The following is a 57,671-nucleotide window of genomic DNA, read 5'->3' on the forward strand; positions in this document are numbered from 1 at the left end:
AACAAGCGCATATGCTCCAAAAGCAATTGCACTGACACCTGAGAGTAATCCGTCAAGGCCATCCGTAAAGTTGACTGCGTTGCTTATCGCAAGCATCATGACAACGATAAATGGATAGTAAAACCATCCGCCCCAATCGAATGCCCAGTCCGTTCCGGGAACGCCGATCGCTGTACTGTGACCATTCGAAATAAGGAGCCAACACATAATGCCGGCAAACAAAAGCTGTCCGAACAACTTTTGGCGGGCAGTAAGCCCTAAAGAACGGCGAAACACGATTTTCACGTAATCATCTAAAAATCCGATCAGACCAAACCCGAGTGTACCTACAAGCAGCACATAAAAGTTCGTGTCAACAGGAGAAAATTTCACAAAAGTCAAAGTAAAGGCCAATAAAATAATAACCCCGCCCATTGTAGGCGTTCCAGCTTTTTTAAGGTGACTTTGCGGACCATCGTCCCGAACCTGCTGACCAAATTTCATCCGGCGAAGCAGCGGTATAAGCAGCGGTGCGGATATGACAGCAAGTACGAACGATACGCCGATCGTCAGCAATAACAGTTGAAAGTCCATGAGATCACCCCCTTACGTCGTTGTTGCCGCTATGCAAGCTTTTTAGTGCTTCCACAACGTCTTCCAGTTTCATGCCACGCGAACCTTTGACCAATACAACATCTTTATTGGTTACCTCATTCGATACCCTTTCGATCAATGCTGCTTTATCGGTGAAGGCCATTACCTGTCCTTCAGGCAGACGAGCTTTGGCTGTTTCCGCCGTATAAATGGACAGAGGACCGTAAGTAAACACCATATCTACCTTGTCAGGCGACACATACTGCCCGATTTCAGCATGATAATCCTGTTCACGGAGTCCCAATTCAAGCATGTCCCCGAGAACGGCGATTCGCCGACGGAAGCCTTTCATATCACCCAGAACATCCAGAGCTGCTTTGACAGACACTGGGCTTGCATTATATGCATCGTTCAATACCGTAACTCCGTGCTCGGTTTCAATGCTCTCTATACGCATGCTTGTCAGACGCAGACCCGCGAGGCCTTCACGGATCTGTTCTTCGCTGATACCGTAATGCTCGGCAACTGCTAGTGCAGCTAACGCATTTACTACGTTATGGCGACCCAGGAGAGGTAAACTGAATCCCTCACCGGTATGACGGTGGGAGGTAAAGATAATTCCCTTGGCATGGAACATCATGCCTGTTGGGTAATCATCGTTGTCTTCCCCGGGCCCAAAGGTGAACGTCTGTAGCCCGTCAGGTTTTTTGGTTTCGGACTCGGCAAGCACTTGAGGAATCAGAGGCTCGTCTCCATGATGGATCAGCAGCCCGCCAGGCTTCATGCCACTAACAATTTCCAGCTTGGCACGTGCAATTTCCTCCCTAGAGCCAAGCTGCAACATATGTGATTCACCTACATTCGTAACAACTGCCGTATCAGGCCGGGCAATTGAGGACAGCAGTTCGATCTCATAACGTCCACTCATTCCCATCTCCAGCACGACAATATCCGTTCCCTCCGGCATGTCGAGAACCGTAAGCGGAAGTCCGATTTGATTGTTAAAATTACCTTGTGTTTTATGAACTTTATATTTCGTTTCGAGCAGTGCTGTAACCATGTCCTTTACCGTAGTTTTACCGTTGCTGCCAGTAATGCCTACAACCTTGGCTCCGCTCTGCTCGAGATAGGAAGCAGCCAGTGACTGCAGAGCAACCAGCGTATCCTTAACAAGGATAACCGGCCCTTCGGGTGGCGTACCATGATCCTCTTGCCACAGTATAGCTCCGGCATTAGACTCTAGCGCTTGCCCCGCAAAATCATGGCCATCAAAACGTTCGCCAACAAGTGGAACATACAAACTGCCCTGCTGGATTTTCCGTGAGTCTGTACTAACTCCTTGAATCATAACTTCTTCATCTTGTTTACACATAAGCGCACCGCAGCACATGGCTGCGATGCTTCGCAATGGTTTTTGGATCACAATTGTCTGCCCCTTATCGCTTCTTTTGCAACGATGCGGTCGTCGAAATCAAACATTTTCCCCGCGATCAGTTGATAGGTCTCATGACCTTTCCCCGCAATCAATACTACATCTCCCGGGCTTGCCATTTCAATAGCCTTTTTAATTGCTTGCCTGCGGTCTACAATGAGCTGGTAACGTTTCTCAGAAACGCCGTCCTCCAACAGGCCTGCTTCGATATCTTTCAAGATAAGATCAGGATCCTCTGATCTGGGATTATCAGAGGTCACAATGACGGTATCGCTAAATCTTGCAGCGATTTTGCCCATAATCGGACGCTTGCTCGTATCACGGTCTCCCCCGCAGCCAAACACGGTCAAAATCTTGCCCTGAGCAAATTCCTTGATGGTGCGGAGCACATTATCCAGACCATCCGGCGTGTGGGCATAATCCACAATAACAGCAAATGGCTGTCCCGCATCTACCGCTTCGACCCGGCCTTCTACTCCAGGCACGGATTCGAGGCTTTTTTTGATATCCTGCAACGGTACTTCTTCAAGCAGCGCTGCAGCAATGGCTGCCATCGTATTATACACATTGAATTTACCGATCATTTTTAGTGAAATATCTGTACTGCCTCGAAAAGTATCTACATGAAATGAAGTTCCCTGAGCTGTTATTGCAATACCGGATGCACGTACATCCGCGTTCTCGTGTAAACCGTATGTAATGACTTCAGCTGATGTCAGTTTCGCAAACTGTTCGGAAGCTTTATCGTCTGCGTTGAGAACCGCGTACTTTCGCTGCTTGGGATCTTTGGCAAAAGCATTGCCGAGTCGTGAGAAAAACAACCCTTTAGCACTCTGGTATTCTTCCACGGAGTTATGATAGTCCAGATGATCCTGTGTCAAATTCGTAAAGACAGCCGTCCGGAAATCGGTTCCTTTCACGCGCCCCTGTTCCAGAGCATGGGAGGATACTTCCATAACGCAGAATTGTGCACCTGCCTGTGCCATGTCGTTCAGACTTCGCTGCAGCTCGAGCGCTTCCGGTGTCGTTCCCGACATCGGGAACGACCTGCCGTCATACTTCATTTGGATCGTGCCAATTAATCCGGTTTTTAGACCATAATCACTCATGATTTTATCAATGAGATAAGTCGTTGTTGTCTTTCCGTTCGTTCCGGTTACACCGATTGTAGTCATGCGCTTGCTTGGCTGGCCATAGAACGTATCGGCCAACACCGCCATAGCGAACCGGCAGTCCTTCACAATAACTTGCGGCAATGCAGTCTCCAACCTTCGGTTTACAACAAGGGCTGCCGCACCATTGTCTCCTGCCTCGCCTGCATAATCATGTCCATCCACCGTATGACCCGGCAAGCAAATGAACAAATCCCCGGGAATCACTTGTCTGGAATCGGTCTGAAGTCCGGAGACGTTAATCTCACCATCGCCGATGATAACGGCTGCGGCCAAAACGGATGTCAATTCGTTCAGTTTCATCGTCATCCCTCCAAATATGCGCCCATTAGCGGACGCATCCTTCTACTGTGAAGCGGATGCGTCCGCTAGTGCTCATGCTCATCTTCAGACGAAGTGCCCATATATATCCGGATCGTTGAACCCCGTTCCACCCGACTTCCCGGCTTCGGTGCCTGACTGATCACCTTATTTCCGGTGCCCGATTTAGCAAGCATGAAGTTCATGTTCAGATCTTCATACAAATCCTGAACCGTTGCACCGACCAGGTTAGGTACAGTAACCGTTGGCGTTTCCCCGTACTTGTATTCCCGCGCCATCTGATCTTTCCGCTGTGGAACCTGCATGTAATGTAGCGAATCCTCCAGAATGTTCTGCACGATTGGTGCCGCTACGACGCCCCCGAACTGAATTCCCTTCGGGTTGTCTACTGCAGCATACACGACAATCTGCGGATCATCTGCTGGCGCGAAGCCTATAAAGGATACGATATGCTCGGTCGAAGAATAACGGCCGTTGATAACTTTCTGAGCGGTACCAGTTTTCCCACCAACCCGGTAACCGTCAATAAAGGCGGGGCGACCCGTTCCTTTGGCAACGACGCTTTCTAGCGCCTCTCTTACTTGTTTGGACGTTTCTTCCGAGATAACCTGCCTCACCGGCTCTGGTTTAATTTCATCAACGACTTCACCGGTCTCTGGGTGAATCCACGCTTTGGCTACATGAGGCTGGTATAGATTGCCGCCATTAATGGCGGCGGAAACCGCAGCGACCTGTTGAATCGGCGTAACAGAAACCCCCTGTCCAAATGCTGTTGTAGCCAACTCTACCGGACCTACTCTCGACAGCTTGAACAAGATGCCGTTTCCCTCACCAATCAGATCCACACCTGTCTTTGCGCCAAAACCGAAATCACGGATATATTGGAAGAGAGTTTCTTTACCTAGCTTCTGACCGAGTGCCACAAACCCTGGGTTGCAGGAGTTCTGAACGACTTCCATAAACGTCTGGCTTCCGTGTCCCCCTCTCTTCCAGCAGCGAAGTCTTGCTCCGCCGACCTCAACAGCGCCAGAATCAAAAAAATGATCATTTTTCAAATTCACCTTGCCTTCTTCCAGTGCTGCAGCAAGGGTGATGATTTTAAACGTTGATCCCGGCTCGTATGTCATCCAAATCGGAAGATTACGGTTATAAATGTCCGGTTCAAATTCTTTATACCTTGCCGGGGAATATCCAGGCCGGCTGGCCATGGCCAAGATCTCGCCATTTTTAGGATTCATCGCGATGGCCCAACTGGCATTTGCTTGGTATTTGACCATAGCCTGATCCAATTCACGCTCCATAATGGATTGAATGGATTTATCAATGGTAAGCTCTAGATTCAGTCCGTCTCTAGGCTCCATATATTTCTCGGATGACCCAGGCATCAGCCGACCGCCGGCATCTGACAAATAGGAGATACTCCCATTGAGGCCTCTAAGCTTATCATCAAATTTCTTCTCGGTTCCTGTCAGACCCTGATTGTCGATACCCGTAAAGCCAAGGATATGTGCCGCGAGTCCGCCGTAAGGATAGTAGCGGGTATTGTCCTCAGCAACAACGATACCCGGCAGCTTCAAATCACGAATTTCCTGAGCCAGCTCCATCGTAATTTTTCGTCCGCCGGGTTTAAGCCGTTCTACCATGGATCCCCGCTTCGTAATAATCTTCTTCACGTCGGCCTCGTTCATGCCAAGCTTCGAAGCCAACAATGTTGCTGTTTTATCCGGTTCCTTGATCTGAACTGGAATAGCCATGATGGTTGGTGTACTAATATTCGTAACTAATGCTTCACCGTTGCGGTCAAGGATTCCCCCCCGTTTAGCAGTAAACGGAATGTTGCGGCGCCAGGACTCCTCTGCTTTTGCCGACAGCTCTGCACCTTCCCCGATTTGAACGTAGGCAAGCCGGACAACAAGTGCAGCGAACAGCAGAAACAGCAGCAGCAGGGTCCAGAGCAGCCTCCTCCGCTGAGATACCATAGATACTTTCAACTAAGCTTCCCTCCCCATCGAACCCGTAAGCTCATGAATTACGTTTATCACATGAGTATTCGGGACAACTAGGGGTTAGAACAAGCTATTCCTTACCAGATGATGTCTCATCTGATTTGGCAGCATCTGGTTCACCGCCGGACGAGGAGGAATCAACACCCTTAACGGTATCCTCTGCAGATTTCAGTGTCAGATAAACGACACGACGACCGTTCTCGGTTGCTTCCTTCTGCTCGGAAACATAGCCTTCACCTTGGACACTGGCACGCACCTTCATCAAGGTGAGAACCTCCATGGCATCACGTAGAGATTCTCCCTTCAGATCCGGTATCTTCATCTTTGCATCATCTTCTGTCAGAAGATAGATCCGCTGACCAGCTCCCATCGATGAACCTGCCGGCGGATACTGTTTTTTTACAGTGCTTCCTTTACCCAATGTTTCAAAAGGAAACCCTTCAGCCAGGAGCTTCGTTTTAACCTCGCTGACCTTCATTCCCGCCAAGTTAGGTGTTGTACGAACATCTGCAGCAGCTGGTTTATCTTTTTTATCTTTTTTATTTTCTTTGTCATCCGGAGATTCTGTTTTAGGTACACCCCAGTATTTCAAAGACTGGGATACAATCTTTTTGAATACAGGCGCCGCAGCTGCCCCGCCGCCGATTTGCTCACTCGGCTCGTCGATAATGACAAGCACGGCGATTTTCGGGTCATCCACAGGAGCATATCCGATAAAGGAAGCAACTACTTTGTTTCGGTCGCTGTAATCGCCTTTTATCGCTGTTCCGGTTTTACCGGCTACGCGATAACCATCGATGTATGCTAGTCTACCGCTGCCTATCTCCTGGTCTGCAACGACCTGCTCAAGATATTCGCCGGTTTTTCTTGCCGTCTCCGGAGAGATGACCTGCCGCTCAACTTTAGGCTTGATATTTGTTATCACACCTGTATTCGGGTCTTCTTTTTGTTTCACGATCTGAGGTTTCATCAGCTTGCCGCCGTTAGCTACAGCTGAAATGGCTGCAATCTGCTGAATCGGCGTAACCGAAACAGCATAGCCGTAAGGAACAGTCGAGATGTCGATATCTCTCTCCATATTCATACGTCCGAGCCCTTCACCTGGGAGTTCGATCTCTGTCCTTTCACTGAAACCGAAATCATTAATATATTTTTTTAGACGCTCTTTGCCGAGCATTTCATATCCAAGCTTTACAAAGGCAACGTTACTAGATCTCTTCACACCATCTAGATAAGAGATCTGCCCCCCCCATCCCTCACGTCTGACATCCCAGTGTGTTCTGCCGCCCGCACGGATGGAGCCTGACATATAAGTTGCATCGGGGTTGAATAAGTTCTCTTGGATTGCGCTGGCAAGTGTAACGATTTTGAAAGTCGAACCAGGCTCATAAGTCGATCTAACCGCATGATTGTAAAAATTCTTCATATCGGGAGTATTCCAGAATGTATTCGGATCAAAGGTTGGCATATTCGCCATCCCTAAAATTTCCATCGTGTTCGGATCGGCAGCTATAACTGTCATGCTGAGTGGATTATACTGCTCATAGGCCTCACGCATAGCATCCTCGATATAATACTGGATTGTGTCATCGATCGTCAGCTTAAAATTATTTCCATTTTTGGGTGGCTGGTAAACTTCGTCAGCCGAAGGGACCTTTACTCCCTTCTTATCACTCTGATATTTGGCAAAGCCATTAACGCCTTTGAGCTCATCATCAAAATAATATTCGAAACCGTCTTTGGCAATTCCTTGACGGTCCGTATATCCCAAAACATGCGCAGCCAAGGTGTTTCTCGGATAAAACCGCTTCTTCTCGTTTATTATCGAAATTCCGGTATCCGGTACCTTTCCTGCAGATAGAAGTTGCTGCTTGAGCTCGCTCATCAACTTTTCAACTTGATTTTTCTTTTCTTCATCAATTTTCCAGCCTTCAAGACGAACTTCTCGATAGACATGATAGCTTCCATCTTCCTTCTTGGCCGTTATAAGTTCTCGAAGCTCATCTTCTTTCTTATTCAGTACCTTGTGAAGTCCTTCTACGACCTCATCCTCCAGATCATTCGCTTGAATGACCTTCGGGTTTACAGCGACGGTATATGCCGGCGCATCCATGGCAAGAATATCGCCATCCCGATCCATAATTGTGCCGCGGGATGCCACAAGGGTCTCCTCACGGTCCCAGTTAGCCAAGGCTTTCTCCTGCCAGAAATCATTATCAATGACCTGCAGCCAAAAAATACGTCCAATCAATAAAAGAAAAAAGAGGGTAATCACTCCCCCTATTAGCAATGTACGCAGTTTAATTTTTTTAATCATCGGTCCAACCTCACTACTATTCTAGTTTTGTCCCGACGGTGCACTGGATGTATCTGATTTGCCAGATGTCGCAGGAACGTGTATCGCATCGCCTTGCTCAACCTGAACGTAGCCAAGTTCCTTTGCTTTTTGCGCAATCCCCATCTCCAGAGTCTGCTTCTTTACTTGAAGTGTATCCATGCTTTTGTTCAGCTTGTGGATATCAGAGTCAGCATTCTGTATCTGACGGTTCAGATCATAAACTTTCACATGGCTCATCCCAACCCAACCCGTAACTGTGACAACAAACAGTACAGACATCAGGTAGAGAAGCTTTTCTCTTTTGGGCAATTGAGAGCGGCGCTTAATGACAGTCGTTTTCTCGAGATATTGTGACGGCTGTTGCTTCTGTGGTTGTTGCTTCTGTCTCTCTTGAACGGCCAAATTACCGCGTGTGTAGGCCATGGCTGTATTCTCCTTCTTCTTGTATTTCTCAGTGCGTTATAACTTTTCCGCAATACGCAGCTTGGCTGAACGCGCGCGGGGATTTTGCGCTAATTCCGATTCACTAGGAACAATTGGCTTCCGGTTCACTAGCTTTAATGTTCCTTGACCTCCACCGCAAACGCACATAGGAAAATCTGGCGGACAAGTACACTTCGGAATGTAACTGTTAAATATTTGTTTGCAAATCCGGTCCTCCAGGGAGTGGAAAGTGATGACGGAAACCCGTCCTCCCGGTGCAAGACATGAAATCGCTTGATGCAGCGCATCTTTAAATGCACCGAGTTCATCATTCACGGCAATTCGCAGCGCCTGAAAGCTCCGCTTCGCCGGATGACCTCCCGTCCTGCGGGCAGCGGCCGGAATTCCTTCTTTAATCATATCGACCAATTGACCTGTCGTTTGAATGGGACTAATTTTCCGCCTTTCGCAAATAACCCTAGCAATTCGTCTTGAAAACTTTTCTTCACCATATTCGTATAAAATCTTGGCGATTTCCTGTTCTGACCATTCATTCACGATTTCAGCCGCTGTAAGTTCTGCAGACTGGTCCATCCGCATATCGAGCGGTGCATCGTGATTGTAGCTGAATCCTCTCTCCCCCTCATCAAATTGCGGTGAAGACACGCCCAAATCAAACAGAATACCGTCAACATGGGAATGGCCATCCTCGTCACAATCGACTTCGCTATGGAGTACCTCCTCCAAATCGCGGAAATTCGTCTTGACCAGGGTAACCCTGTCTCCATATGGATTCAGAACCTCTTTTGCGTTATCCAGCGCCCAATCGTCCTGATCAAGCGCGATCAAACGGCCCCCTGAACCCAGTTTGGAAGCAATCAGCGAGCTGTGACCCGCCCCTCCCAGTGTACAGTCAACATATATACCGTCTGGTTTGATGCGCAGCCCTTCTGTCGCTTCTTCTTTAAGCACCGTGATGTGATGAAACAAGCTGCAGCCCTCCATAATTGTCTACTCATCCAACATGTTATGTAATGCGGATTGATTAAAGGTCGAAATCAAAGTCGACCAGCTTCTCAGCGATGTCATTAAATGCTTCTTCTGACTGCTGATAATACTTCTGCCATTGTTCTTTGCTCCAAATCTCCACCCGATTCGAGACGCCGATGATAACGCATTCCTTATCGAGCTTCGCAAATTCCCGCAAATTGCCCGGCAAATTTACCCTTCCCTGTTTATCCCATTCGCATTCCGTCGCCCCTGAGAAAAAAAACCGGGTAAACGCACGTGCGTCCGACTTCATGAGTGGAAGGGATTTGAGCTTTTGTTCCATAATGGCCCATTCTTCAGTGGGGTATACAAAGAGACACTGGTCTAAACCGCGGGTTACAATAAAAGAGCTGCCAAGGAGATCCCTAAATTTTGCCGGGATAATGATCCTTCCCTTGTCATCGATGCTATGCTGAAACTCCCCCATAAACATCAGGCACTCTCACTCCTTAACCCCGATTCCCCACTTTGCACCACTTTCCACCACTTTAGAATAATAGATTCGTCGTAAAGAATCAAATCCCTTCAAGCAAGTTATTGTTTTTTTTAGCCAACAATTCGATTACGCGGCAAAAAAACCCTCATCTGAATTCCATCTGAATTCAAATGAGGGTTCCAGGTTGTTTAAAAAAAGCCTGTTACCATACGGTTTAATGCTGCTCCCAGCTGTTCAGGTAAGATTTTTGAGTTTCACTAAGTTCGTCAATGCCTATACCAAGACTTTCTAATTTATATCGGGCCACTTGTTCATCCAATTCATAAGGCACATTGACGACGCGATTGCCGATGCTTTGATAAAGGTCATTTACATATTTCAGCGAAAGTGCCTGCAGCGCAAACGTCATATCCATAATTTCTGCCGGATGCCCGTCGCCTGCTGCAAGATTCACAAGACGCCCTTCAGCGAGCAGGTAGATCTTACGTCCGTCTTTCAATTGGTACTCTTCAATATTGCGCCGTACGGTGCGAATAGATTGTGAGCGCGAAGCCAGATCAGGCTTGTTAACTTCAACATCGAAGTGACCGGCATTGGACAAAATCGCCCCGTCCTTCATCACATCATAATGCTCGCCGCTAATCACATCGCGGTTCCCTGTAACCGTAACAAAGAAATCACCGTGCTTGGCCGCTTCACCCATCGGCATTACACGGAAACCGTCCATATAAGCTTCCACCGCTTTAATCGCATCAACCTCGGTAACAATGACGTTTGCACCCAATCCCTTGGCTCGCATTGCTACCCCTTTACCACACCATCCGTAACCAACAACAACTACGGTTTTGCCCGCTACAACGAGGTTAGTCGTCCGGTTAATTCCATCCCATACAGACTGTCCGGTACCGTAACGATTGTCGAACAGGTACTTGCAGTACGCATCGTTCACAGCAACCATTGGGAATTTCAGAGCATCTTCTTTTTCGAGCGACTTCAAACGAAGAATTCCGGTTGTCGTCTCCTCAGCTCCTCCGCGTATGCCCTCGAGCAGATCAGGACGCTCCGCATGGAGAATCGTTACAAGATCACCGCCGTCATCGATCAGGAGATCTGGCTTGCTTTCCAGTGCCCGGACGAGTAGTTCCTTGTACTCCTCAGCCCCCGGGTTGTACTTGGCAAAAACGGTTATCCCATCCTCCACCAAAGCCGCACACACATCATCCTGCGTAGACAGCGGATTGCTTCCTGTAATCGTAACCTCGGCACCACCGGCTTGAACAACCTTAGCGAGATAAGCGGTTTTTGCTTCGAGATGCAATGAAATCGCAACCTTCAGACCTTTGAACGGTTGTTCCTCTTCAAATTGCTTGCGAACCCGGTTCAGCACAGGCATATGCGCCTCTACCCAATCGATTTTTAGATGTCCCTCTGGTGCCAGTTTCAAATCCTTGATTACGCTATTCTGAATTGATGATGAACTCATAATACAGCCTCCCTATATATGAATTATGCAGTACTATAACATATCCAAGCTCCAGGCTTAAGCCTGTGCGGGAAAATGAATCAAAGATATACGGCCCGGTGAGCACCAGAGTCATCATAAGGTATGGCCATAAGGTCATCCAGCAGTGACATTCCGTATCGATTTAAATAATAAAAGATGTTGTATACTCTCTCCTGCGGACGCCCCATAGGAACAATGGAATGACTCAGCAGCTCCCATTGCCTTAGTGAAGCACTATGCTGCTGTTCCAGCGCCTCCTTTGTTTTGTTCAGAAGAAAATCCATCTGAGCCAGTATTCTATCTTTATTGCTCTGTCCTAATTTTGTCAGTCCCGGTTGTACACTGCTTAAGTCTTGTAACAAAGGCTCGTAAAGCTGGTTGAAAGACTCCTTTGTCTCCCGGAAGCGCTGGTCCAAGTCGAGCCCGTTCTGACCCGACAGCCATTCTTGACGCTTATCCTCAAGATTCACATATATATCCTGAAACGTCAATTTATATTTCTCCATATACTTATGGGAAGTATTTTCGATAAGAGTAAAAGACATCCGTGGCAAGATCAGCGGCATTTCAAGCCCCATCTCTGCAAAAGCATACCTTGTGATGGCCCAATAGGAAATTTCACCTTGTCCTAATACCGTTCCAAGGACAGGCAGCAGAGAATCCTGCATTAGCGGACGCGTAAGTACGTTGTTGCTGAACCGCTCCGGATGCTCCGCCAATTCTGCAAGCAGCTCGGCTTCCGTCATGGAGACGAAACCTCTTCTATCTGCAAAAACTCCGTTTTCTCTAAACAGAAGAAGCCGTTTATTATCAAACAGGTAGAACAAGTTCGCACCGTTCACAGGAACATCCGCCTGCAGCTCATAGCCAAGGCCTGTTATGTCACGAGCTGCTAACTGGTACGATTGACCTAAAGATTCATTTTGTCTGATCAGTCTTTCAAAGACGGGAGCTTCCAGGGACCTAAGACATGGATCGGCGGAATCCAAAAGAACGAGACCATACTTGCCAAACAGCATTCCCATTAGCTTCGCGAATGCATCGCTTAGCCCCTTAGAAGTCTCTGCGGACTGACGAAGTAAATTCATTATTTCCGGTTTGAATTCACTGTCCTGAAGCAAGTGCTGAAGCTCATCCAACGCCTGCTTCCATTGTCCCTCCTCAACCGGGGTGAAGCTTACAGACGTTCGAGACCCTTCGTCGCCGTCTATTTTAATCTTGGTCACCTCAAGATCTGCTGACAAAACATGCGTATGGTTTACTTCATCCCAGTCGTGGTCTTCCCCGGCAATCCAAAATACAGGAATAACTGGCCGTCCCAATCTTTTCTCAGCCTCCCGGGCTGCTTGAATGATGGTAATCGCCTTATGCACAACAAGCATAGGTCCGGTAAACAAACCGCTCTGCTGTCCACCGGTAATGACCAAGGTACCATCCTGCTCTAATAAATCGAGAGATTTATGTACCGCATCATGCTGATTATATTTTTCATTATATGACCGAAGACTATCAACCAGCGCTCTGCGGCTGATTCGTTTCCCCTCGGAATGATCCAGCCATTTTACACGCTGCTCCCAGCTGCGCTCATCACGATGATTTCCACCATAAAAACCGCTCACTTGCTCGAAGCGGCCGATGTAATCTTGTGCCAAAAGCGATCCGCCGGATAATGGCTCCGGAACTATATTCATGAGGTATGCCTCCTATTCTGCTTCAACCTAACCGGTCAACTTACTTTATTAAAGCCCTTATTGATTGTACCGAAAATTGATGTCCTTTTCAAAGGAAAAAGAAAAGGGTTTGTCTCAAAGTAGATTTTTAGAATAATAACAGGGACATCTTTTAGAAAAAAGCAAAAATGCTGGCCACACGAGGATTCATCCATGAGTGACCTGCTTGGTTTTGTGGTCGATGGCGTGCTTCTAAAGGTTGTATTTCGTCAGAGCTTCACTTCTCACGTTCCAGATAAGCATAGTTTTCATCTAAGCCATAATCCAAGTCGATAATCAACATTCTTGTCATACGTCCCCAACTTTTATTCACTTAATTCAAATGGGATATCAAGCAGCGCAACTGATGGCGCACCTTCTCATTCTTGAAGAGATCATGCGCGAAGCTGCGGAAAGGACGAAACGATTTCGGAAAAGCGGTAGCGGTCGGCTAAAAGCTTTCCAAAGGAAAGCTACATCGGAAGCATAAACTCGTGTCCCCGAATTTCTTCCGTTAAGGAATAATTCAAGAAATTCGGGGGCAAGAGCGATTGTAGGAACGATTCGTACACGTAGCGTCTACGATAGACAAAAAGGGCGTCCTAGGTCAACGGACCTTTTAGGACACCCCCACAATACATATTTACTCCCTTAAGCGTAGGCTTTGGCAACCCAATGGCCTTTAGAAACTTCCACCAATTCGGTATCTTTTTCATCAAGGACAACGGTACCATCTTCACCTTTGGCTGCAGAAATCGGTCCTTGCATATCATTTTCCATGATCAGGCGCTTCTTGTTAGCTTCGATCTCCGGATCGGGAATCGGGATTGCCGACAGCAGCGTCTTGGTATATGGATGAATCGGATTCGCATATAACTCTTCGCTATCTGCAAGCTCCACCATCTTACCAAGATACATAACAGCTACGCGATCACTGATATGCTTAACCATAGACAAATCATGCGCAATAAAGAGGTAAGTCAGACCAAGGCGGTCCTGCAAATCTTGAAGCAGATTGACCACCTGCGCTTGTATTGACACATCCAGTGCCGAAATCGGCTCGTCACAAATAATAAACTTTGGATTTACCGCGAGCGCACGCGCAATACCAATCCGCTGACGCTGACCACCCGAGAATTCATGCGGATACCGCGTAGCATGGTCGCTGTTCAAGCCGACCATATCCAGCAGCTCTTCGACACGTTTTTTCCGTTCAGCACGGCTGCCGGCCATACCGTGGATATCCAGCGCTTCCCCGATAATGTCAGTGACCGTAAAACGTGGATTCAACGAGGCGTATGGATCCTGAAATATCATCTGCATATCACGGCGCATCGCCTTCATTTTTTTCGGCGGCAGCTTGTAAATATCTGTTCCGTTGAACGTTACGCTTCCGGCAGTAGGTTCATACAGACGGAGAATTGTCCGCCCTGCAGTTGATTTACCACAACCGGATTCGCCTACCATACCGAGGGTTTCACCTTCACGGATGTTGAAGTTGAGATTGTCCACCGCTTTTAGGATATTGCCTTTTCCGACATTAAAATATTTTTTCAATCCATTTACTTCAATTAGATTGTTGCTCTTCATGATGACTCAGCCTCCCCTGCCATCGGATGAAGGTTCCAGCAGCGCGCCGCATGCGTATCGCTGAACTCCGTTGTACCCGGACTAATTCGTTCGCAAATTCTCATCGCTTCATCACAGCGGGCGCAGAACGCACATCCCGCCGGAGGTTTAATAAGATCGGGTGGTGTACCGATAATCGGGATAAGCGGCTCATCCTTCTTCTGGTCCAAACGCGGCATGGAGCGAAGCAGTCCCTTGGTGTAAGGGTGCTTAGGATTTTTGAAAATCTCCCACTTCGTTCCCGTTTCTACAACCTCTCCAGCGTACATAACGATAACCCGGTCACACATACCGGCTACAACACCAAGGTCATGCGTGATCAGAATGATAGATGTGCCTAGACGATCCTGCATGTCTTTCATGACATCCATAATCTGAGCCTGGATAGTTACGTCAAGCGCGGTTGTTGGCTCGTCCGCAATCAGCAGTGCAGGATTGCAGGCAAGCGCAATCGCGATCATGGCACGCTGGCGCATACCACCGGAAAACTCATGCGGATATTGGCTGAAGCGCTCTTCCGCATTTTTAATGCCGACAAGCTTGAGCATTTCAATAGCCTGTTTTTTCGCTTCGCCCGCAGACATGTTCTGGTGTTTAATGAGCACCTCGGTAATTTGCTTACCTATTCTAATGGTCGGATTCAGGGAAGTCATCGGATCTTGAAATATCATTCCGATATCTTTACCACGAATCGCTTCCATTTGTTTGTTACTTTTCTTGAGAAGGTCTTGTCCTTGAAAAATGACCTCTCCTTTTTTAATCTCTGATGGCGGGGACGGAATCAGACGCATGATTGTCTGGGCGGTAACACTTTTACCGCTGCCGGATTCACCAACAATGGCAACCGTCTCCCCTTTGCCAACTTCAAAATTCATGCCGCGAACAGCTTTAACTTCACCACCGCGTACACGGAACGAAACGTTGAGGTCTTTAACCTGCAAAATTGGTTCCATACCTTCCCACCTCCTATTTTTTCAGTTTCGGATCGAGTGCGTCACGCAGGCCATCACCGAAAATGTTAAATGCGAGCATCGTCAAGCTGATAAAGAGGGCTGGGAACAGCATCCGCCAAGGATAGTACATCCAGCCGGACAAAGCATCGTTAATCATGGAGCCCCATGAAGCGACCGGCGCTTGGACACCCAAGCCGAGGAAGCTCAGGAAAGCCTCAGCAAAGATCGCATTCGGCACGGACAGTGTCAACGTAACGATAATGGGACCGAGTGCGTTCGGAATTAAGTGACGGAACAAGAGCCTTGGAGCGCCAGCACCCATAGAACGTGAGGCCAGCACATACTCCCTGCTCTTCAGTTGCATAATTTCTCCCCGCACAATCCATGACATGTTAATCCAACCGGTAATCGTTAAGGCAAGTATGATCGTACCTAAACTTGGTTCAAATACGACCAGCAGCAGAATCGTAACTAAGAGATAAGGTATCGAGTACAAAATCTCTGCGAATTTATTCATGAACTCATCGACACGGCCGCCAAAATAGCCCATCACGCCGCCGTAAATGACACCAATCATAAGGTCAATTGCCGCCGCCGCAAGTCCGACGATCAAAGAGATACGCGCGCCCATCCATGTACGGACAAACACGTCACGTCCCAAATCGTCGGTGCCGAACCAGTGCTCCGAAGAAGGAGGCATATTCGTATTCATGAGATCGTTTGTTTCATAGTCATACTTCGAGATCATTGGGCCGAGGATGGCCATAATAATGATCAATATCATAATAATCAAACCGGTCATGGCAAGCTTGTTCTTGCGCAATCGTTCCCAGGAGTCACGCCAAGCCGACAAGCTTTCACGCTGAATGACTTCGGATTGCTTTTCATCAACGCCAATCTTTTGGAAATCTTCAGGTTTCAGGTTTTGTGCCGCGGGGTTCGGTATCGTCTGTTCTGTCGTCATCGTGTTAGCCCTCCTTCCCGCCACTCAGTTTAATACGCGGATCTACGAGTACATAGGCAATATCCGTCAAGAAACGAGCAAGCATCAACAAGATTCCGTAAAAAATCGTAATCCCCATAATTACCGTATAATCGCGGTTTGTAATACTATTCACGAACTGTTTGCCGATACCGCCGATACCAAAGATTTGTTCAATAACAACCGATCCGGTAATGATGTTTGCCGTCATCGGACCAACATAGGTTACGACTGGTAGAATACCGTTACGAATGACGTGACGGAACATAATAGCAAACCAGTTTAAACCTTTTGCTTTAGCAGTTTTAATATAGTCTGAATGCAATACTTCAAGCATGCTTGAACGGGTCAAGCGTGCGATAAATGCAATCGGTTGGGCAGACAATGCCATCACCGGAAGAACATAATCCAGCGGGCCGTCAAAACCCATAACGTTAAACAACCCTGCCTTTTCAGCCAAAACGTATTGAAGCAAGGAAGCCAGCACGAAGCTCGGCACCGCGATACCCAATACGGAAACAATCATCGCAACGTTATCGATCAGTTTGCGGTGATATAGAGCTGCTAGCATACCTAGCAATACGCCAACAATGACAGAAACGACAATCGCTATTAGACCTAGTTTCAAGGATGGAGCGAATGTTTCTGTAATGATATCGGTAACGCTTTGGTTTTGCTGTTTCATGGACAATCCAAAGTCACCCTGCACTATATTTCCCAAGTATTTCGTGTACTGCTGAAAAATCGGTTTATCCAAATCATACTGCTCCATCAGCCTCGCCAATATTTCAGGCGAAGGCTTTTTTTCTCCCATAAACGGATCTCCCGGTATGGCTTTCATGAGAAAAAAAGTGGCTGAGATCAGTATGAATAACGACACAAGCATGTAAAAAAACTTACTCGCTACATACCTCAGCATCCCGCATCCCCCTAGTTGATAGTTGTTCTATGCCAAGTCTAGTTTTATTGTAAACAACACTAGAACGAATAATCAATTCTATAAGTTACACCAAACAAAACAAGATTTGGAAAAAGTTCGATCAATACAAAAAAATCGGGATATATATGGGGCGAATCCCCACATATATATCCCGAGTAGTAGTCTTTCATACAAAGTTCTACGAATGACTACTCAATGTATGCACGTGTGAAATCAATATCACCTTTGTAATCAAGAGTAAGACCTTTGACCCAAGGTTTAACCAAAGATACGTTGGAATAGTAGAACAACGGCAAAACTACCTGATTATCCTGAACCAGAATTTTTTCAGCATCTGCCATCATTTCCATACGCTTTGCATTGTCACTTGAACTGTAAGCTTCGTTCACAAGCTTGTCATACTCTTCGTTTTTAAAGCCGCTGTCATTGTTACCGCTCTTCGATGTCCACATATCAATGTAAGTCATAGGATCGTTATAGTCTGCGCCCCAACCTGAACGAGCGATTTGATAATCGAGATTTTGACGATTTTTCAAGAAAACGCCCCACTCTTGGTTTTGAACCTTAACTTCTACACCAAGATTTTTCTTCCACATATCGGAGACTGCAAGTGCAATTTTCTTATGGCGATCATCGGAGTTATGGATCAGTGTAACTTCAGGCAGTGTAGTGTAGCCTTCTTCCTGCATACCTTGAGCAAGCAGTTTTTTGGCCTCATCCAGATTTTCTTCGAAATACGTATCAGGTACTTCTGTACGATACTCCTCTTTCACACCTTTAATACCCGGTGGAACAAAACCGAAAGCTGGGATTTCTCCAGCCATTGTGATCTTCTCAGTAATTGCTTTACGATCTAATGCCATCGAGAAAGCTTTACGTATGTTCACGTTATCAAACGGCTTTGCAGTCGTGTTGAAAACATAAAAATACGTAGAGGAGATACCTTTAATATTCAGCTCTTCTGGAAGCTCTTTCTTCACAGCGTTCAACTGATCGGTAGGAATGCTACCTGTTGGCTGTCCTGCATAGTCCAGCTCATTATTCCGGTAGCTTGAAAGTTCTGTAGCAGAGCTATTTACAATGCTCATTTCTACTTTTTCCAATTTAACGGACTTGTTATCCCAATACTGATCATTTTTGACCAGTTCAATTTTTTGTCCCTTTGTAATCTTAGACATTTTGAAAGGACCGTTACCAATCAATGTTTCCGGTTTCGTTGCCCATTTATCATTGTCCTTCGCAGATGAATGAATTGGGTAATACGTTTGGAAAGACATCAGATTTAGGAAGTACGGAGTAGGATTCTCAAGCGTAACTTCGAGTGTATGGTCGTCAGTTGCTTTAATGCCTACTTCATTAGCGTCTTTAATGTCGCCAAGGTTGTATGCTTCTGCATTTTTAATATAATACAGTTGGTAAACATACGGAGGAGCAGGAGTGAACTTTGGATCCAATACACGTTTCCAAGCAAATTCAAAGTCTTTCGCGGTTACAGCATCGCCGTTACTCCACTTAGCGTCTTTGCGGAGTGTGAAGACATATTTCAAACCGTCTTCAGAAATTTTCCATGATTCAGCTACGGCAGGTACGGGTTCACCGTCAGTACCTTTACGTGCGAGACCTTCGAACACAGCGTTAATAACTGTGTTGGACGCATTGTCTTGAGATTGTCCCGGATCCAATGTAGGAGGCTCGGAAGCGAAATTCATACGGAAGACTTGTTCTTTAGGTTTTCCGTTGTCACCTTTGGCGCTCTGGTCATCGTTTTTGTTGTTGGATCCGCATCCGGCCAACACTGTACCGATGGCAAGAATCAGCGTCAAGAGTAGCAATAGGCTTTTGTGTTTCTTCATCTTGCAGTTTCCCCCTCATAGATTTTAGGTATATGCTTACCGATTATACAACCAGTGGTCAAAAAAATCCATTAAAAGCCCCACAGAAATATCTCCCTGTGAGGCATTTGACACATGATTGTAAAAGTTTTCTTATGTTACTTTTCCCTTACATGACTTTAAATATGTATTGGACCAATCCGAAAAATGTAAAAATTATGTAACTTATGCTCATCGTTACAAATGCTAGACGCCAAACGACACGCAGCAATCGCTTTCCGTCAACCCGCCCCTTCCAACGGTTTTGAGCCCCCCCGATCAATCCCGCCGTTATTAGGAGTAGAAGAAGAATTAAGTAAAACCCGAATTTGGTTTGGAACAAGTTATTAAACAGAGCGGATACGGAAATTAATAAAAACACAGTAGTTACATCCATTGCAAGTTTCATCGCCTGTCTCTTGTCTTTCTTGCGCAGAGTAACGATCAAGTAAACCAGAATGAAAGGTATGACGGGTACAACACTCATAATAATGAGAAGATCCATTCTCACGCCTCCTAAACATGAATACCTTCTATCAGCCGCCATAAAAGACGGTGGACCGGTGTGGATACACCAACACGTTCCGCCATACGGACTATACTTCCGTTTATCGATGAAACTTCTGTTGTACGTCCTTCCAGGACGTCCTTGAGCATCGAGGACGTGTTACCCGAAGTTGCTTGACACACCTGAAGTATCTGCTCCCACAGGTCGGTCTCCCAGGGAATATTGCAAGCCGAATATACGGCAATACCTTCTTCATAGAGTTCCTTCATAAGGTGCATACGCTCCTCAGATTCCAGAAGCTCCCCGTTCGGAATCCGCCATACGGCGGTTAATGGATTGATCACAGCATTCATCAACAATTTCCGATAGATCATGATATCCAATTCTTTCGACAAAAAAACGTCAAATCCTGCTCTTTCCAGCTGAACAGCGAGCGCTTTTTCAGATTCGCTTCCCTCAGAAGGATCTGCCTTCTCATCATCCGAAAAAGAACTCCCCGCTTGTCCAACCCAGGTTGACCCCTGTCCGGCATGCGTGACTTCCGAAAGTCCGCTTCGCTTTGCGCCTTCAGTCGTCACTGCAGCATATAGTGTCCAGGCAGGCAGCTCTCGTCTCAACCTTTCCATGTGACCCGTTCCGTTCTGAAAACATAGGAGTCTCCGGTGTTTCGACGAATAAGGAGCAAACAGTTCTTCAACCACTTTAGTTATTCCCGTCTGTTTGACCATCAGAAATATATAATCATCTTCACCCGCCCCTCCAATCTCATGATATCTTGAGATTGGCTCTGCCTGGAAAGATTCAGACGGAACATGAATTGAATCTTGCTCCCTTATAACCGTAATTCCGTTTGAGCGCAGCTGCTCAGCCTGCTCCTTACTGCGGCACCAAAAAGTTACATCCGCTCCGCTGGCAGCAAGTCTGCCTCCGTATAACAGCCCCAGTGAACCTGCGCCAATAATATGAATAGTCATTTGTGAAATCCCCCGTCCATGTATGTCATATCAACTTCTAGTATATATCAAGAACATTTCAGACCATACAAATAACCCGTTCCGGCGCATCCATAATGCGCGTAGAGCGGGTTATAAGCCTATGCCTTCTTCAGGCTATTCAATTCGTTCGAGATTACCGTTTGCATCCATTTTGAAACGGGTCTTGAGCTCTTCTTCCTCTTCATTTAAGAAAGCAAGTCTTCTAGCCCGATCCATAATTTGAATCAATGCCTTGTAGTCATCATTGACGACATGATAGTCTGTCTTCACTTCACTAACTTCTTTCAATAGACGAGCATTCTCTCCTCGGAGTTTAGCCAGTTCTTCTTCCTTCTCACGCAGATTTCTCTCAAGCATTTTGTACTGGCGTCCGCTTTCCTGCAGTCCACCCTTCCATTGGCGGAGGAACCGGATTACCGCATCGATAGAAAGTGTTTCTTCACTGGCTCCCTCACTCTTATAGCTCTCCTGCTCGAATTCAGCATGGACCAAACCTGCCACTTGAGGTCCTGCAGATGTTGGCTGTTTCTTGTAATAGCTTCGTTTTTGACGTTGAGATTTCGCCAAACTAATCGCTTCCTCGTATTTCTTGCGCACACAGCTGTTCCACCTGAATCCACAGGCAGCTGATGTCCGGCCAATCCGTTCTCCGACCTCTTCAAATGCTGCTAACTGTGTACTGCCTTCCCGAATGTGACGAAGGGTCACCTCCGCTAAAATCAAATCATCCTCTACGCTCCATGCATCCTGTCTCACTGCTGACATACCATAAAACCCTCCTAACGACATCCTAAAATAACCGTCTTCAATACCGCATAACTCGGTTGCTGAATAGGGTATAAAAGCTGCTTAATTCATTTCTATGCCTCTCATAGAGTTCATAGAATCTATTTGATACTAAAATGTATTTCCATTTTAAATACAGAACATACACCTACAGTCGGATTTGTAGTAAAAATACGACTCCATTCCATATTTCAAGTACATAAATCACATTTATTCGAAATTTCAGCTTGATTTCGCCAGTTAGACATTTACACGATTTTACCATGACGTTATAATGTACATAGCAATAAGCATTGTCCGTACATATGAGAGGAGGATATGATCGTGGCACGCATGTTTCGAGTACTCGGTTTTTTCACACTGACCATCGGTTTGATGGCTTTTGCCGGGGGCTTGGTTGAAATGGCTCTGCTCTTCTTCCTGCAGACGGCGTTTTTCGTGATTCTGGGATATTTGAACTTCACGGAGAGAACCTATATTCTTCTCTTCTGGGCTTATATGATCGTGACCTTTACCGGCTTCAGCTATTGGACGATCTTCGAAATGGGCCTACCACTCTAACATCCCAGCTTATGAAAACAGATAAAAAAGCGATCAGGCAGTCTTTTGCCGGTCGCTTTTTTAATGCGCTTACATACTGCTTCATCTGAATTAACGGCTATATTTAAATAAGACAAGGGTTGATATTTGAGCACTACACGTCATATATTGGTTAAAATGAAGGGATTGCGTATTCCTGAGAAACCAGACATTTTTATCAAGGGGGATACCCGTTTGATTGCGCATAAACCACGCCTATACATAATACTTCTCCTCTGCATGCTGCTTATCATTGGTACCGCTGTAGGTCCCAAAACCGCATTTGCTCTTCCTGAGACGACAGCAGTCGACTCGGAAGAAGCACGAAAGCTGCTTGAGGACAGCCTATCTATTGTGGAAATCGATCATGAGATCGAACGAATCGGAAAGAGACAAAAAGAGCTTGAACAAATCCAAAGCTCTCTGGAGACCAAAATATCAAACATCGAACTGCAAATCCAAGAACGCCAAGAACAGGCCGGTATCGTTCTAAGGGCTTACTATATGGGAGAACGTGAAAGTCTGCTCAACCTGCTTCTGTCTGCACAAAGTCTAACCGGATTTTTCAGAATACTGGATTTTTACGATCTGATTATACAAAATGACCAAGCCATCTTAAGAGCTTACAATCAACAGTATAAAGAGCTTGTGTCTGCTCAAATGAAAGCTTCCCGTAATGCAGCCCAGCTGACGGAAGTTAAAGATAACCTTGTCAAGCAGAGAGCGCGTGTGCTGGCACTGGAGGAACAGGTGAATGGGGCACTTGCTTCCAGCAGCAATCCCCAGGCTATGGCTAAGTTAATCGAGGAATTTACGTTGTATTGGGAGAACGTCGGTATCTATGAGGTTAAACGCCACTTTCAGGCTCTGGCTGGTGCTATGAATAACCTCCCTACCTTTATCCAGGGCAGCAAGAATATGCTTAAGACGAACGGAAAAGAATATACGATTAACATTAATGAAAATGATTTAAATGAATTTTTGAGGTCAGAGAATGAATTGTTTAACACCTTTGCATTTCATTTTGACGATGGAAAAATATCTGCCGAGGGAGAAAGCGGTAACTTATCACTTCTCATTGAAGGACGTTACACCATCATAAATGATCCCGAGAACGCTATAATGTTTCAGATCGACAAGCTTGTATTCAATCGGATCGAACTGCCTGATACGACTAGGCAAGCACTCCAGAACGAGTTCGATATGAACTTTTATCCCAAACAGCTCGTTTCCTTCCTAAAGGCAACGGAGGTTAGCACTGATAATAAGGTCCTGTATGTTAAACTTGAGCTCGACATGTAAGAGTGCGAGATAAAGATCCACTTTACTCCGAAGTTTATACTTTCTTATCGCTTAAAAAGAAAAAGCTGCCGAAATCGGCAGCTTTTCTTGAATTATTTAGATGAAACCTTATACTGTTCCCGAAACTCTTCTACAGTCATATGACCGTTCAAAAGGTCACTCACTAACCTCGAATACATTAAAAAGCCGTCCCCGCGTCCGAAATCCAGTTTCACAGCTTCTTCACGTTCCAATAGCGATCGAAGCCGGTCCAAAGATTCTTTCCAGCTCTCCGAACGATTGATAGCGCTGTCAGTAATACTGTAAAAATCGGACAATGCTGGTAATTTACCTGTACTTTCAGCCCATTTACGCTCCATTTCTTTCGATGTCATCTCAGAAACCCAGGCCATCGCAAGCTGAGATGACTCGCTCTGTGAGGTTACAGCAACACTTCGGGAACGAACAACAGGTTTTCGTTTTTCCTTGCTGTAGTCTGGAAGCCAAAGTCGATATCCCTCAGGAAAGTCCCTCCTAAAGACGGAATAAGCTGCGATAGCGACAGAAGCGTTATCGCCTTCTATCTCCTCCATCAGAGCCGCTACGTCATCTGTCAGCTTGAGCCAGGAAGCACCTGCAGGAGGAGCCAGCATGCGCAATATCTCTTTATCCGGTCTTGCAGGATCACCACTCAGTGCACTTACAGCAGCCGCAAATGCATACGGATCTTCCGGATCCAAGACAAACACAGGTTTTTTTCCCATGCTTTTCTTGAAATCCTGCCAACTCTTACGGCTGGATGGCAGCTCAGAGACCGTTTCTTCATCCGCTTGCCAAGCAAGTACATAAGGATCCATATCAAACGGAATCCCCCACTGATAACCGTTCCACTGAACAGACGAAAGCAAGCCCCCCAAAAGCTGAGAATCAGGCACAACAGCTTGTGAAGCGTCTATTGGGCGTAAAAACCCCTTAACCGCGAGCGATTTAATCCAGTGGCTGTCAATGAATAAAACATCAGGACCTTCGCCAAGGCTCATTTTTTGAATAAGAGATTCCTCACTAGAACCTAACGTTTCCATAGGAATGATCTCAACCTCTGCACCTGTCTTCTCCATGAATTGTTCATTCATCTGATGAAGTGTATCGAGCTCAGCATCGTCCATCTGAACAGCAATTTGTATCGGTCCCAAGTCACTCTCCGGTGTATCAGGCGTTTGTGATGGCGGGACAGGTTCTTTGCCAGGAGGATCACTGCCTATATGTCTAGTAAATTCAAAGCTCGGAGATAGGCTGGTTAAAGAAAGAAGTAATATGGCAAAAAGAAACCAATAGTTTTTTCGTTTCATACCTTCTCCTTTCCTTCTTGAGCTCTGTCCTTATTTTACCAGACTCATAGGGCTCTTGTCCTACCTTTTTTATAGATAAACAAGACCATTTTTCACCATTTCAATTGAACTAAAGATTCTTGGCTTGAACATCACATCGATTAGGTCTTATTTAAGGTACAAAAATCAAGCAGGTCACCCAAACTCATCAGGTAACCTGCTTTTGCTTTTTTTCTGAGAGTTGTTCCTATTATTCATTTAGAAATCTTTTGTTCGGACAACACCCTCCAGATTGTATCATTTCCCGGAAAATAGAGTTTACAGCAAATCTGCCGCCAACTGGGCCAGCTTCGACCGCTCGCCTTTCGTCAACGTGATATGACCACTCAGACTTTCCTGTTTAAAGCGCTCAACAACATAAGTCAACCCGTTACTAACAGCATCCAAGTAGGGATGATCAATCTGCTCCGGATCTCCCATCAAAATAACCTTACTTCCTTCCCCTGCACGGGAGACGATCGTTTTGACTTCATGTCGGGATAAATTCTGGGCCTCATCCACAATAATGAACTGGCCTGGAATGGAGCGTCCTCGTATATAAGTCAGTGCCTCTACTTGAATACTTCCAAGCCCCATTAAAATTTTATCAATATCGCCTGCTTTTTTTGTATCGAACAGAAATTCCAGATTATCATATATCGGCTGCATCCACGGGCGGAGCTTTTCTTCTTTTTCACCGGGTAGATAACCGATATCTTTCCCCATAGGAACGACCGGCCTTGCGATCAGCAGCTTTTTGTATTTGTGGTCATCCTCTACTTTACACAAACCGGCGGCTAGTGCGAGCAGTGTCTTGCCTGTACCGGCCTTGCCTGTTATCGTAACCAATGGTATATCGTCATTCAATAATAGCTCTAAAGCCATTCTCTGTTGAGCATTGCGGGCTGATATCCCCCACACCGGATCGTTGCTGAGATAAAGAGGCTCCAGCCTTGTGGCATCCGAGTTCACGCGAAGCAATGCCGACTTTCCGCTTCCCATCTCGTCTTTCAAAATAACAAATTCATGTGGAAAGAGGGTATACGGAAGCTGAAGAGGCTTGATTGGTAATGAACGATAGCTGTAAAACTCATCTATTACTGATGGGTGTACCTTCAGAGTTGTATGGCCTGCATACAACTCACTCGGGTCCGCTGTTCTGTCAGACAAATAATCCTGGGCTGTCAGACCAAGCACATCCGCTTTAATTCTGACCAGCACATCCTTGCTGACCAACACGACAGGACGCGAATTTTCTTTAGGTTCTTCCTCCAATTTATAATTCAAAGCGACGGCCAGAATCCGATTGTCGTTCGAGGCCTCGCAAAACATCTCTTGTACCTTAACAAAGCTGCGGTGGTTCAGCTCAACCTTGAGTCTGCCTCCGTGTTCTAATGGAACACCATCATGCAGTTGTCCCTTCTCCCTGAGTCCGTCAAGCAGACGTGATACAGAGCGGGCATTCCGTCCGAGCTCATCGGCATTTCGCTTCTTGGAGTCGATTTCTTCAAGTACAACAGCGGGAATGACCACATCATGCTCCTCAAATGCAAAAATTGCATTAGGATCGTGCAACAGAACGTTGGTATCCAGTACAAAAATTTTTTTCATCGTATCCCCTCCACTGCTCCTTCATTACACACATCCACCACATTATCGAAGCAAACCCCATATAGTTCGTTCTATGCTGTATGAAAGGACAAAATGAACCTTTGAGACTGCTATTCTCAAGTTATTGGCCAGGGCGCGCTGCTGTATTACTAACCATCACCTCCTTTCAGAATACAAGAGGTTTACAATAAATAGGCAGTTTACGACAACAGCTGTCAATGTAATGACAGAGTCCGTACTTGCCACGCAAAAATCTGCAAAAACGTACAAAAAAAGCCCAGTGATAACATCACTAGGCTTTTCGCATGGCAGCAAAAACTTGTCCGTCAAGCTTTTCGGCTGCGCGCTCATCATAAATTTTAACATACTCAGGAGATGCAACTAATTCAATACCGTGAAAAAGTGCATTCCTCACCGCTTCAACATGAATGTCGAAACAACACATGTCAAATGGCACTTCATCCAGAGGGCCCTGACGAACTTCAGCACGACCTCCGATAGCAAATACTTGTTCGTCTCCATACACCGTTACGGTCACAAGTGGATTTTGCTTGAGATTGTTCACAAGCCGTGAACGATAATCAATCGCTAACCGGAGTGTGAAAGGATCTACCACATAAATCCATGAAATAATGCTCGAAGTCGGGCCGCCGGATTCAGCATCCACCGTATTTAGCAAAACGAATGTTTCGGGCTGCAGTTTCTGCATCAAAGCTTCCGTCAATTGCGTAGTGGGTTGGGACATTACACCGGCCTCCTGTACAATGAACTTTCGTTTGTTACATTGTATTATATCACAGCGTAAAACTTGCCTTCTTTTGTCACGGCTTAGATGCGGATTCCGTATTTGTACCCTCCGGTTCACGGGTATGCTTGCCGGCCAGTTCATCTTTCAATGCTTGCTTCGCTTTCGTCAGCTCACTGTCGCTAATATAAACGAAAGGACTACGCCATTCGCCAGTAAGCGGCACAAATTTCACATCTTCTTTTTTAATGTCGTAATACGCCATGATCATATTTTTAACCTGATCTTTTTCAAGATCGGTTTTCATATTATCGTCCACCGCATCAAGTACATTAAACGCTTTTGTTGCTCCACCGAACGACTTCATTCGGTCGATCAGAGAATGAAGCACCTCACTCTGACGGGCATTCCGGTCAAAGTCGTTGGACTCCTTAGTCTTCGGCTTACAGTTCATCGACTTCCGGTAGCGGACATAATCCAGTGCTTGCTTTCCATCAAGCTCTTGCGGACCGACCTTCAAATTTATATCGGTTCCGTCCACAGAGTCCCGGTGGCACATGTTATATTTCACGTCCACGTTCACTCCACCGAGGGCATTAACTACATCACGGAATCCCTGAAAGTCAAGAACGGTAACGTAGTCTATATCCACATCCAGATATTTTCCAAGCATCGTCTTCATTTGGTCTTCGGCAAGAATACCACTCTTCTTTTCCTGCGTCTTGAATATAGGATAGAAAGCATTCAGCTTCTGGTTGGATTTATAACCTTCCAGCTGCAAGCTTGTATCTCTTGGCAATGATATCAATGTGGCTGAATTCGTCTCCGGATGCATCGAAACGACCATAACCACATCCGTAAGATGAGTCCCGGTTTCCGGCCGATGGTCCGTACCAAGCAGGAGCATCGTGATCGGTTTGACCTTAGCTGACTGCTCCGGGGCTACCTTCTCATTATTACCGGTATCAAGTATACCGTTCTCAACCTTGAGGTATAAACTTCCGGCATAAACCGCAACTCCTAAAACCGCCAGTAGCACAAGAATCAGAATAATTTTAAAAAATGATTTCACACCGCTTTTTTTCTTTGGAGGCGGCTTCTTTTTGCTTTGTCCCCCGCTTTTTGCTCTCGGAGGTAGATTAGATTGACCAGAACTCATATCATAACACCTTTTTTCATTCAATTTAGAGGAATGTCCGATAAACACCCCAACATAGGAGCATTTACCGGACCATGTGTACTTCTCTCTCTTTTATAAACGAGGGTGACTGGCAAAAAGTTTCCGGATCAACCGGCAGGGTAAAATTTAGCGTGTTTTCGCTTCCGTCTGAGATTTCCTTTTCTGACGGTCCTCTACAAAATAGCGGATCCGAACCATCAACATCAGCGCCACTGCAACGAGCAGACATTGGATAATCGGCAGTTTGTCAACTTGAAAGATGAGCAGCATGCCGGAGCCCAGTGCCATCAGGATATACAGGAGAATTTCTTTCAGAAGCGGAAGCTTCTGCTTCACCCGGAACACCTTGTTGTACACGTAAGTAATAAGCACAAAAATGATGATATAGGAAATGAGAGGATGCGCGGCAAACCAGACTTGCATAACAGGTTCACTCCTTTACGATAGGAAACACATTCAGCGACTTCTATATTAGAGAAGGTTGCTCTCTCTATTATAGATTCGATTCCGCCATTTTACGATGCTTTTCTGCACGTTCGCGTTCACTCTTGTTCAAAACCTTCTTACGAAGACGAACGGACTTCGGTGTAATTTCACAATATTCATCGTCATTCAGGTACTCTAGCGCTTGCTCCAATGAGAACATACGAGGTGTTTTCATCTTAACGGTATCGTCCTTCGTAGCAGAACGTACGTTAGTAAGCTGCTTCTCTTTGCAGATATTTACAACGATGTCGTTATCACGAGTATGCTCGCCGACGATCATACCTTCGTAAACTTCAGTACCTGGCTCCAGGAACAGTGTTCCACGGTCTTCCACGGACATCATGCCGTAGAATGTCGTTGATCCGTTCTCGGTTGAAACCAGAACACCTTGGTGACGTCCGCCAACCTGGCCACCATGTAGCGGTCCGTAGCTGTCGAAAGCATGGTTCATCACACCATAACCACGTGTCAGTGTCAGGAAGTGAGTACGATAGCCAATCAGTCCACGAGCAGGAATCAGGAACTCTAGACGTACCTGACCGTTACCGCTGTTAACCATGTTAACCATCTCGGCTTTACGGGAGCCCAGACTTTCCATAATTGCGCCCGTGCTGTCTTCAGGCACATCGATCATCAGACGTTCGATCGGCTCCATTTTGACACCGTCGATTTCTTTTACGATAACTTCAGGCTTGGATACCTGCAGCTCATATCCTTCACGACGCATGTTCTCAATCAGGATGCTGAGGTGAAGCTCGCCGCGACCAGATACAATATAAGCATCCGGGCTGTCTGTCTCATCCACACGAAGGCTGACGTCTGTTTCCAGCTCTTTAAAGAGACGATCACGCAGTCTACGGGATGTAACCCATTTACCTTCACGTCCTGCAAACGGACTGTTGTTAACGAGGAACGTCATTTGCAGTGTAGGCTCATCAATCTTAAGCACAGGAAGGGCTTCAGGATGCTGAGGATCCGCAACGGTTTCGCCAATGTTAATGTCTTTAATACCGGAAATGGCAACAATGTCTCCCGCTCCCGCTTCAGCGATCTCTACACGCTTCAAACCTTGAAAACCAAACAGCTTCTCAATACGAGCAGTCTTGCTGGAACCGTCGCGGAGCATAACGGTAACTGGTTGTCCTTGCTTGATAATACCACGGTTCACGCGGCCAACAGCAATCCGACCCAAATATTCGTTGTAGTCCATCAATGTTACGAGGAACTGTAAAGGCTCGTCCACTTTCTCGGTTGGGGAAGGGATATGCTCGATAATCGTTTCGTACAGAGCAAGCATGTTGTCATCCTGTTTCTCTGCATCAAGACTTGAAGTACCGTTCAGTGCGGATGCGTACACAACTGGAAACTCCAGTTGTTCGTCGTTCGCGCCAAGCTCGATAAACAGGTCCAGAACTTCATCTATAACTTCCGCCGGACGAGCTGCCGGACGGTCGATTTTGTTAACAACAACAATAGGAGTTAGGTTGTGCGCAAGCGCTTTGCCAAGCACAAATTTCGTCTGAGGCATACATCCTTCATAAGCATCAACAACAAGCAGTACACCGTCAACCATCTTCATGATACGTTCCACTTCGCCACCAAAGTCAGCATGGCCTGGAGTATCCACAATGTTGATTAGAAAATCTTTATACGTTATGGCCGTATTTTTGGCCAAAATGGTAATCCCGCGTTCACGTTCCAGGTCATTCGAGTCCATCGCCCGCTCCTGCAAAGTTTCGTGCTCCCGGAAAATACCGGATTGCTGCAGCAACTGGTCGACAAGCGTCGTTTTTCCATGGTCAACGTGGGCAATGATTGCGATGTTGCGAATCTGATCTCTAGATTGCATAAATATATCTCAAATCCCTTCTTTTCGAATGAGCCACCCAAAGAAGCGCCGGGCGTTAATGCCAACCGACGCTTCAACATAACCACTATATTATAGGTAATCTGATACAGAAATCAAGTCTTTTCAGAAAATTTCCAGTAAAATTACCATCCGCGGCTCCATTTTCCGCCCTTCGTCCGGTTACGTCCATAAATAAGCCAGATCCCTGCTGCGATCAAAACAAGCGCGATAATATAAAACGCTCCAGTGTCTAACCAAGTGAAAATAAAGATCACAACCGATAAAAGCATCAGACCAAGTGCCATCGGAAATACGGCCCCGGGACGAGGTTTCTCATAAATATAATACTCATATAAACCTACTGCAACACCCAAAATAAGGATCGGCCACAACGAGCGCATCAGATCCCATCCCCAGAAACTGCAGATAAGGAACAGCACTCCATAAACCGTCAGAATCCCGCCGGGGATCAAGATCGCTGCTGACGCACGACGGCCAAAGAACAATACATGAAGAAGCAGACCCGGTAGAAGCAGGACTAGCGGCCATAAGGTACGGCCCAAAAACCCAAACACTCCAAGCTTACCGAGCAAAATTACAACGCCTGCCGTAACGATAAACAAACCGAGCATTAAATCTTTTTTGGAGGACATCTCATCACCCTCTTTATTTAATATGTACGATCGCAAGAAAATGTAGTTATCTTAATCTTATCCGAAACCGACAAAAAAAACCATATCCTGAGCTTGTACCCCATAAAAAAACGTTGGACTCGATTCACAACGAAAAAAAAGGGAGCCCTAGGATCTCTTTGGACCTTGTGGGCATCCCCGTTCTATAACATACAGCCTTACTTTTTTAACATTTTTAATCCGCTTAAGCCTATGACCAAGAGCGCCAACATTGCAGGTAAAATGCTATGGGACTGAGGTGCCCAGTAGGCAATAAGTAGTCCAGCCTTGGAATCCTGAAGTAGCATGTCCCCTGCCGTATAAGCAAGAATTCCTGCCCCGATATACAGCAGGATCGGAAATTTCTGAAGTAACTTTGATATGATACCGCTTCCCCACACGACAATGGGGATGCTAAGCAGGATACCGATCATAATTAAAGCCAAATCACCGTTCGCAAGACCTGCTATCGCAAGAACATTATCCAGACTCATTACAAAATCCGCAATAAGAATCGTATTGATCGCTTTCCACACAGACGAAGATTCAGTGACACGGATGCCGCTATCATGCTGGTCAGCCAGCAGTTTAAATGCAATCCACAACAAAAGTAGAGCCCCTCCGGCTTGTAAATACGGTACCTTAAGAAGCAATACGGCAGCAAACGTGAGAACACACCGCAGTAACACTGCACCCAAAGTGCCGATCCATATTGCCCTTTTCTTGTGTTTCTCAGGAAGATCCTTACTCGCCATAGCAATGACCAAGGCGTTGTCACCGCTTAGCACCAGATTAATGATTAATATTTGTCCTAACAGCCATATCGTCTCCACCTGACAACCCCCCCACTTAACACATATGAGCGGTGTGTGCAGGCTATGCTTGCACGATTGAAAAAATAGGCCTATAATAAATCCACTTTGTTTAGGTGGAACCGTAACACAAGAGGAGTGACAAACATGGATACCACAACTGTGGAATTTTTCTTGGCCTTAATCAACATCGTGTTCTTAGATCTCGTCCTAGCTGGAGATAACGCCATTGTCATTGGCTTGGCTGCCCGAAATCTTCCACCGGCTACTCAAAAAAAGGCAATTATCTACGGAACTGCCGGTGCTGTTATACTCCGCATTATTGCTACCATTCTCGTAGTCTGGCTGCTTAATGTGCCATGGCTAATGCTGGTAGGAGGAATTTTGCTTATCGGAATTGCGTACAAGCTTCTGACAGATGAGAACGACCATACGGATATCAAGGCAGGGAAAAACCTGGGCGCTGCTATCCGTACAATCATCGTCGCTGACGCAGCTATGGGTTTAGATAACGTTATTGCCGTAGCAGGTGCAGCGAAACATAATACACTTCTCGTCATCATTGGTCTTCTAATCAGTGTTCCTATCGTTGTTTGGGGCAGTACGCTATTTATCAAACTGATCAACCGGTTCCCTTGGATCATCTATCTAGGAGCAGCAGTATTGGGATTCACAGCCGCCTCAATGATCACGGGCGAAAAACATTTTAAAGCGTTTTTTGAATCCCACTCCCTTGTACGTGGTCTGTTCATTGCAGCGATTATCATGGGTGTTCTGGCTGCAGGACATTTCAAAAAGAAATCTAATCGCCGTCGCCGTGAACAAACTAGTACTTCGTGAACCATAAGGTACCTCAATAAAGACAATCCGCACTTAGCGGTAGTTTTTCTTGCGAGATAAGGATGCCGTTTACTCCGAAGTTTATACTTTCTTATCTCTCAACTAAAAGGACTTCCCTACCATGGGAAGTCCTTTTGTTATATCTTGGATGCAATTCTAGAACCATTTCTCTTTAACAACATCGTCCTGAATCTCTTCAAGATTCCGGTCTAAACTCAGCTCCGGTGTTACAATAATGGTCTCCGTCTGCTCAACAGCTATCTGAATAAGTTCAGACAAGCCTGGCAAGGAACTTTCCACTTTTTCCACGATCCGAAGGTTAGGGTTCGTTGTTGGTGATTTCGGGACAAACAATGTACAGCAATCCTCGTAAGGTAAAATAGAGGTCTCATAAGTTCCGACCTGCTTGGCCAGATTCACAATATCATTCTTGTCGGTCGTTATAAGCGGACGAAGAATCGGCAGTTCAGTGGCTCTGCCAATGACATTCATGCTAGGCAGCGTCTGGCTGGCTACCTGGCCCAAGCTATCCCCCGTTACGAGAGCGAGCGCACCTTCACGTTCAGCAAGCATAGTAGCAATGCGGAGCATTGCACGGCGCATGAACGTAATAATTAAATTATCCTGACCAATGCCAGTGAAGGATGTCTGTACATCGGTAAAAGGTACAAGATGAAGCTTGATGCGGCCCGCATAACCGGACAATATTCTCGTCAGATCAATAACCTTTTCTTTGGCCAGTTGGCTCGTGTATGGATAACTGTAAAAATGCACACATTCAATTTCCAGCCCCCTCCGCATAGCAGACCAGGCGGCAACCGGACTATCGATCCCCCCCGACAGAAGCAGCATTGCCTTTCCGTTCGTCCCGAGCGGATACCCGCCGACGGCTGGAATGACCTCGTAATAAAGATAGGTTTGGTCCTCGCGGATCTCGATCTTGAGCTCAATGTGCGGATGTTTTACTTGTACTTTGAGTTGTGAGTACGTTCGAAGCAGAGGAGAACCAATCAGATGATTCATCTCTTGAGAAGAATGTGGGAAACCCTTCCATACGCGTCTCGCATTCACCTTGAACGTTGTCTCGTCCGAAAGATCAGTCTGCCCTATAAAATCAACTGCAGTCTTGACAATTTCATCAAGCTCCGGCGGACAGACTCGGACAGGACTAACAGAGACGATTCCAAAGACCTTTTTGAGCACTCCGGTTAACGCTTCAGCCGGTTCCCCGTTCAACTCCACATATATTCTTCCATACTCTCTCAAGATTTTAGCTTTAGGGTATGCCTTTAGTAATGATCTTACATGCATAAGCACAGATTTCTCAAAACGGTTGCGGTTTTTCCCCTTCAGGGTAAATTCTCCGAAACGGAGAAGCAGCATGTCATAGGTTATATTCAAATGATTTTACCCCCTCTTAGCGCTTAAAGGTCGAAGCTTATCGGCTGATTGGCGGAGAGCAATAACCAGACGATTCATATCGTCATCCGTGTGCTCCCATCCCATACTGATACGAATGCCGCTTGCGGCTATTTCCTTATCTTTGCCCATAGCTTGTAAGACCCGACTTGGTTCACTATTCCTGGATGAACATGCCGATTTGGTCGACACAAGCATTCCGAGTTCCTCCAATGTATGAACCAGCACCTCCGGCTTTAAGCCCGGGTATGAGAAATGAACAATGTGTGGGGCCCCCTTCTCACTGCTGTTCAGTACAAAGTCTGGAATACTCCGGATTTCATTCAGAAGCAGACTACGCAGCTTGCCTATTTTATCATAAAAGGTATCCTGGCGCTCTTGTGCCAGTCTCATTGCCTTCGCAACAGCTACTGCCGAAGCCACGTTTTCAGTTCCGGGTCTCTGACCATTCTCCTGGGAACCACCAGCCAACAGAGGAAACAACTTTATTCCCTGTTGTACATACAAAATCCCCGCACCCTTCGGTCCTTTGAATTTATGCGCAGATAATGTATATAAATCAACCTTCCAATCCTTTAACGAAACAGAAAGCTTACCGAAGCCCTGCACACCATCCACATGGAACAATGTCCGGCTGTTCTTTTCCTTAACCAATTTCCCGATCTCGTTCAGAGGTTGAACCGCTCCTGTCTCATTATTCACATGCATTATGCTTACCAATACGGTATCTTTTCTGATCACAGATGCAACCTGAAGCGGATCGACTACCCCATACTCGTCTACAGGAATATATGTAATTTCCCACCCTAAACTTTCGAGCTGCCTGCAGCATTCATAAACCGACGGATGCTCCGTTTTCGTTGTAATTATATGCTGTCCCCGGGAGCGGTAGTGCATCGCTACTCCCTTAATGGCTATATTATTTCCCTCAGTCGCTCCTGAAGTAAACACAATCTCGGACGACTGTACACCAAGCGTTCCTGCACATACTTCTCTGGCCCGCTTCAGCAGCTTAGCAGCATCCTCGCCAGCCTGATGAAGAGCTGATGGATTACCATAATGCTGATTCATGATCTCTGCCATTGTCTCCACAACCTCCTTGTAAGGTGGGGTTGTGGCCGCATGATCCCAATATAACATCATTCAGTCTCCTTCCTGTTATCACAAGAAGAAACGCCTGCGACATCCTACATGAGGATGAAGAGCGTTCCTTCGAGAGATATTAGATTATTTATACGCGAAATATATAAATTCCAATATTTGCACAAAAAGATCAAACGGTATAGCCGGCCATGGCCTGTGGCCCGCCGTTTACTCCCGTTTGATCCTTTCCATCGCCGTATATATATCAGAGGCTATACCTCATATTTCGTACGTGCATTCATTACCTTACGAATATATGCCTGTGTCTCCGAAGGAAGTTGATGTGCTTGAGCAATAAGCTCTGCATCACTGGATACACCCAAACGTGTAACACGGGAAGGACCCGCATTATAGGCAGCCAAAGCCATGGCAATTTCCCCGCCAAACTTCTGCAGTTGATACGATAAATATTTGGCCCCGCCGTCAATATTCTGAGCCGGGTCAAAAGAATTGCTAACACCGAGTCCACGGGCTGTACCATCCATCAGCTGCATCAAGCCTTTCGCTCCCGCGGATGATACTGCGTTCGGATTAAACGACGATTCCGTATCGATGACCGCTTTGATCAGGGATGTCGGTACTCCGTATTTTTCCCCAGCCGCGGTAATTAATTCCTCGAAGCTTGTTTTTACTATAGAATCCTCACGAAGATCTGCAGCTGTTACCGATGAAGAACCGGTTACCTGTTCAGCAGCCTCACCTTGGTATTCCACTGTTCCAAGTTGCTGCCACAACAAGCCGTCCTCCCATGTAACCCCCGGGCCCAATTTAACAGTCGTCCCTGAAGAAACAGGAGCACCGCTCATCGCGCTGCTTAGTACAGATCCAAAGTCCGTGCTGTTCTCCGTTACTCCCAAACTCTCCGTCAGGCCAACAGAACCGCTTGTCATGGAACGCTGAAGCTCTACCATACTTCTTGACGTTGCCAGATCAATCTGCATTTTATTCATCACATCTTCCTCTTAGGTTTCAATTTCCATTTTACATCCTTTTGGGACAATCTGCTATACCCTTTCGACAAAAAAACAGACAACCCGCCCTTCAAAATAGCGAATTGTCTGTTTATTTGTTCAGGAATATCCTGATAAACATATTTCGTACTACCTCGCAAACGGGATAAGAACAAAATAGCTAATGGTTGCCAAAATACCGAGAACCATCGACCACGCTCCGAGCGTTTTCCTGTCTTGAGAATAGGCATAGAAACCAATAACAGCTGCAATTGGCCCTAAAATCACAGACCACATAAATAACGAAGCAATGCCAATTCCCAATCCTACATATCCTGCTATGCGGCCTGTCGCACCGTCATCAACTTCACTCTCCACGCTTCTGCTGTTTTGAACACTTGTCCCGACAGGAGGAGCCACCTCAGCTGCATATTCTTCCTGATGATCTTTGCGGGGGTAATCCACACGGCTGCGTTTAGAGTCAACGATCTTGAAATTGTTTTTCTTGCGTTTTTTGTCTTTACTCAATGCTGTCACCTCCCTGTTGTTAAAAGACGGTTAAGCGTTATTATGCTTTTTTCGGTTTAAACGTCAAACAGCAAGTTCCAGAAGAAGTGCCGGCAGTATCTTGATGATTGTTGACAAAGTCCTCATCGGCAAACTCATCACCCAGATGCACGTTAGCATGACGATCAATCTCAATCATGATCATTTCGGCACGGCACACATTTTGTTCGCCCCAATAGCTGCAATTGCTCACACTGCATTTGACATATGGTTTGGCTTCATTGGCCATTTAGAATCACCTCGTACACATTTTCTCCGTATATGACAAGGTGTATTCACTCAAAGAACTGTCAGTTGGTGTTAAGACGTACAAAAAAAGAGATGACCATATAGGTAGGTATCTCTTCACGTGACCTTCAAATTATATAAAGTGATTAATTTTAACAATTAAGCGTGCTTTCTTTCTGCCTGCATTCGGCGTTCGGTGAGATAATCACTTTCATAGTAGTTGAGATCATCCCGGAGTTCTTCATAAATTTTCGTAATATCCATGATGACGTCTCTTGCCGGACGAATGGGCTTCTTACGAAACCGTATTGCGTCCTGGCCAGTGTATGCATAGCGGCCATCCTCGGAATAGCTTTCATTTTTAGGGTAAAAGAAACTGTTTACACAGCGATGATATACATGATACAACTCCTTCTCGGCAAACTCAGCATCAAAATTAGGACGACGCTGAACAATACCGAGTTTCTCGAAGGAAACCTCCGAAAACGTAAGCAAATGGCGAAGATCAGAAAGAAATCCTTTGTAAAAATGATTAGTCTCTTCATCCTGTTCTGCAACTAATTGAGGCAAGGCGTATTCATTCAAAAACGTTTCCATGATGCTTATAGCGGATTTGAGCTTCTCCCTTGTCTCCGCGCACAGATTCTGAAGATTGTCTGCTGGCATTACGGTTGCTCCCCCTTAAAATGGTTACTGACCGTCCAAGCATATGCCTGCGGTCAATGATTATGTACTATCCTACCATAAAAAACTTCTTTAAGAAATCCCTATAATGAATACACTTTCAAGGGTTTTTATAGGATATTTTTCTTCAGAATCAGCATGTTTTCCAATACTCCAATCAAGACGCATAAAATACGCCTTCTCTCCCAACGCTAAAGAAAAATTAATGTTCATCAGTAAGGAGAATGAATATGAATTCACGCCGCCTATGGAGTTTATTGGGGACTGCTGCGATCCTGGGTCTGTTCGTCGTCTTTTTGCTGATACCTGACCCTAATCTCCCGGAGCAAGCTTCTGGAATCCAAAACAAGCCGTTACCATCCAAGGAAGAGAAACGGTTTAAATTAACAGCTATAGAGGGTGACCTTAATACTACCGATCGTTTAAGCCGAATGGATGCAAAGCAGCACCTGCAGGCTATGTTAAAGCAGGAGAAGCCGCATAATCCGCAGCAAATAAAGCAATTTGTACAGAAGCATCAGCGTACACACAACCATTGTGAAAATTTTGTATGGTATGACCTGAAAAACCGAAAGAAAACCGAAGTGAACGGTAAGACCCGAAACTGGAGTACCAAAGACAAACGCCAATTGGAGCAGCATCTACGACAAGCCGAGCAAAATCTTCAACGTGGAAAAGGGTATGAATCTCCAAAATTTACTATGGCGGGTGAGCCGTTCTGTATTATTGCAGAGCCTTCAACCGATCATAAATACGGTGCCGCCGCTCTAATCAACATGAAAGTGCTGATGCATGTATCAGACCATCAAAAGAAAAATTTGCGTTTGATTCCTTATCCAAAAGAAGGAAAGTTTAGAGTTGAGTCCGTTCACACGGATACACTCCGGGATATTACGGTCAAGACCGGGCATGACAACGAAAAAGCGAGTCATTTCTACGAGAATGAAATTGTAATCCGATTCCAGCAAGAACCAACGGATCTGGAACTGAAACAAATCGCCAAGGAGATATCAGGCGGTACTCACCGTAAACTTGGCTATGCCTATATTTTTCGATCCGATCGACTGGATTACAAAGCTCTTCACACTTATTTCACTGAAAAATGGAGCCCTAAATACGCGGAGCCACATTACGTATATTTAACGAACGACAAAACTCCTGATGACCCGACACTCGAAAAGGCTAATATTCCTAACGACTTACTCTTTTCCCAGTATCAATGGAACCTCCCTGCTATCGAAACAAATCGGGGCTGGAACTTGTCCAAAGGAAGTAAGGACGTCATTATTGCCGTGGTTGATACGGGTGCAGACCTTAACCATACGGATTTAAACGGTCAATTCGTATCAGGCTATAACGTTGTAAATCCAGAGAAGAAGCCTACCGATGATGTGGGGCACGGCACACATGTAGCCGGTATTATCGGTGCTCTGGTAAATAACGGAGAAGGTGTTGCTGGTATGAGCTGGTATAACAAAATCATGCCTGTAAAGGCGCTGGACGCCAGCGGATCAGGCACAACCTACGCTGTTGCTGAAGGTATTATATGGGCAACAGATCACGGCGCCAAAGTAATTAACATGAGCCTCGGTAATTATGCCGATTCACAATTTCTACATGATGCGATTAAATATGCCTATGACCGTGACGTTCTGCTTGTAGCCGCTTCGGGAAATGACAATACGGAACGTCCAGGTTACCCGGCAGCTTACCCTGAAGTGCTTGCAGTTGGAGCCACCAATCAGGATATGAGCCGTGCCGAGTATTCGAACTATGGGGATTATATCGACGTCACTGCGCCTGGTACAAATATTGCCAGCACCTATCCTGGCAATCAGTACGCAGCTTTATCCGGTACATCTATGGCAAGTCCGCATGTGGCTGCGATGGCGGGACTCATCCGTTCCATGAATCCTGATCTGACCAATAGGGAAGTGATGGATCTCATGATTTCTCAAGCCATTGATCTTGGTGATAAAGGAAAGGACAAGTACTACGGTAACGGCCAAGTTGATGTTTTCCGATCACTGCAGGCTGCTGGCAATCAGAGTATGCCTTTACAGCTGTGGCCGCAACATGTCCTCCAGAGGCTGCAAGAAGAGCTTCACAGGTTGAGTTCAAACGATAACAAGTAAAATAAAGCAGCTTTCCGCCTTAAGGGGAAGCTGCTTTATTAAATTTTTCTTAGAAACGAACTTTTTGAAGGTCTCTATGCCACTTTAATCCAGTAAAAAAATATTTATTTCTTGTGCCGGGCTCGCGAAACTCGAGCGGAACGTTTCTTTGACGATTTGCCGGAAACGGTTACGCCCCCCACTTCTTCATTCTCCCTGGAGTACGTCCAAACATGATGTTGTACAGGAACACAATGCACCTTATCTACAACTTTAATCGGATGAATGACAGGTACGATTTGTGGTACAAAATGATCTTTAACAATTATGATTGGCTCACATATGATTGGAGACACCGGTGGACAAACGCTTGGGCAAATATTTTCACAAGACATTGCTAGCCACTCCTTTCCGTTGATGATAACAGCTTATTACTCAGAGGCCTAATTGGTATGGACGTCTGTCCGTTAAAGACATTTATAATATAAAAATGAACGTTTGCCCGGGGTACAGGCCGTGCCACCCATGAATAGCATCACGAAAAAACGCGTACCCTCCCGGCAGATCTGAAAAGATCATCCGGAAAAATACGCGTTATAATCATGCATATACCTGGGTGAAACTATAATAATTGTTGCAGTTGGGAAAGCTTACCATAAGCCGGGTTCTGTGCTCTTCGTGGTCATAACGGGAACTACCCTGCCACCATAAGCGACAATCATCTATCTAGGCCGGTCATTACTGAACGGCTCCAGCGACCAACCTGGACGCGCCTCGGGCTAAGGCTGCTTCCTCGAAAGAAGCTACGTCCCATTAGGTCTTGCTCCAAGTGGGGTTTACCAGGAACGAAGTCACCAGCGTTCCTCGGGGTCTCTTACACCTCGGTTCCATCCTTGCCTGTGCCGCGCAAAGCGGCCATCGGCGGTCCATTTCTGTGGCACTATCCTTCAACTCGCGCTGACTGGACGTTATCCAGCACCCTGCCCTATGGAGCCCGGACTTTCCTCTCGCGGCTCTCACCGCCAGCGATTGTCTGTTAAACTTTCCGGACAACACTTGATAGTATACAAGGTATTCGGAGCGGATACAACCCATAATCGTTAGCATTTCAAGAGGATTGTTCCATTAATGTTGTTAAATCATGACTTTCCACCGCTCTAACCCAGCAATTTCAAGCCTAAATAAAGCGGAAAGGCTCTGTGTTAATGCTTGAAGCTACCACCCGGGTATCATAACGATTTTCTTGTAGCTTGCTCTCCATCCATTCCGTTACTTTCAACTTCATAATCTTCTCAGCGTTGTGACCCGGATCAATAATGGCGAGGCCGGCTGCTAAAGCGTCTTGAGCTGTATGGTAATCCACATCTCCTGTTATCAGTACTTCCGCTCCCTTAAACAACACACTATTCATAAAGCTGCCACCAGATCCGCCTATGACAGCAGCCTTTTTGATAATACGGTTAAGATCGCCGACAACACGTACATGCGGTACATCCAGTTTTTCTTTAACGATGTCCACCATTGCAGCAAGTGTTACCGGTTGACTCAGCTTTCCAACCCGGCCCAAGCCGAAGGAACGGCCTTTCAGATCCATCGGATATAAATCATAAGCCACTTCCTCATAAGGATGGGCTTTGAGCATCGCTTGTACCACCTTGTTACGGATGTTTAACGGGACAATCGTTTCGAGACGGACTTCATTCACTCGCTCCATTTGACCCTGCTTGCCTATAAATGGATCCGTTCCTTCTCTAGGAATAAAGGTACCGAAGCCTTCAATGTTAAAACTACAGTGACTGTAATTGCCGATCCAGCCGGCACCAGCGTTCAATACCGCATCCAGTACTTCTTGATGGTGGCTCTTCGGCACAAATACAACCAGCTTGGATAACTGCTCTGTATGAACATCATGAATCGGCAGTGTATTTTCCATACCCAGCGCCTCAGCCATCCAATCGTTCATTCCGCCTTCCGTCACGTCCAGGTTAGTATGGCTTATGTATACAGCAATATCATGCTTAATCAGCTTCTCGTATACCTTGCCCATCGGCGTGTCTGTTTGCAGCTGCTTCAATGGACGGTAAATAATCGCATGGTGGGCAATAATTAGATCTGCCCCCAGTTCGATAGCTTCTTCCACCACTTCTTCATTCACATCCAGTGCGACCAGTACTGTCTTGATTTCCTTCTGTAAAGTACCGAGCTGCAGTCCGATCCGGTCGTCCGGCATGGCCACATGCTTCGGAGCCAGCTGTTCCATGTATTGTATTACAGTTTGTCCTTTGGCAAACATGCCAGCACCTCCTGAATATACTTGATATCTGCTTTGATTTCTTCCGATTTCTCCTCTGCTGAGGCTAGTTCGGATTTCGATAAGGAACGGAGGATACTGTTCAGCTTATCTACCTCTGATCTCCATTTGGCATGAAACACAGAAGTTGGCCGCTGTATTAGCCACGGTCCTAACCGAAGCAGCCATTTCGGTGAAAGAACAACTCCATCGAGACTGCGCTCCTTATATAGTGTCTCATTCGTAATATCGAGGTCAGACTGTCCTTCAGGTATGGCGATCAACACCTCGTAAATCTTACCGTCTTCTTCCAAAATATACTCATTAATCAGCAACCAGCCATGCTCCAGCAGCCACTTGCGAAGTGTATCTTCACCTACATTCGGCTGAAGCACCAGTCTGCTGACACTGCTGAGCTTGTCCATCCCACGGTCAAGAATGGAGGCAATTAGCCCTCCGCCCATGCCGGCAATGGTTATCACATCCACTTCACCGGGTTCCAATACTTCAAGGCCGTCTCCACGGCGTACGGTGATCGTCTCCGTTAACCCAGCCTCTCTTACCTGTTTGACAGCCGCCTGATAAGGCCCTGCATTCACTTCTCCTGCTACAGCTGAGACGCAGATCCCAGACTGAACGGCCGCTGTTGGTAGAAGGGCATGATCGGAGCCGATATCCGCAAGGCGGCTTCTAGGAGGAATATGATCCAATATTAACTGTAATCGATTCGATAATTTCATGATGACACCCACACAATCCATTTTTTTCGTAATACATAAAACAACACGAGCGCTATCAAAGCCTTAATCAGTATTCCAAATAGCTGATCCTGCGGTGTCTCCCCTCTCAAGAAGATCACATCAGCCTGAGGCATAAACCACAAAGTTACTCCTACTGCAAACAACACCGGTGACAGGCGTTTGAACTTATCATGCAACAACCAGCTCAACCCAATTCCTAGCGCACTCAGAGGCAACCATCGAAGCTCAACCTCTATCCAGGAAATCTCGGGAGAAATAAAGGCGGATAGCTTGGCATACAGAGCTGCCCAGCCCAAAAATCCGCAATACTGAAGCAAACTCATGTTCAACCAATACCCTACCAAACACCATGTCAAACTGCAAATGAATATCAGGAAAGGTACCCAAAATTGGTCATTAACTCCTTGTATATGTATGACAGCCGCTCCCATTGCAAGCATCAGGAGACTTCCAGCGGCAGCGCACATATGTCCCCACGAAGTATGCCCGTGTTTCCTAAACACTCCAGCAATTCCATAACAGAATGTTGTGACAAAAAAGATGGAAGCAATTTGCAATGACCAGGGAAAAGAGCTAAAATAAAGACCAATAAAACAAATGAAGGAAATAATCCCAAAACAAAGAAACCATAATTTCAAGTTTCCCATTTTGAAATACTCGAATAGTGATCTGTTTTTTCGGCTATTATCCTGCTGATCACTATATAGGTTTCCCAAAAAATCACAGTACTGTTCCGGAAGCAATCTACCTCTTCTCCAGTGGGCGATTTCATCCAGAATGATTTTTTTCTTATCCTGCTGCACGACAGTTCCCTCTTTCCTGATCCGAGCTGGCTTCCATATTAGACGCGCCTTTCGTTTTAGGCTAAGAAAAAGGACCTTACTGCTATAATTTGCAGAAGGTCCCATGACTTACTTCTATTCCAGAAAATCTTTTAGACGCTTGCTGCGGCTCGGATGACGGAGTTTACGAAGCGCTTTGGCCTCAATCTGACGTATCCGTTCACGAGTAACACCAAATACTTTGCCGACTTCCTCAAGTGTTCTTGTCCGTCCGTCATCAAGTCCAAAACGAAGACGAAGCACATTTTCCTCACGTTCTGTGAGTGTATCCAGCACATCTTCCAGCTGCTCTTTTAGCAGTTCGTAAGCTGCCGCATCGGCAGGTGCCAGGGCTTCCTGATCTTCGATAAAGTCTCCCAAATGGGAATCGTCCTCTTCACCGATTGGTGTTTCTAAGGAAACTGGTTCCTGTGCAATTTTCATAATCTCGCGGACTTTCTCAACGCTTAGTTCCATCTCGGCTGCAATTTCTTCAGGAGACGGTTCACGTCCGAGCTCTTGCAATAGCTGCCTGGATACTCTGATCAATTTGTTGATTGTCTCTACCATGTGAACAGGAATCCGAATTGTACGGGCTTGGTCAGCGATCGCACGCGTAATGGCCTGACGAATCCACCATGTAGCATACGTGCTGAATTTATAACCCTTTTTGTGGTCGAATTTCTCGACGGCTTTGATCAGTCCCATATTGCCCTCTTGAATCAAATCCAGGAACAGCATTCCACGGCCGACATAGCGCTTGGCGATACTTACTACGAGACGGAGGTTAGCTTCAGCGAGACGCCGCTTCGCTTCTTCATCCCCATTCTCAATCCGTTTTGCCAATTCCACTTCATCATCTGCAGACAACAATGGTACGCGTCCGATCTCCTTCAAATACATACGTACAGGGTCGTTGATTTTGATACCTGGAGGCAGAGACAAGTCGTCATCAAATCCGCCGAAGTCGTCGTTATTGTTCTCATCTTGATCTTCAGATTGGCGGTGACTGCTTTCCTCATCACTCTCGTTATTTACCTCAATCCCCAAATCGCCGAGTTGCTCGTAGAATTCCTCCATTTGCTCGGGATCCTGATCAAAAGGAGACAATTTCTCCATAATATCTTTGTAGCTCAGTACGGATCTCTTTTTACCCTGTTCAATCAACTGATCCTTTACTTGATCCAGTGTAAATTCCGTTTCTAGTTCAGTATGCTGATCATTCGCCATCTTTCGACTCCCTCCTCCCTAGAAACATTCAAGCTGGGCCGTCATTGTCTCTCTAGGGCAATAATCTCACTTGCAATTTGCGCGGCACGCATAAAATCACCGGAGCGTTCCGCCTTCATCATTTCTTCCTTTTTCTGATCAATCTGTTTCTGCTTAGGATATTTTAGTACTTCACGTATGCAATCATCGAGTACTTGAATATTCCAATCCGTAGGATTATCCATCATGGAAATAGAGCTAACCGCCATCTCAAGCCGATCATCATGAAGCGATGACATGAACCGGCTGATATCCGGTGGTTTGTCCTGTGCGTAATAAGCATATAGATAAGCAGCAATCGCTGCATGATCATTAATATTAAACGCTTCTCCAAGATTATCCCCCACATAACGGGCTGCCTCAGCATCCTGAAGCATCAGAGACAACAACCGCCGTTCTGCAGCATGATACGCCGGCAGTAGCGTTGGAGCGGAAATCTGCCCTTTTTTATGCCTACCATTATTCCACCTTTTTTCCTTATTATCCCCACTGTCCATCTTTTTTTGTAATGATTGTCTCAACAGATTGCAATCCTGCTTGAGACTTTCATAAGAAAGGTTAAGTTCTGAAGATAACTCCCTCAAATAAACTTCGCGTTCGGTTGAAGAACTCAGGACGGCAATGATCGGAAGTGCTTCCTTCGCATACGATATCTTGCCTTCTTCTTCTAGCAGTATATGGTTTTTTTTCAGATATATAAGTTTAAATTTCGTGGTCGAAACGGCTGACTCCACCACATGTCTGAACCGCTCCGCACCATACTTGCGGAAGTAGTCATCTGGATCCAATCCGTCACTCATAACCGAAATTCTTACTCTGAGGCCGGCATTTTCAAGCAGTGGTATGACTTTCATTGCAGCAGCCAACCCGGCTTTATCTCCGTCATAAGTTACAACGACTTCATCTGCCATGGACTTCATAAGTGCTGTCTGGTTCTCTGTCAGAGAAGTCCCCATCGTTGCCACCACATTGTGAAAACCCGCTTCCCAGGTAGATATAACGTCGCCGTAGCCTTCGCATAATACGAGCTGACGCAATTTGCGTATGGACGTCTTGGCCTGGTTCAAGTTATACAAAGTGCGGCTCTTGTTAAATAACAAGCTCTCCGGGGAATTCAGGTACTTAGGCTGTCCCTCCCCTAAAATCCGGCCGGCAAAAGCAATCACTCTGCCATTCCGGTCATGTATCGGGAACATTACCCTTCCTCTGAATTTATCCAGGTAACCCTCACTCTCATGTCTTGCGGACAGCAGCCCGCCTTTCTCCATCTCTTTCAAATCAAAGGTTCGCTTACTCAAAAATTGAACCAGTGTGTCCCACCGGTCGGGTGCAAAACCAATTTGAAATTGATCTATAATTTTGTCATTCATACCGCGTGAGCGTAAGTAAGCCATTGCTTCCTTGCCGTGCTCTGTATTTTTCAAAAGAAAATGATACAGCTTGGCAGTCAGCTCATAAGCCTCATATAAACGCTCCTTCTCCGGATTGCGCGGGATGACTGGACCGCCCTGACCTTCCGGTAAGGCGATGTCGTTCTCTTCTGCCATGGTCTTTACAGCTTCGGGAAAGGAAAATCCTTCGATTTCCATTCTAAATTTAATGGCATTACCGCCTTTGCCGCAGCCATAGCAGTAAAAGATTTGGCGCTCCGGTGTAACCGTAAAGGAAGGGGTCTTCTCCGAATGGAAGGGGCATAGACCCTTCATATATTTCCCCTGTTTGGTAAGATGCACGTACTTGCTGACCGTGTCGACAATATCGCTTTGGGCTAGTACTGCCTCGATGACCTCATCCGATATATTTCCTAGACCGGTACTCATCCCAACCACCTTCATCTCTTTAGCACGTAAATAGTATTCGCTATAAGCGATCGTTCTCCTGCAATTTCTGCAAAAGTTTTGTCAGTTTATGTTGAAAAATTCTCCGATCCTCATCCATCATTTTCCTAGGGCCTTTGCCGTAATGCCCTGCTTTTCTCGCCTTGGCTTGATGATGCCTGGAATCAAGCAAAAAATCGATATCCTGGTCACTGAATATCCGTCCCCGAAACGACAGTACTTGGCAGGATTTTGATAAGGCCAGTGCAGCCAATCCATAATCCTGCGTAACGACAATATCACCGCGCGCTATGTGATTGGCAATGTACAAGTCGGCACTCTGATCACTGCGATCGACCTGAATGATCTGGATCCCCTCCTCTTCACGGAGCAGATGATCGTAGGAGGATACCAGCAGGACAGGAACATGGAACGCTCTGGCTGTCTCGGCGATCTCTTTCTTAACAGGACAGGCATCGCCATCTACAACGATGTGTATTGGACGTGTTAACGTCATAGGGCACCACCGGATTTCGAATTAATAATATCGCTATATATATTATATACGTCTTATAAGGATTAAAATCCTTCTTCTTGAACTCCATATGAGGTAATCCTCTTTTTTCCAATGGGGCCAAGGAATAACGAAAGCGGCCGCCTTTTCATAAAGGCCCCGCTTTCGTCAATTAACACATTCAATCTTCAGTTCTGCTCCATTAGCTATTACTGGAAATCAAGCAAGACTTACCAGTCACGCTGCAACTACCACACCAGTTTGGAAAAGTCTGCATAACGCTTCAAATCACTGTCTATACTGGACAGAAGTGCCAAGCGGTTTGCCTTCACTGCTTCATCCTCGGCCATAACCATAACGGAATCAAAGAATCCAGTGATTCGTTCCTTAAGTCCGCTGAGGAGGGACAAGGCACGTTCACCGTTGGACTCTGTCATAGCGACCTCATATGGCTGACGAATTGCCAGCCATGCCTCGTGAAGCTTGCTCTCTTCTGCTTCTGAGAACAAACCTGGATTAACGGCAATTTTTCCAGCTTTAGCAGCCAAATTGCTTACTCGGTTAAAGGATTCCACAATGGTTTTGAAATCGTCTGCACCATTGACTGCATCCATAAGTGCGTTCCCCCGTGATACAACCGAAACGACATTATCAAATCCCGCCGAGATAACGGCATCCACGACATCATATCTTTGTTCCTCAGACAAAAGCTTCTTAACACGCAGATTGAAGAATTCATAAAGATCTTTACGTATTTCATCGCCTGAGCGTTTAAGCACACGAATATCTTCATGGACAGATAGGGCAATTCCAAACACATCGGACAACGTAACAGGCAGTTTGTGCTCAAGAATAATCTGTACAATTCCCTGTGCTTGACGGCGCAGAGCATACGGATCTTGAGAACCTGTAGGAATGATACCTATCGAGAAGCAGCCTACAATCGTATCGATTTTATCGGCAATGCTAATGATCGATCCTACGTGAGTGGAAGGCACAGCGTCTCCTGCAAAACGTGGTTGATAATGCTCGAACACAGCTTTTGCTACGCTCTCCTTCTCTCCAGCTTTACGCGCATAGTCTTCACCCATAACACCTTGGAGTTCAGGAAACTCATAAACCATCTGGGTGACCAGATCAAATTTACAAATATCTGCAGCACGGCTGACGGAGTCGGCTGCCTCTGCAGGTACAGCCAATTTTACAGCAAGGCTGTCGGCTATGCGGCGGATCCGGCGGACTTTATCACCGATCGTTCCCAGCTCCTCATGGAACACGATGCTTTCAAGCTTCGAGAGAGCTTCCTTAATTTGCAGCTTCTGATCCTCTTCGTAGAAAAACTTGGCGTCAGACAAGCGGGCACGTAGTACTTTTTCATTCCCCTTGGCAATAACGTCAAGGGAACGGCTGTCTCCGCTGCGTACTGTGACAAAGTACGGAAGCAGCTGGCCTTGTTTATTTAGAACAGGGAAGTAACGCTGATGCTCGCGCATGGACGTAATGAGAACATCCTGCGGAATTTGAAGGAACGATGGATCGAAAGTACCGAACAGTACCGTCGGCGTTTCAACCAAGAACAGGACTTCCTCCAGCAGATCTTCCTTTACGGCTATATTCCAATCTTTTTCCTGAGCGAGAGCGTTGATTTGGGATACGATCATCTCTTGACGTTCCTTTACATCAACGATGACATGTTGACCTCTAAGCACATCCACATAAGCCGAAGCTTCCGGAATGACGGCTTCGCCGCCAAGGAACCGGTGACCTCTCGTTACATTGCCGGACTTTACTCCCGTAATCTCCATGTCGATCACATCAGAACCGAGCAGCGCGACGATCCACTTGATGGGACGGACGAATTTGAATTCATATTGGCCCCATCTCATGTTCTTAGGGAATGTCATCGAGGTGAGAATGCCGTTCAATCCTTCAGCCAAAATCTCAAGGGTCTCCACACCGATGCTGTTCTTCGTTACGTAGATATACTCAACGCCTCCCAGCTCTTTAAACGTAAAGCTGTCGGGTTCAACACCCTGGCTGCGCGCAAAACCAAGCGCCGCTTTGCTCCAATTTCCGTTCTCATCCAGCGCAATCTTACGCGAAGGTCCTTTGACTTCCTCACTAACGTCCGTCTGTTTCTCCGCTACATCCTTTACAAGCACAGCCAGTCGGCGCGGCGTCGCATACGACTTTACTTCACCGTGTGCAACCCGGGATGCTTCCAACCACTTGACTGTTCTTTCTTCCAGTTGCTCCATGGCCGTACGTAGAAAACGCGCAGGTACTTCTTCCAGTCCGATTTCAAACAATAAATCCTTAGCCACGATCAGCGCCTCCTTTCTTGATCAGCGGGAATCCAAGCTTTTCACGTTCCTCCAAATAAGTAGCTGCCACTTGGCGGGCCAGATTGCGGACACGCATAATGTAACCCGTTCTCTCCGTCACACTGATCGCGCCACGGGCATCAAGCAGGTTGAACGTATGAGAGCATTTCAGAACATAGTCGTATGCCGGAAACACCAAATGCTGGCTCATCGCCTTGTTGGCCTCTTCCTCATACATGTTAAACAGCGTGAACAGCATCTTCACATCGGATACCTCAAAAGTATACTTAGAATGCTCAAATTCCGGCTGCTTGAACACGTCACCATACGTAATTCCGTCAACCCATTCCAGATCAAACACATTTTCTTTGTCCTGGATATAGGAGGCCAAGCGTTCCATACCGTAAGTGATTTCGACAGCTACCGGGTTCGCGTCTATGCCTCCGACCTGTTGGAAGTACGTAAATTGTGTAATTTCCATACCATCAAGCCACACTTCCCAGCCAAGCCCCCAAGCACCCAACGTTGGCGCTTCCCAGTTATCCTCTACAAAGCGGATATCATGATCCAGCGGTTCAATACCGAGACGCTTCAAACTTTCCAGGTAGAGTTCCTGGATATTGTCCGGAGACGGCTTGATAATGACCTGGAACTGATGATGCTGGTACAACCGGTTTGGATTTTCTCCGTATCGTCCATCCGCCGGGCGGCGGGAAGGCTCCACATAAGCTACATTCCACGGCTCCGGTCCAATTGATCGCAGGTAGGTCATCGGATTCATGGTTCCTGCACCTTTTTCCGTGTCGTACGGTTGTACGATAATACAATTCTGTTCCGCCCAAAATTGCTGCAGCGTCAAAATCATTTGCTGAAAATTCATGACTTTTAGCTCCTTCACACCGTTTTTAAATCCTATTTCGTCTCTGTACTCGCTCTGCACAACAAAAAGCTCTCGCCCTATGTCTGTTGTACAGACATAGGGACGAGAGCTGTAGCTTCCCGCGGTTCCACCCTACTTGGTCCCAAAAAGGACCCACTTTATCACGTGCAGCATGCTCCCGGACGCCATGTTCATGGATTTCTTCCGCCGGACTCCCACTATCACCGGCTCGCTGTAAAAATTGGACCAAAACCCATTACTTTTCCGTTCAACGCATGTCAATATTCAAATTAGAAACTTTAACATATGATACCTAATTTTTTTCCGGACGTCAAATGTCGTATTTGTCCATTTGATCGAGAAAGTTTTGCGACTTTAACCGTAAGCCGAGCTGCATATCCATCAGCGCTCTCATGACCACTTTAAGTTCTGCCTTGGTGGCGTCCTTTACATCAATATTACCCAGCCTTCTTAGATCAAGTCGAGCAAACACCCGAAGCAGCTTCAACGTCTTGGGAGACACGGACATAGCCGGAGGGTCCAAATGTTTGCACCGCCGACACAGAACACCTCCAAGCCTTGGACTGACTAACATTTCTTCGTCAGCCCTCTCCTGACCGCAAGAGATGCAGACGTCCAGCTCCGGACCATAACCGGCTGCTTGTAGTATTTTCATTTCGTACAGATTGATTATTATTTGCAGATCCTTATCTTTCTGAAGTGCCGTAAGACAAGCTTTCAGCTGATGAAACCAAAAAGCGCCCGTCTCCTCATCCTGAAGCACCCGATCAAGCAGCTCGCAGGCATATGAGGAGTAGGCAGCTTTCATGAGATCCTCCCGGAGAATATGATGAGACTCAATAATCTCTCCGGCATTTAATGTTCCGAGCCCGGTTCCGTTCCTAAAAAACACGTATTCTCCATAAGTAAAGGGCTGTGTCAGAGCAGCATGACGGCTCTTTATTTTCTTCGCTCCGCGGACCAGAACCCCTACTTTGCCTGATTTTTCGGTGCAAAGTGTAATGATCTTGTTCCCTTCACCGTAGTCCATGCTGCGGATGACGATCCCTTCCGCCCTGTATAGCATGCCTTATCCCCCAACCATTCCTGAAGCAGCCAAATATCATTCGTTCTCTTCATACTCTACCGCCTCTTCTTCTGCGGTCGTGCTTGCGAGTTCCGTACTGCCATCGGACTCCTTATACAGCAAATAAGCATCGACATCTCCAGTCATTGCAAAATACTTCCACGAAAAATCTCGCATTCGTATTCATCCTTTCTTCGGAAATGACGTCTGCATCTACAAGAATAGGATGTGCTTTAACACTGGATTTATGATTTGCAATTGTTGGTAGGAGTACAATACGATACCAGCAGTACAATTATTCATAACCCGCACTCAATATATTGAGTATGGTTATTGTCCGCGGTGAAACCCGAGATCCCGGAGAACGCGCTCTTGGTTACGCCAGTCTTTTTTAACTTTCACCCACAGCTCAAGGAAAATCTTGGAGCCGAGTAATCGCTGGATGTCCTGACGAGCTTGTCGGCCGACTTCCTTCAGCAATGTGCCCTGCTTTCCGATAATAATCCCTTTTTGAGAATCACGCTCTACAAAAATAACAGCTGATATATGAACCGTTCCATTCTCCTCCACACGCATGTCTTCAATGGTGACGGCAATGGAATGAGGCACCTCTTCCCGGGTCTTATGCAGTATTTTCTCACGAATCAATTCGGCACAGACGAACTGCTCCGGGTGATCCGTTACCTGATCCTCAGGATAATACTGCGGGCCCGGTGGTAAATACTTCTGGATTTGATCCAGCAGTGTATTTACATTGTTACCCAGTTTGGCCGAGATCGGTACGATTTCCGCAAAATCAAGCAACTTGCGATATTCTTCAATCAACGGCAGCAGAGCCGTCGGCTCAATTTTATCAATTTTGTTCATGACGAGAATTACCGGTGTACGGATCTGCTTCAGCTGCTCGGCGATAAAGCGGTCACCCCCGCCAAAGCCTTCCGAGGCATCCACCAGGAACAGCACTGCCTCCACCTCGCCCAATGTTCCAAGCGCGGTCTGATTCATGTAGTCTCCGAGTTTGGATTGGCGTTTATGAATTCCAGGTGTGTCCAAAAATACGACCTGTGAATCGTTTGTCGTATATACCCCGTGTATTTTATTGCGAGTTGTCTGCGGCTTATCCGACATGATCGCGATCTTTTGACCAATTACCTGATTCATAAGCGTCGATTTTCCGACGTTGGGCCGGCCGATAATAGCTACAAAACCCGATTTAAACGTTTTTTTTTGCATAAATTCCTCCGCGATAATTCCTCTATTGTTTCTGCAGCTTGTACTTGCGTGTTACTTGTATTACCTGTTACTTGGATTCTAAATTCCAAGGACCAAACGCCCCAGGCAGCAGTTCCTCCACAGTCGTCTCCTGGATATCACCCTTCATATTGCCCAGGATAACCTTCATGTCAGGCTTGCACAGTTCCACCAGCACCTGCCGGCATACGCCGCATGGAGCACAGGGTCCTTCGGTATCCCCTACCACGGCAATCGCTTGGAAGCTGCCTGGCTTATGTCCGTCAGCGATCGCTCGAAACAGTGCGGTTCGCTCCGCGCAGTTTGTCGGTCCGTAAGCTGCGTTTTCAACATTGCAGCCATGGTGAACTTCACCGTTTATATCCAACAGAGCCGCGCCAACACCGAAATTCGAATAAGGAATATAAGCCCGTGCTCGTGCCTTGATCGCTTCCTGCATCAATGTTCCTGTGTCCATGACAATCCCTCCTGAGAATCGAATTGGTTTTTCCCTACCCGTTACTGGAATGATCAAAGCCGCTGCCGATAGATCCAAACCAGGATATGACCGGCTCATAAAACACCATAATCCCAACAACTACAGCAAACAGAGCGGTAATCAATACCGCCCCCGCGGCTGTATCCTTGGCAATACGGGCCAAGGGATGAACGTCAGGAGATACCAAGTCAACCACAGCTTCCACCGCTGTATTTATCAATTCCGCCGTAATAACTAAGGTTACGGCAAGCCCCAAAAACAACCAACGTATTGGTGTCAGCCCCAGCAGTGCCGCAGCTGTAAATACTACAACAGCAGCTACTGTATGAATCTTCATGTTTCTCTCGGCTTTAAAGGCGTGAATGATGCCTTGTACTGCACAGTTGAAGGTAGACCGTAGGGAAGGCCTATGTGGCTTCACTAACGGGTCAACCCCACTTCAGCTAGAACCGCCTCTTGTTTCCCCATCATAACGGCTTCACTTGCCTCATCCTGATGATCATACCCTAACAAATGCAAGAAGCCGTGAACAAACAGAAAGCCTAGCTCCCGTTCCAGTGAATGGCCGTATTCCTCACTTTGCAGCTTAGCACGCGGAACAGAGATAATGATGTCTCCCAGTACATCAGGCACGTTTCCGAGCTCGTCTTCGTCATCCAGTTCGTAAATGATTTGAAGCTCTTCGTCCGTCTCCTCATTCATAGCAAAAGACAGAACATCAGTCGGACGGTCAATTCCACGGTATTCCTTATTTAGTTCGTGGATCTGATCGTCGTCAACGAAGGTGAGGTCGACCTCACCTTCCGTTACCCCTTCGACCGTTCCAGCTTGCTGCAGAATCCGTTCCAGAAGAGAGATCAGATCATCCGAAATGACAAAATCCTCTTGTTCATTGTTCCATACCAGCTGCAGACTCATTCTCAAACGCTCCTTCTTCTGTCTTCTTTCGAGTCCGAATCTCCGGAATCCGCCGGTTCTTGTTGTTTTGGCGGATTGTCCGGCTTCGGCTTCTTAATCTCCTCTGGATATTCAATCCGGGAGTGGAAAATACCCATGACGGTTTCCTTCAACGTTTTGGCAATAATATCGAGTTCTTTCATTGTCAGATCGCATTCATTAAATTGATGGTCATCCAAACGACTTTTAATGATCTTCTCGATCATCGATTCCACCTGGTCCACAGTCGGTTTCCGCAGAGAACGAACTGCGGCCTCTATACTGTCCGCAATTCCAACAACTGCCGCTTCTTTAGACTGTGCCTTCGGTCCCGGATAGCGGAAATCATCCTCAGTGAAATCCGGTTCAATTCCCTGTTCCTCAGCCTGCCGAAGTGCCTTGTGGTAAAAAAAGTGTAAAAACGTTGTTCCATGATGCTGTTCTGCAATATCACGGATTGGCTTAGGCAGCTTATAATCCTTTTGCATTTCCACGCCATCCCGGGCATGAGCCACAATAATTGACTTGCTCAGCTTGGGATCAATGGAATCATGAGGATTTTCCATGTTGTTCTGGTTCTCAATAAAGTAAATAGGTCGCTTGGTTTTGCCGACATCATGGTAATAGGATCCCACTCGGCATAACAATCCGTCAGCCCCAATCGCTTCAGCCGCTGCTTCTGACAGATTACCAACCATTACACTGTGGTGATAGGTTCCTGGCGTTTCCGTCAGCAACTTTCGCAGTAGCGGATGGTTCGGGTTCGACAGCTCAACAAGCTTGAGCGGCGAAAGAATACCAAAGGTAACCTCGAAGAACGGCATCAAACCAATAACGAGCACGGCTGTCAGAATGCCGCCGGCAATCGCAAACGCTAAAGCATATAAAGATTCTACTCTCGTCCAAGAGGAATCCTGAATCAGCATCATGATCAGAACCGACATTGCCCCAAACAGCGAGACCATAATTCCTCCCTTAAGCAAGGTGGAACGCTGACTGGCCCGGTGTATTGAAAAGATTGCCACACAGGACGTCACTAGGGCAAAAAATCCGAAGTGAAAATCGAACACTTCACCTTTGTCCACATTCAGTATGACACTCGCCATAATACTGAATATGATCGCACTAAAGTAAGCTAAATGCATGTCCAAAAGCAGTGTCACCAGTATAACCCCGATCGCAACCGGCGCTAAATAACCGATATACGTACGCGCTTCACTCTGCAAAACACCAGCCAGATACATGGAGATTAGCGTAATGACATAGATCAGCACCATCATAAGAACTTGGGAATTATTATACTTGAACATATTCATATCCGACTGACGGATAAACATCAGGATTCCAAGTGATAGCAGGATGGAGAACAGCAGAATACCAAGCTCAGGCCAATAGTTAACCTCATCCTTCAACAGCCCGTTTTTACCTAGTAGTTCATACAACTCAGGTGTTATAAGTTGGCCTTTCTCAACAAGAACATCGCCTTGCTTGATAAATACAGGCGGTGTGTTTTCTCGTTCCGCAACCTTTGCTTCCTTGGTAGCTACTTCGTTATAAAACTTGTTGGCCGTGATGGATGCACGTGCAAGTTCCTGAACAACTTCTCTTGAAGTTCGGTCATTGAGCGAGCTTGCGCTGACCAGTTCAGCCACCTTGGCTCTAGCTGTCTGTGCATCCACAATCTCATTCATCAGACGTGATACGATATCCCTCGCTACCGATTTGATCTGGTTTATATCATCAGGATTCAGCCTCGGAATTTTGATGAATGTCTCTTGCGGTATGCGATAAGCCTGTTGATCAATAACCTTCTTCATTTCTTCAAGCAACTCGGGTGGATACGTTTCGGTGCCTCTGTTGCTTGCAATAAAGTTACTCACGAAATCATCAACGCGCTGAGGAATTTCCCGCTTGTAAATCTCAATCTTGTCCTGCACGGAGACTTCATCCTGATTCAAACGGTCAATGCGATCAAACAGTTGGGTAACCAACACATCATTGCGCAGCGGTATATATGTATATATGGGTTGTACCCGCTCGGCTGCCTCTTCCTGGGCTTTCAAAGTCGCCTTGTTGTCCTCGATTTGGACTGGGGCAGCAATACTCTTCTCACTGTGCGTACCAACCTTAATATCGTAACGCTCAGGGAGCAGCTTTACCGAAAGACTGATGTAAAAGAGTAGCGCAAGCAATAAAAACAGAATATAGCGTGTCGCCACGCTATATTTCCAACCGTAGTTTTTAACAGATATGGACTTGTCCGTCGATGGATCTTTGGAGGCCATAGCGACAATCCCCTTTAATCTTGGTTTTCTGCAGCTTTGTCATATGCGACGATGATTTTTTGTACTAAAGAGTGCCGTACAACGTCCTGTTCCGCAAAGTAGACGAATCCGATATCATCAATCTCGTTTAGGATGGTTTTCGCTTCCACCAAACCTGATTTTTTACCCCGCGGCAGGTCAATCTGGGTTACGTCTCCCGTTATGACCATCTTTGATCCAAAACCGAGCCGTGTCAAAAACATTTTCATCTGTTCAGGCGTCGTATTCTGGGCTTCATCCAAAATAATAAATGAATCGTCCAGTGTTCGTCCCCGCATATAAGCAAGCGGCGCAATCTCAATCAGCCCTCTTTCAAGAGCTTTCACTACTTGATCTGGTCCCATAACATCGTGCAGCGCATCATATAGGGGCCTTAGATACGGATCGACCTTTTCCTGAAGATCGCCTGGAAGAAAACCAAGGCTTTCACCAGCTTCGACTGCCGGGCGAGTAAGAATAATCCGTTTCACCGTGCCTTCCTTAAGCGCAGTTACTGCCAATACTACAGCAAGGTAGGTTTTCCCTGTACCTGCCGGTCCGATGCCAAACACGACATCTTTTTTCTTAATACTGGTAACGTAATGTTTCTGTCCGATCGTCTTCACTCGAATCGGTTTACCCCGGAACGTCGTCGTGATCTCACCTTTATACAGATCCAACAGCTGATCAGCACGCAGATCCTTTGCCAAATCAACCGCATAAAGGACATCTCTCTCGGTCAGGATATAGCCATTGCGAACAAGCTGAAGCAATACATCAAACAGC

At 46.3% G+C, this 57,671-nt stretch carries 53 protein-coding genes and 1 other RNA gene (2 of these 54 only partly in view); 4 read left to right on the forward strand and 50 right to left on the reverse strand.

The features are described 5' to 3' along the window. The 18 genes from mraY to B9N86_RS20825 form a co-directional block, all read right to left on the reverse strand. Positions 1–573, reverse strand: the 5' portion of a protein-coding gene (gene mraY, locus B9N86_RS20740; RefSeq protein ID WP_208915047.1) for a phospho-N-acetylmuramoyl-pentapeptide-transferase. The gene continues 393 nt to the left of window position 1, outside the view; only the first 573 of its 966 coding nucleotides appear in the window; its start codon is at positions 571–573; its stop codon lies off the left edge, out of view. A gap of 4 nt (positions 574–577) precedes the next feature. Further along, positions 578–1,996: a UDP-N-acetylmuramoyl-tripeptide--D-alanyl-D-alanine ligase gene (locus tag B9N86_RS20745; RefSeq protein ID WP_280174949.1), complete on the reverse strand. Its 1,419-nt coding sequence runs from the start codon at positions 1,994–1,996 to the stop codon at positions 578–580. Continuing rightward, positions 1,993–3,480, reverse strand: coding sequence for a UDP-N-acetylmuramoyl-L-alanyl-D-glutamate--2,6-diaminopimelate ligase (locus B9N86_RS20750; RefSeq protein WP_208915048.1), 1,488 nt, complete (start codon positions 3,478–3,480; stop codon positions 1,993–1,995). The genes B9N86_RS20745 and B9N86_RS20750 overlap by 4 nt, the downstream gene beginning before the upstream one ends. A 65-nt stretch (positions 3,481–3,545) precedes the next feature. Continuing rightward, positions 3,546–5,489 (reverse strand): stage V sporulation protein D, encoded by a 1,944-nt coding sequence (locus tag B9N86_RS20755; protein WP_208915049.1) that lies wholly within the window; start codon positions 5,487–5,489, stop codon positions 3,546–3,548. 85 nt (positions 5,490–5,574) lie between these two features. Next, entirely contained in the window at positions 5,575–7,821 is a 2,247-nt protein-coding gene (locus tag B9N86_RS20760) for a penicillin-binding transpeptidase domain-containing protein (protein WP_208915050.1), read from the reverse strand. Positions 7,822–7,842: 21 nt separating this feature from the next. Next, complete coding sequence (locus tag B9N86_RS20765; RefSeq protein ID WP_208915051.1) at positions 7,843–8,265, reverse strand: cell division protein FtsL; 423 nt, start codon at positions 8,263–8,265, stop codon at positions 7,843–7,845. Between the two features lie 36 nt (positions 8,266–8,301). Further along, positions 8,302–9,255, reverse strand: a complete 954-nt coding sequence (rsmH, locus tag B9N86_RS20770; protein WP_208915052.1) for a 16S rRNA (cytosine(1402)-N(4))-methyltransferase RsmH — start codon at positions 9,253–9,255, stop codon at positions 8,302–8,304. Positions 9,256–9,310: 55 nt separating this feature from the next. Next, on the reverse strand, positions 9,311–9,748 hold the full coding sequence (gene mraZ, locus B9N86_RS20775; protein WP_208915053.1) for a division/cell wall cluster transcriptional repressor MraZ: 438 nt from the start codon (positions 9,746–9,748) through the stop codon (positions 9,311–9,313). Positions 9,749–9,965: 217 nt separating this feature from the next. Further along, positions 9,966–11,234, reverse strand: coding sequence for an adenosylhomocysteinase (locus tag B9N86_RS20780; RefSeq protein WP_208915054.1), 1,269 nt, complete (start codon positions 11,232–11,234; stop codon positions 9,966–9,968). Positions 11,235–11,314: 80 nt separating this feature from the next. After that, positions 11,315–12,946, reverse strand: coding sequence for a bacillithiol biosynthesis cysteine-adding enzyme BshC (bshC, locus tag B9N86_RS20785; protein WP_208915055.1), 1,632 nt, complete (start codon positions 12,944–12,946; stop codon positions 11,315–11,317). 669 nt (positions 12,947–13,615) lie between these two features. Continuing rightward, positions 13,616–14,554, reverse strand: coding sequence for an ABC transporter ATP-binding protein (locus B9N86_RS20790; RefSeq protein WP_208915056.1), 939 nt, complete (start codon positions 14,552–14,554; stop codon positions 13,616–13,618). After that, positions 14,551–15,546 (reverse strand): ABC transporter ATP-binding protein, encoded by a 996-nt coding sequence (locus tag B9N86_RS20795; RefSeq protein ID WP_208915057.1) that lies wholly within the window; start codon positions 15,544–15,546, stop codon positions 14,551–14,553. The genes B9N86_RS20790 and B9N86_RS20795 overlap by 4 nt, the downstream gene beginning before the upstream one ends. Before the next feature lie 13 nt (positions 15,547–15,559). Beyond that, positions 15,560–16,510, reverse strand: a complete 951-nt coding sequence (locus tag B9N86_RS20800; protein WP_208915058.1) for an ABC transporter permease — start codon at positions 16,508–16,510, stop codon at positions 15,560–15,562. Between the two features lie 4 nt (positions 16,511–16,514). Next, entirely contained in the window at positions 16,515–17,447 is a 933-nt protein-coding gene (locus B9N86_RS20805; protein ID WP_208915059.1) for an ABC transporter permease, read from the reverse strand. 209 nt (positions 17,448–17,656) lie between these two features. Next, positions 17,657–19,321, reverse strand: coding sequence for a peptide ABC transporter substrate-binding protein (locus tag B9N86_RS20810; RefSeq protein ID WP_208915060.1), 1,665 nt, complete (start codon positions 19,319–19,321; stop codon positions 17,657–17,659). Between the two features lie 148 nt (positions 19,322–19,469). After that, positions 19,470–19,844, reverse strand: coding sequence for a DUF3397 domain-containing protein (locus tag B9N86_RS20815; protein ID WP_208915061.1), 375 nt, complete (start codon positions 19,842–19,844; stop codon positions 19,470–19,472). Positions 19,845–19,855: 11 nt separating this feature from the next. Then, positions 19,856–20,821: a ketopantoate reductase family protein gene (locus B9N86_RS20820; RefSeq protein WP_208915062.1), complete on the reverse strand. Its 966-nt coding sequence runs from the start codon at positions 20,819–20,821 to the stop codon at positions 19,856–19,858. 135 nt (positions 20,822–20,956) lie between these two features. Further along, complete coding sequence (locus B9N86_RS20825) at positions 20,957–21,607, reverse strand: RsfA family transcriptional regulator (RefSeq protein ID WP_208915063.1); 651 nt, start codon at positions 21,605–21,607, stop codon at positions 20,957–20,959. Between the two features lie 345 nt (positions 21,608–21,952). Between B9N86_RS20825 and B9N86_RS20830 the strand changes: the two genes are divergently transcribed. Together B9N86_RS20830 and B9N86_RS20835 are read left to right on the forward strand one after the other, a co-directional pair. Further along, entirely contained in the window at positions 21,953–22,189 is a 237-nt protein-coding gene (locus tag B9N86_RS20830; protein ID WP_208915064.1) for a DUF2626 family protein, read from the forward strand. A 213-nt stretch (positions 22,190–22,402) separates the two neighbouring features. Then, a complete protein-coding gene (locus B9N86_RS20835) occupies positions 22,403–23,509 on the forward strand; it encodes a coiled-coil domain-containing protein (protein WP_244562780.1) in 1,107 nt (368 codons plus the stop codon). A 92-nt stretch (positions 23,510–23,601) separates the two neighbouring features. Here B9N86_RS20835 and B9N86_RS20840 read toward each other — a convergent pair whose 3' ends face one another. From B9N86_RS20840 to B9N86_RS20875, 8 genes are all read right to left on the reverse strand, one after another. Then, positions 23,602–24,837: an extracellular solute-binding protein gene (locus B9N86_RS20840; RefSeq protein ID WP_208915065.1), complete on the reverse strand. Its 1,236-nt coding sequence runs from the start codon at positions 24,835–24,837 to the stop codon at positions 23,602–23,604. Positions 24,838–25,134: 297 nt separating this feature from the next. Further along, positions 25,135–26,466 (reverse strand): PhoH family protein, encoded by a 1,332-nt coding sequence (locus B9N86_RS20845; RefSeq protein ID WP_208915066.1) that lies wholly within the window; start codon positions 26,464–26,466, stop codon positions 25,135–25,137. Between the two features lie 292 nt (positions 26,467–26,758). Beyond that, a complete protein-coding gene (locus tag B9N86_RS20850; protein WP_208915067.1) occupies positions 26,759–27,211 on the reverse strand; it encodes a pyridoxamine 5'-phosphate oxidase family protein in 453 nt (150 codons plus the stop codon). A gap of 76 nt (positions 27,212–27,287) precedes the next feature. Beyond that, entirely contained in the window at positions 27,288–28,370 is a 1,083-nt protein-coding gene (locus B9N86_RS20855; protein WP_208915068.1) for an LCP family protein, read from the reverse strand. A gap of 147 nt (positions 28,371–28,517) precedes the next feature. Continuing rightward, positions 28,518–28,814, reverse strand: coding sequence for a YlaH-like family protein (locus B9N86_RS20860; protein WP_208915069.1), 297 nt, complete (start codon positions 28,812–28,814; stop codon positions 28,518–28,520). Between the two features lie 70 nt (positions 28,815–28,884). Beyond that, on the reverse strand, positions 28,885–30,726 hold the full coding sequence (typA, locus tag B9N86_RS20865) for a translational GTPase TypA (RefSeq protein ID WP_208915070.1): 1,842 nt from the start codon (positions 30,724–30,726) through the stop codon (positions 28,885–28,887). Positions 30,727–30,869: 143 nt separating this feature from the next. Further along, positions 30,870–31,379 (reverse strand): hypothetical protein, encoded by a 510-nt coding sequence (locus B9N86_RS20870; protein ID WP_208915071.1) that lies wholly within the window; start codon positions 31,377–31,379, stop codon positions 30,870–30,872. A gap of 197 nt (positions 31,380–31,576) precedes the next feature. Continuing rightward, the gene (locus tag B9N86_RS20875; protein WP_208915072.1) at positions 31,577–32,230 is read right to left on the reverse strand and encodes a TerC family protein; all 654 of its coding nucleotides are present in this window, start codon (positions 32,228–32,230) and stop codon (positions 31,577–31,579) included. A 126-nt stretch (positions 32,231–32,356) separates the two neighbouring features. On the opposite strand from B9N86_RS20875, the gene B9N86_RS20880 reads away from it, so the two are divergent. Beyond that, entirely contained in the window at positions 32,357–33,049 is a 693-nt protein-coding gene (locus tag B9N86_RS20880; RefSeq protein WP_208915073.1) for a TerC family protein, read from the forward strand. Positions 33,050–33,205: 156 nt separating this feature from the next. Here B9N86_RS20880 and thiI read toward each other — a convergent pair whose 3' ends face one another. From thiI to B9N86_RS20910, 6 genes are all read right to left on the reverse strand, one after another. Then, complete coding sequence (thiI, locus tag B9N86_RS20885) at positions 33,206–34,444, reverse strand: tRNA uracil 4-sulfurtransferase ThiI (RefSeq protein WP_208920585.1); 1,239 nt, start codon at positions 34,442–34,444, stop codon at positions 33,206–33,208. A gap of 12 nt (positions 34,445–34,456) precedes the next feature. Continuing rightward, a complete protein-coding gene (locus B9N86_RS20890) occupies positions 34,457–35,608 on the reverse strand; it encodes a cysteine desulfurase family protein (RefSeq protein ID WP_208920587.1) in 1,152 nt (383 codons plus the stop codon). A 215-nt stretch (positions 35,609–35,823) separates the two neighbouring features. Further along, complete coding sequence (locus B9N86_RS20895) at positions 35,824–36,552, reverse strand: lytic transglycosylase domain-containing protein (RefSeq protein WP_208920589.1); 729 nt, start codon at positions 36,550–36,552, stop codon at positions 35,824–35,826. A 159-nt stretch (positions 36,553–36,711) separates the two neighbouring features. Next, positions 36,712–37,089, reverse strand: a complete 378-nt coding sequence (locus B9N86_RS20900; RefSeq protein ID WP_208915074.1) for a hypothetical protein — start codon at positions 37,087–37,089, stop codon at positions 36,712–36,714. A 40-nt stretch (positions 37,090–37,129) separates the two neighbouring features. Further along, a complete protein-coding gene (locus tag B9N86_RS20905; protein ID WP_208915075.1) occupies positions 37,130–37,357 on the reverse strand; it encodes a DUF1540 domain-containing protein in 228 nt (75 codons plus the stop codon). Positions 37,358–37,515: 158 nt separating this feature from the next. Further along, on the reverse strand, positions 37,516–38,022 hold the full coding sequence (locus B9N86_RS20910; RefSeq protein WP_208915076.1) for a YpuI family protein: 507 nt from the start codon (positions 38,020–38,022) through the stop codon (positions 37,516–37,518). 248 nt (positions 38,023–38,270) lie between these two features. Here B9N86_RS20910 and B9N86_RS20915 point away from each other — a divergent pair, with 248 nt between their 5' ends. Beyond that, positions 38,271–40,175 carry a S8 family peptidase gene (locus B9N86_RS20915; RefSeq protein WP_208915077.1) on the forward strand — a complete coding sequence of 635 codons (1,905 nt, stop codon included), beginning with the start codon at positions 38,271–38,273 and terminating at the stop codon, positions 40,173–40,175. A gap of 104 nt (positions 40,176–40,279) precedes the next feature. Here the strand turns inward: B9N86_RS20915 and B9N86_RS20920 are convergent, their stop codons facing one another. From B9N86_RS20920 to B9N86_RS21005, 18 genes are all read right to left on the reverse strand, one after another. Further along, positions 40,280–40,549 carry a hypothetical protein gene (locus B9N86_RS20920; protein ID WP_208915078.1) on the reverse strand — a complete coding sequence of 90 codons (270 nt, stop codon included), beginning with the start codon at positions 40,547–40,549 and terminating at the stop codon, positions 40,280–40,282. Between the two features lie 246 nt (positions 40,550–40,795). Beyond that, positions 40,796–41,199: RNase P RNA component class A (rnpB, locus tag B9N86_RS20925), an RNA gene on the reverse strand. 132 nt (positions 41,200–41,331) lie between these two features. Then, a complete protein-coding gene (locus B9N86_RS20930; protein ID WP_208915079.1) occupies positions 41,332–42,447 on the reverse strand; it encodes a Nif3-like dinuclear metal center hexameric protein in 1,116 nt (371 codons plus the stop codon). Next, entirely contained in the window at positions 42,423–43,184 is a 762-nt protein-coding gene (locus B9N86_RS20935; protein WP_208915080.1) for a tRNA (adenine(22)-N(1))-methyltransferase, read from the reverse strand. Before B9N86_RS20935 ends, B9N86_RS20930 begins: the two co-directional genes overlap by 25 nt. Next, positions 43,181–44,008, reverse strand: a complete 828-nt coding sequence (locus B9N86_RS30045; RefSeq protein WP_210190602.1) for a hypothetical protein — start codon at positions 44,006–44,008, stop codon at positions 43,181–43,183. Before B9N86_RS30045 ends, B9N86_RS20935 begins: the two co-directional genes overlap by 4 nt. A gap of 114 nt (positions 44,009–44,122) precedes the next feature. Then, positions 44,123–45,256: an RNA polymerase sigma factor RpoD gene (gene rpoD, locus B9N86_RS20945; protein ID WP_208915082.1), complete on the reverse strand. Its 1,134-nt coding sequence runs from the start codon at positions 45,254–45,256 to the stop codon at positions 44,123–44,125. 41 nt (positions 45,257–45,297) lie between these two features. After that, on the reverse strand, positions 45,298–47,115 hold the full coding sequence (dnaG, locus tag B9N86_RS20950) for a DNA primase (protein WP_208915083.1): 1,818 nt from the start codon (positions 47,113–47,115) through the stop codon (positions 45,298–45,300). A gap of 40 nt (positions 47,116–47,155) precedes the next feature. Continuing rightward, the gene (locus B9N86_RS20955) at positions 47,156–47,629 is read right to left on the reverse strand and encodes a YaiI/YqxD family protein (protein WP_208915084.1); all 474 of its coding nucleotides are present in this window, start codon (positions 47,627–47,629) and stop codon (positions 47,156–47,158) included. Positions 47,630–47,874: 245 nt separating this feature from the next. Beyond that, entirely contained in the window at positions 47,875–49,950 is a 2,076-nt protein-coding gene (gene glyS, locus B9N86_RS20960; RefSeq protein WP_208915085.1) for a glycine--tRNA ligase subunit beta, read from the reverse strand. Continuing rightward, positions 49,943–50,830 (reverse strand): glycine--tRNA ligase subunit alpha, encoded by an 888-nt coding sequence (glyQ, locus tag B9N86_RS20965; protein WP_208915086.1) that lies wholly within the window; start codon positions 50,828–50,830, stop codon positions 49,943–49,945. Before glyQ ends, glyS begins: the two co-directional genes overlap by 8 nt. 331 nt (positions 50,831–51,161) lie before the next feature. Beyond that, on the reverse strand, positions 51,162–51,917 hold the full coding sequence (recO, locus tag B9N86_RS20970; protein WP_208915087.1) for a DNA repair protein RecO: 756 nt from the start codon (positions 51,915–51,917) through the stop codon (positions 51,162–51,164). A gap of 36 nt (positions 51,918–51,953) precedes the next feature. Further along, on the reverse strand, positions 51,954–52,094 hold the full coding sequence (locus B9N86_RS20975; RefSeq protein ID WP_208915088.1) for a YqzL family protein: 141 nt from the start codon (positions 52,092–52,094) through the stop codon (positions 51,954–51,956). Between the two features lie 153 nt (positions 52,095–52,247). Further along, positions 52,248–53,150, reverse strand: coding sequence for a GTPase Era (gene era, locus B9N86_RS20980; RefSeq protein ID WP_208915089.1), 903 nt, complete (start codon positions 53,148–53,150; stop codon positions 52,248–52,250). A gap of 67 nt (positions 53,151–53,217) precedes the next feature. Further along, the gene (cdd, locus tag B9N86_RS20985) at positions 53,218–53,625 is read right to left on the reverse strand and encodes a cytidine deaminase (protein ID WP_208915090.1); all 408 of its coding nucleotides are present in this window, start codon (positions 53,623–53,625) and stop codon (positions 53,218–53,220) included. A 34-nt stretch (positions 53,626–53,659) separates the two neighbouring features. After that, positions 53,660–54,067 (reverse strand): diacylglycerol kinase family protein, encoded by a 408-nt coding sequence (locus B9N86_RS20990; RefSeq protein ID WP_208915091.1) that lies wholly within the window; start codon positions 54,065–54,067, stop codon positions 53,660–53,662. Further along, positions 54,067–54,564 (reverse strand): rRNA maturation RNase YbeY, encoded by a 498-nt coding sequence (ybeY, locus tag B9N86_RS20995; protein WP_208915092.1) that lies wholly within the window; start codon positions 54,562–54,564, stop codon positions 54,067–54,069. Before ybeY ends, B9N86_RS20990 begins: the two co-directional genes overlap by 1 nt. 2 nt (positions 54,565–54,566) lie before the next feature. After that, the gene (locus B9N86_RS21000) at positions 54,567–56,867 is read right to left on the reverse strand and encodes an HD family phosphohydrolase (protein ID WP_208915093.1); all 2,301 of its coding nucleotides are present in this window, start codon (positions 56,865–56,867) and stop codon (positions 54,567–54,569) included. Between the two features lie 14 nt (positions 56,868–56,881). Beyond that, a protein-coding gene (locus tag B9N86_RS21005; RefSeq protein ID WP_208915094.1) for a PhoH family protein crosses the window boundary here: on the reverse strand, positions 56,882–57,671 show its 3' portion. 182 nt of this gene lie beyond the right edge of the window; only the last 790 of its 972 coding nucleotides appear in the window; its start codon lies beyond the right edge, outside the window; its stop codon occupies positions 56,882–56,884.

Source organism: Paenibacillus uliginis N3/975 (assembly GCF_900177425.1).
Lineage (GTDB): Bacteria > Bacillota > Bacilli > Paenibacillales > Paenibacillaceae > Paenibacillus_AQ > Paenibacillus_AQ uliginis.

Excerpts from the sequence above, each read along its gene's own strand:
- mraZ (WP_208915053.1), bottom strand. The coding sequence starts at position 9,748 with ATGTTTATGGGGGAGTTTCAGCATAGCATCGATGACAAGGGAAGGATC.
- ybeY (WP_208915092.1), bottom strand. The coding sequence starts at position 54,564 with ATGAGTCTGCAGCTGGTATGGAACAATGAACAAGAGGATTTTGTCATT.
- B9N86_RS20750 (WP_208915048.1), bottom strand. The coding sequence starts at position 3,480 with ATGAAACTGAACGAATTGACATCCGTTTTGGCCGCAGCCGTTATCATC.
- B9N86_RS20935 (WP_208915080.1), bottom strand. The coding sequence starts at position 43,184 with ATGAAATTATCGAATCGATTACAGTTAATATTGGATCATATTCCTCCT.
- typA (WP_208915070.1), bottom strand. The coding sequence starts at position 30,726 with ATGCAATCTAGAGATCAGATTCGCAACATCGCAATCATTGCCCACGTT.
- B9N86_RS20790 (WP_208915056.1), bottom strand. The coding sequence starts at position 14,554 with ATGAAGAGCAACAATCTAATTGAAGTAAATGGATTGAAAAAATATTTT.
- B9N86_RS20975 (WP_208915088.1), bottom strand. The coding sequence starts at position 52,094 with ATGCGAGATTTTTCGTGGAAGTATTTTGCAATGACTGGAGATGTCGAT.
- B9N86_RS20870 (WP_208915071.1), bottom strand. The coding sequence starts at position 31,379 with ATGTCCTCCAAAAAAGATTTAATGCTCGGTTTGTTTATCGTTACGGCA.
- B9N86_RS20840 (WP_208915065.1), bottom strand. The coding sequence starts at position 24,837 with ATGAAACGAAAAAACTATTGGTTTCTTTTTGCCATATTACTTCTTTCT.
- B9N86_RS20895 (WP_208920589.1), bottom strand. The coding sequence starts at position 36,552 with ATGCAGATTGATCTGGCAACGTCAAGAAGTATGGTAGAGCTTCAGCGT.
- B9N86_RS20780 (WP_208915054.1), bottom strand. The coding sequence starts at position 11,234 with ATGAGTTCATCATCAATTCAGAATAGCGTAATCAAGGATTTGAAACTG.
- dnaG (WP_208915083.1), bottom strand. The coding sequence starts at position 47,115 with ATGAGTACCGGTCTAGGAAATATATCGGATGAGGTCATCGAGGCAGTA.
- B9N86_RS20855 (WP_208915068.1), bottom strand. The coding sequence starts at position 28,370 with ATGAGTTCTGGTCAATCTAATCTACCTCCGAGAGCAAAAAGCGGGGGA.
- B9N86_RS20860 (WP_208915069.1), bottom strand. The coding sequence starts at position 28,814 with ATGCAAGTCTGGTTTGCCGCGCATCCTCTCATTTCCTATATCATCATT.
- B9N86_RS20815 (WP_208915061.1), bottom strand. The coding sequence starts at position 19,844 with ATGGATCTTCTCATTATTATGAGTGTTGTACCCGTCATACCTTTCATT.
- B9N86_RS20905 (WP_208915075.1), bottom strand. The coding sequence starts at position 37,357 with ATGGCCAATGAAGCCAAACCATATGTCAAATGCAGTGTGAGCAATTGC.
- B9N86_RS20910 (WP_208915076.1), bottom strand. The coding sequence starts at position 38,022 with ATGCCAGCAGACAATCTTCAGAATCTGTGCGCGGAGACAAGGGAGAAG.
- cdd (WP_208915090.1), bottom strand. The coding sequence starts at position 53,625 with ATGGACACAGGAACATTGATGCAGGAAGCGATCAAGGCACGAGCACGG.
- B9N86_RS20890 (WP_208920587.1), bottom strand. The coding sequence starts at position 35,608 with ATGTTATATTGGGATCATGCGGCCACAACCCCACCTTACAAGGAGGTT.
- recO (WP_208915087.1), bottom strand. The coding sequence starts at position 51,917 with ATGCTATACAGGGCGGAAGGGATCGTCATCCGCAGCATGGACTACGGT.
- B9N86_RS20760 (WP_208915050.1), bottom strand. The coding sequence starts at position 7,821 with ATGATTAAAAAAATTAAACTGCGTACATTGCTAATAGGGGGAGTGATT.
- B9N86_RS20850 (WP_208915067.1), bottom strand. The coding sequence starts at position 27,211 with ATGTCCCAACCCACTACGCAATTGACGGAAGCTTTGATGCAGAAACTG.
- B9N86_RS20880 (WP_208915073.1), top strand. The coding sequence starts at position 32,357 with ATGGATACCACAACTGTGGAATTTTTCTTGGCCTTAATCAACATCGTG.
- B9N86_RS20920 (WP_208915078.1), bottom strand. The coding sequence starts at position 40,549 with ATGTCTTGTGAAAATATTTGCCCAAGCGTTTGTCCACCGGTGTCTCCA.
- bshC (WP_208915055.1), bottom strand. The coding sequence starts at position 12,946 with ATGAATATAGTTCCGGAGCCATTATCCGGCGGATCGCTTTTGGCACAA.
- B9N86_RS21000 (WP_208915093.1), bottom strand. The coding sequence starts at position 56,867 with ATGGCCTCCAAAGATCCATCGACGGACAAGTCCATATCTGTTAAAAAC.
- B9N86_RS20845 (WP_208915066.1), bottom strand. The coding sequence starts at position 26,466 with ATGAAAAAAATTTTTGTACTGGATACCAACGTTCTGTTGCACGATCCT.
- era (WP_208915089.1), bottom strand. The coding sequence starts at position 53,150 with ATGCAAAAAAAAACGTTTAAATCGGGTTTTGTAGCTATTATCGGCCGG.
- B9N86_RS20930 (WP_208915079.1), bottom strand. The coding sequence starts at position 42,447 with ATGTTTGCCAAAGGACAAACTGTAATACAATACATGGAACAGCTGGCT.
- glyQ (WP_208915086.1), bottom strand. The coding sequence starts at position 50,830 with ATGAATTTTCAGCAAATGATTTTGACGCTGCAGCAATTTTGGGCGGAA.
- B9N86_RS20810 (WP_208915060.1), bottom strand. The coding sequence starts at position 19,321 with ATGAAGAAACACAAAAGCCTATTGCTACTCTTGACGCTGATTCTTGCC.
- B9N86_RS20805 (WP_208915059.1), bottom strand. The coding sequence starts at position 17,447 with ATGCTGAGGTATGTAGCGAGTAAGTTTTTTTACATGCTTGTGTCGTTA.
- rpoD (WP_208915082.1), bottom strand. The coding sequence starts at position 45,256 with ATGGCGAATGATCAGCATACTGAACTAGAAACGGAATTTACACTGGAT.
- B9N86_RS20765 (WP_208915051.1), bottom strand. The coding sequence starts at position 8,265 with ATGGCCTACACACGCGGTAATTTGGCCGTTCAAGAGAGACAGAAGCAA.
- B9N86_RS20955 (WP_208915084.1), bottom strand. The coding sequence starts at position 47,629 with ATGACGTTAACACGTCCAATACACATCGTTGTAGATGGCGATGCCTGT.
- B9N86_RS20820 (WP_208915062.1), bottom strand. The coding sequence starts at position 20,821 with ATGACTATTCATATTATTGGCGCAGGTTCACTGGGGCTGTTATACGGA.
- B9N86_RS20825 (WP_208915063.1), bottom strand. The coding sequence starts at position 21,607 with ATGTCAGCAGTGAGACAGGATGCATGGAGCGTAGAGGATGATTTGATT.
- B9N86_RS20800 (WP_208915058.1), bottom strand. The coding sequence starts at position 16,510 with ATGACGACAGAACAGACGATACCGAACCCCGCGGCACAAAACCTGAAA.
- B9N86_RS20915 (WP_208915077.1), top strand. The coding sequence starts at position 38,271 with ATGAATTCACGCCGCCTATGGAGTTTATTGGGGACTGCTGCGATCCTG.
- B9N86_RS20795 (WP_208915057.1), bottom strand. The coding sequence starts at position 15,546 with ATGGAACCAATTTTGCAGGTTAAAGACCTCAACGTTTCGTTCCGTGTA.